At 63.1% G+C, this 42,745-nt stretch carries 44 protein-coding genes, 1 pseudogene and 1 riboswitch; of the genes and pseudogenes, 14 read left to right on the forward strand and 31 right to left on the reverse strand.

The genetic code is table 11. The features are described from left to right. The 7 genes from ENJ54_02705 to ENJ54_02735 all read right to left on the reverse strand — a co-directional run. Positions 1-442 (reverse strand): hypothetical protein (locus ENJ54_02705; protein ID HFC08757.1); only part of this gene is annotated, 442 nt, incomplete at its 3' end. A 343-nt stretch (positions 443-785) separates the two neighbouring features. Then, a complete protein-coding gene (locus ENJ54_02710; GenBank protein ID HFC08758.1) occupies positions 786-1,421 on the reverse strand; it encodes an MBL fold metallo-hydrolase in 636 nt (211 codons plus the stop codon). Positions 1,422-1,516: 95 nt separating this feature from the next. Then, complete coding sequence (locus ENJ54_02715; GenBank protein ID HFC08759.1) at positions 1,517-2,560, reverse strand: fumarylacetoacetate hydrolase family protein; 1,044 nt, start codon at positions 2,558-2,560, stop codon at positions 1,517-1,519. Between the two features lie 153 nt (positions 2,561-2,713). Continuing rightward, a complete protein-coding gene (locus ENJ54_02720; GenBank protein HFC08760.1) occupies positions 2,714-3,490 on the reverse strand; it encodes an enoyl-CoA hydratase in 777 nt (258 codons plus the stop codon). Next, entirely contained in the window at positions 3,487-3,939 is a 453-nt protein-coding gene (locus ENJ54_02725; GenBank protein ID HFC08761.1) for a hypothetical protein, read from the reverse strand. The genes ENJ54_02720 and ENJ54_02725 overlap by 4 nt, the downstream gene beginning before the upstream one ends. Positions 3,940-3,952: 13 nt before the next feature. Then, entirely contained in the window at positions 3,953-4,651 is a 699-nt protein-coding gene (locus ENJ54_02730) for an SDR family oxidoreductase (protein ID HFC08762.1), read from the reverse strand. Between the two features lie 23 nt (positions 4,652-4,674). Beyond that, the gene (locus ENJ54_02735) at positions 4,675-5,151 is read right to left on the reverse strand and encodes a YbaK/EbsC family protein (GenBank protein ID HFC08763.1); all 477 of its coding nucleotides are present in this window, start codon (positions 5,149-5,151) and stop codon (positions 4,675-4,677) included. A gap of 137 nt (positions 5,152-5,288) precedes the next feature. Here ENJ54_02735 and amrA point away from each other — a divergent pair, with 137 nt between their 5' ends. Further along, positions 5,289-5,888 (forward strand): AmmeMemoRadiSam system protein A, encoded by a 600-nt coding sequence (gene amrA / locus ENJ54_02740; protein ID HFC08764.1) that lies wholly within the window; start codon positions 5,289-5,291, stop codon positions 5,886-5,888. On the opposite strand, the gene ENJ54_02745 is transcribed toward amrA, so the two are convergent. Next, on the reverse strand, positions 5,885-6,151 hold the full coding sequence (locus tag ENJ54_02745; GenBank protein HFC08765.1) for a hypothetical protein: 267 nt from the start codon (positions 6,149-6,151) through the stop codon (positions 5,885-5,887). The genes amrA and ENJ54_02745 overlap by 4 nt on opposite strands. A 359-nt stretch (positions 6,152-6,510) precedes the next feature. Further along, positions 6,511-6,656, forward strand: a riboswitch (cobalamin riboswitch). A 211-nt stretch (positions 6,657-6,867) separates the two neighbouring features. Then, positions 6,868-6,978: pseudogene (locus ENJ54_02750) on the reverse strand (dinitrogenase iron-molybdenum cofactor biosynthesis protein). On the opposite strand from ENJ54_02750, the gene ENJ54_02755 reads away from it, so the two are divergent. The 9 genes from ENJ54_02755 (at position 6,896) to ENJ54_02795 (ending at position 15,506) form a co-directional block, all read left to right on the forward strand. After that, the gene (locus ENJ54_02755) at positions 6,896-7,864 is read left to right on the forward strand and encodes a cobalamin-binding protein (protein ID HFC08766.1); all 969 of its coding nucleotides are present in this window, start codon (positions 6,896-6,898) and stop codon (positions 7,862-7,864) included. The pseudogene ENJ54_02750 and the gene ENJ54_02755 sit on opposite strands and share 83 nt — an antisense overlap. Before the next feature lie 54 nt (positions 7,865-7,918). After that, positions 7,919-8,938 (forward strand): iron ABC transporter permease, encoded by a 1,020-nt coding sequence (locus tag ENJ54_02760; GenBank protein ID HFC08767.1) that lies wholly within the window; start codon positions 7,919-7,921, stop codon positions 8,936-8,938. 26 nt (positions 8,939-8,964) lie between these two features. Beyond that, complete coding sequence (locus ENJ54_02765; protein ID HFC08768.1) at positions 8,965-9,783, forward strand: ABC transporter ATP-binding protein; 819 nt, start codon at positions 8,965-8,967, stop codon at positions 9,781-9,783. Between the two features lie 18 nt (positions 9,784-9,801). Continuing rightward, positions 9,802-10,866 (forward strand): nicotinate-nucleotide--dimethylbenzimidazole phosphoribosyltransferase, encoded by a 1,065-nt coding sequence (gene cobT / locus ENJ54_02770; GenBank protein ID HFC08769.1) that lies wholly within the window; start codon positions 9,802-9,804, stop codon positions 10,864-10,866. Further along, positions 10,863-11,624, forward strand: coding sequence for an adenosylcobinamide-GDP ribazoletransferase (gene cobS, locus ENJ54_02775; GenBank protein ID HFC08770.1), 762 nt, complete (start codon positions 10,863-10,865; stop codon positions 11,622-11,624). The genes cobT and cobS overlap by 4 nt, the downstream gene beginning before the upstream one ends. Positions 11,625-11,637: 13 nt before the next feature. Beyond that, entirely contained in the window at positions 11,638-12,204 is a 567-nt protein-coding gene (gene cobU / locus ENJ54_02780) for a bifunctional adenosylcobinamide kinase/adenosylcobinamide-phosphate guanylyltransferase (GenBank protein ID HFC08771.1), read from the forward strand. A gap of 139 nt (positions 12,205-12,343) precedes the next feature. Next, entirely contained in the window at positions 12,344-12,706 is a 363-nt protein-coding gene (locus ENJ54_02785) for an ArsR family transcriptional regulator (protein HFC08772.1), read from the forward strand. A 27-nt stretch (positions 12,707-12,733) separates the two neighbouring features. Continuing rightward, positions 12,734-15,124 (forward strand): cadmium-translocating P-type ATPase, encoded by a 2,391-nt coding sequence (gene cadA / locus ENJ54_02790; GenBank protein ID HFC08773.1) that lies wholly within the window; start codon positions 12,734-12,736, stop codon positions 15,122-15,124. A gap of 82 nt (positions 15,125-15,206) precedes the next feature. Next, positions 15,207-15,506 carry a hypothetical protein gene (locus ENJ54_02795; GenBank protein HFC08774.1) on the forward strand — a complete coding sequence of 100 codons (300 nt, stop codon included), beginning with the start codon at positions 15,207-15,209 and terminating at the stop codon, positions 15,504-15,506. A 98-nt stretch (positions 15,507-15,604) separates the two neighbouring features. Here ENJ54_02795 and ENJ54_02800 read toward each other — a convergent pair whose 3' ends face one another. The 6 genes from ENJ54_02800 to ENJ54_02825 all read right to left on the reverse strand — a co-directional run bounded on the left by ENJ54_02800 (position 15,605) and on the right by ENJ54_02825 (position 22,353). Then, complete coding sequence (locus tag ENJ54_02800; protein ID HFC08775.1) at positions 15,605-17,974, reverse strand: ABC transporter permease; 2,370 nt, start codon at positions 17,972-17,974, stop codon at positions 15,605-15,607. A 93-nt stretch (positions 17,975-18,067) separates the two neighbouring features. Beyond that, positions 18,068-18,787, reverse strand: coding sequence for an ABC transporter ATP-binding protein (locus tag ENJ54_02805; protein ID HFC08776.1), 720 nt, complete (start codon positions 18,785-18,787; stop codon positions 18,068-18,070). Positions 18,788-18,874: 87 nt separating this feature from the next. Then, entirely contained in the window at positions 18,875-19,483 is a 609-nt protein-coding gene (locus ENJ54_02810) for a TetR/AcrR family transcriptional regulator (protein ID HFC08777.1), read from the reverse strand. A 398-nt stretch (positions 19,484-19,881) separates the two neighbouring features. Continuing rightward, positions 19,882-20,646, reverse strand: a complete 765-nt coding sequence (locus tag ENJ54_02815) for a cyclase family protein (GenBank protein HFC08778.1) — start codon at positions 20,644-20,646, stop codon at positions 19,882-19,884. A 45-nt stretch (positions 20,647-20,691) separates the two neighbouring features. Further along, positions 20,692-21,231 carry a hypothetical protein gene (locus ENJ54_02820; GenBank protein ID HFC08779.1) on the reverse strand — a complete coding sequence of 180 codons (540 nt, stop codon included), beginning with the start codon at positions 21,229-21,231 and terminating at the stop codon, positions 20,692-20,694. A gap of 33 nt (positions 21,232-21,264) precedes the next feature. Beyond that, entirely contained in the window at positions 21,265-22,353 is a 1,089-nt protein-coding gene (locus tag ENJ54_02825) for an inositol-3-phosphate synthase (GenBank protein HFC08780.1), read from the reverse strand. 117 nt (positions 22,354-22,470) lie between these two features. Between ENJ54_02825 and ENJ54_02830 the strand changes: the two genes are divergently transcribed. Both ENJ54_02830 and ENJ54_02835 read left to right on the forward strand, forming a co-directional pair. After that, positions 22,471-23,727 carry a GAF domain-containing protein gene (locus ENJ54_02830; protein ID HFC08781.1) on the forward strand — a complete coding sequence of 419 codons (1,257 nt, stop codon included), beginning with the start codon at positions 22,471-22,473 and terminating at the stop codon, positions 23,725-23,727. Positions 23,728-23,819: 92 nt separating this feature from the next. Then, positions 23,820-25,052: an aminotransferase class I/II-fold pyridoxal phosphate-dependent enzyme gene (locus ENJ54_02835; GenBank protein HFC08782.1), complete on the forward strand. Its 1,233-nt coding sequence runs from the start codon at positions 23,820-23,822 to the stop codon at positions 25,050-25,052. A 119-nt stretch (positions 25,053-25,171) separates the two neighbouring features. Here ENJ54_02835 and ENJ54_02840 read toward each other — a convergent pair whose 3' ends face one another. The 9 genes from ENJ54_02840 to ENJ54_02880 all read right to left on the reverse strand — a co-directional run bounded on the left by ENJ54_02840 (position 25,172) and on the right by ENJ54_02880 (position 33,930). Beyond that, positions 25,172-26,320 carry an MFS transporter gene (locus ENJ54_02840; protein HFC08783.1) on the reverse strand — a complete coding sequence of 383 codons (1,149 nt, stop codon included), beginning with the start codon at positions 26,318-26,320 and terminating at the stop codon, positions 25,172-25,174. Beyond that, positions 26,317-27,126: an alpha/beta fold hydrolase gene (locus ENJ54_02845; GenBank protein ID HFC08784.1), complete on the reverse strand. Its 810-nt coding sequence runs from the start codon at positions 27,124-27,126 to the stop codon at positions 26,317-26,319. The genes ENJ54_02840 and ENJ54_02845 overlap by 4 nt, the downstream gene beginning before the upstream one ends. A gap of 98 nt (positions 27,127-27,224) precedes the next feature. Then, positions 27,225-27,914, reverse strand: coding sequence for an SdpI family protein (locus ENJ54_02850; GenBank protein HFC08785.1), 690 nt, complete (start codon positions 27,912-27,914; stop codon positions 27,225-27,227). A gap of 49 nt (positions 27,915-27,963) precedes the next feature. Further along, the gene (locus ENJ54_02855) at positions 27,964-28,947 is read right to left on the reverse strand and encodes a slipin family protein (protein ID HFC08786.1); all 984 of its coding nucleotides are present in this window, start codon (positions 28,945-28,947) and stop codon (positions 27,964-27,966) included. A gap of 83 nt (positions 28,948-29,030) precedes the next feature. After that, positions 29,031-29,432 carry a GntR family transcriptional regulator gene (locus tag ENJ54_02860; protein ID HFC08787.1) on the reverse strand — a complete coding sequence of 134 codons (402 nt, stop codon included), beginning with the start codon at positions 29,430-29,432 and terminating at the stop codon, positions 29,031-29,033. A gap of 293 nt (positions 29,433-29,725) precedes the next feature. Continuing rightward, positions 29,726-31,222 (reverse strand): c-type cytochrome, encoded by a 1,497-nt coding sequence (locus ENJ54_02865; protein ID HFC08788.1) that lies wholly within the window; start codon positions 31,220-31,222, stop codon positions 29,726-29,728. After that, positions 31,219-31,713: a Rieske (2Fe-2S) protein gene (locus ENJ54_02870; GenBank protein ID HFC08789.1), complete on the reverse strand. Its 495-nt coding sequence runs from the start codon at positions 31,711-31,713 to the stop codon at positions 31,219-31,221. Before ENJ54_02870 ends, ENJ54_02865 begins: the two co-directional genes overlap by 4 nt. 15 nt (positions 31,714-31,728) lie before the next feature. Beyond that, entirely contained in the window at positions 31,729-33,033 is a 1,305-nt protein-coding gene (locus ENJ54_02875) for a cytochrome bc complex cytochrome b subunit (GenBank protein HFC08790.1), read from the reverse strand. A gap of 273 nt (positions 33,034-33,306) precedes the next feature. Continuing rightward, a complete protein-coding gene (locus ENJ54_02880; protein HFC08791.1) occupies positions 33,307-33,930 on the reverse strand; it encodes a ribonuclease H in 624 nt (207 codons plus the stop codon). Here ENJ54_02880 and ENJ54_02885 point away from each other — a divergent pair. Together ENJ54_02885 and ENJ54_02890 are read left to right on the forward strand one after the other, a co-directional pair. Continuing rightward, the gene (locus ENJ54_02885; GenBank protein ID HFC08792.1) at positions 33,929-34,957 is read left to right on the forward strand and encodes a diacylglycerol kinase family lipid kinase; all 1,029 of its coding nucleotides are present in this window, start codon (positions 33,929-33,931) and stop codon (positions 34,955-34,957) included. The genes ENJ54_02880 and ENJ54_02885 overlap by 2 nt on opposite strands. A gap of 6 nt (positions 34,958-34,963) precedes the next feature. Further along, positions 34,964-36,658, forward strand: a complete 1,695-nt coding sequence (locus ENJ54_02890) for a hypothetical protein (GenBank protein HFC08793.1) — start codon at positions 34,964-34,966, stop codon at positions 36,656-36,658. A gap of 285 nt (positions 36,659-36,943) precedes the next feature. Here the strand turns inward: ENJ54_02890 and ENJ54_02895 are convergent, their stop codons facing one another. From ENJ54_02895 to ENJ54_02925, 7 genes are all read right to left on the reverse strand, one after another. Continuing rightward, the gene (locus ENJ54_02895) at positions 36,944-37,837 is read right to left on the reverse strand and encodes a 2-hydroxy-3-oxopropionate reductase (protein ID HFC08794.1); all 894 of its coding nucleotides are present in this window, start codon (positions 37,835-37,837) and stop codon (positions 36,944-36,946) included. A 20-nt stretch (positions 37,838-37,857) separates the two neighbouring features. Beyond that, positions 37,858-39,366 carry an orotidine-5'-phosphate decarboxylase gene (pyrF, locus tag ENJ54_02900; protein ID HFC08795.1) on the reverse strand — a complete coding sequence of 503 codons (1,509 nt, stop codon included), beginning with the start codon at positions 39,364-39,366 and terminating at the stop codon, positions 37,858-37,860. A 21-nt stretch (positions 39,367-39,387) separates the two neighbouring features. Further along, positions 39,388-40,065 carry a hypothetical protein gene (locus ENJ54_02905; GenBank protein ID HFC08796.1) on the reverse strand — a complete coding sequence of 226 codons (678 nt, stop codon included), beginning with the start codon at positions 40,063-40,065 and terminating at the stop codon, positions 39,388-39,390. 211 nt (positions 40,066-40,276) lie between these two features. Beyond that, entirely contained in the window at positions 40,277-40,723 is a 447-nt protein-coding gene (locus ENJ54_02910) for a DUF971 domain-containing protein (GenBank protein HFC08797.1), read from the reverse strand. A 21-nt stretch (positions 40,724-40,744) separates the two neighbouring features. Further along, on the reverse strand, positions 40,745-41,602 hold the full coding sequence (gene pheA / locus ENJ54_02915) for a prephenate dehydratase (GenBank protein ID HFC08798.1): 858 nt from the start codon (positions 41,600-41,602) through the stop codon (positions 40,745-40,747). After that, the gene (gene aroH, locus ENJ54_02920; protein ID HFC08799.1) at positions 41,599-42,051 is read right to left on the reverse strand and encodes a chorismate mutase; all 453 of its coding nucleotides are present in this window, start codon (positions 42,049-42,051) and stop codon (positions 41,599-41,601) included. Before aroH ends, pheA begins: the two co-directional genes overlap by 4 nt. Positions 42,052-42,069: 18 nt before the next feature. Further along, positions 42,070-42,564 (reverse strand): nitroreductase family deazaflavin-dependent oxidoreductase, encoded by a 495-nt coding sequence (locus ENJ54_02925; protein ID HFC08800.1) that lies wholly within the window; start codon positions 42,562-42,564, stop codon positions 42,070-42,072. Positions 42,565-42,745 lie beyond the last annotated feature (181 nt).

Below are 42,745 nucleotides of genomic sequence, written 5' to 3' on the forward strand. Positions count from 1 at the left end.
CAGTGATGGTGTAGCCGGAAAGGGGTTCGCTGCCGGTGATGGCCACCACGGCGCTATCGCGGCACCAGCCGCCGCTGCTGCTGCACTGCAACTGGGCCGCGACGGTGGCCGGAGGGAGGGATTCGTTGTGGCATGAATCCTCAACCCGAAGGTAAGGAAGGCCGATAGCGAGGTCGGCACAAATGGCATCGGAACATTTGAGTGCGCCCGGTGTGCTGGGCTGGTCGCCGCAGGTGATGTCGTAGGAGCACATATACTGGTGAAGGCCGTTGGCGACATAGAAGACATTGTGGGGCGCGCCGCAGACAGTATGATGGCGGTTAGGGCCAATATAATCGGCGCGGACGTGGTGCGTTATCGCCAGGCCTGGCACGAGGACGAGTACCGCCGTCAAGACGGCCAGGCAGAAATTCCCCCAACGGCATATGCGAAAGATTTTCATCATAGACCCCTGTCACACTTTTGGTGATTCCCTCTCAGCGAACAAAGCCGTGGTCGAATTATAAGCGGAGGCCTACGAAAGGTCAAATATTGAGCCAACCAAAAAGCGGAGGGCGCCTTCGCAGTGCAGCGCCCTCATTTTTCGCGCCTTTTGGAAAGCGGCAACTGGTCGCCGCACATCAAAGGAAAACCGTCCAAAAAACTTTCTGTTGCCGACCAAATGGCAAGTTGAACCATAGGGCTTTCGCTCGAACTCCGCAACCCTGCCATCGAGGCTTTTCAACCCGCTTGAGCGAAAGGCCTATAGTTTCAGGACTTGGCACGACTACCCGACCATCCGCCGACTACCTGACAAACAGGTTGTGCCGTCTTTCCTCGCCGACGGTGGTGGGCGGGCCGTGGCCGGGGAAGATGCGGGTTTCTGCAGGCAGGGTGAACACTTCGCTGCGGATGCTCTCCACCAGCGCGCCCCACTCGCCGCCGGGAATGTCGGTGCGGCCCACGCTGCCGCGGAAGATCAGGTCGCCGCCGAAAAGCGCATTCGCTTCCGGGCAGTAGAAGGCCACATGACCGGGGGTATGACCGGGAGTGTGGCGCACCTCGCAAACGACGTTGCCCACTTCCAGCGCATCGCCGTGGTAAAGGCCGATATCGGGCGCGGGGCCGGGGTCTTCGATTTCCAGGCCGAAAAGGTCGGCGCCGCCTTTGGCCTTCCACAGCCAGCAGTCTTCGGGGTGCAGCGCCACCGGTGGGGGCGGCGAGAAGGCGCGCAGCAGCGCGGCGATGCCGCCAATGTGGTCGAAGTGCGCGTGGGTCAGCCAGATGGCGGTCAGCCGCCAGCCGCGCTCGCGCAGCACCTGGGCGATGCGCTCGCCATCCCAGCCGGGATCGATGACCACGGCGTCGCCGTTGGCTTCGTCGGCGAGGATGTAGGCGTTGGTTTCCAGAGGGCCGACGGTGAGGGGAAGGATGGTGAGCATAGGCGCTTGACTCAAGAATGAAGAGGAGGAAACCGCAGATTACGCAGATTGACGCAGATTTTTCTGTGTAATCTGCGTAATCTGTGGTTCTTTTCTCACCCCGGCTGGCCAATGATGTTCCGCAGGGTGCCGACGCGCTCGATTTCCAGCACGATTTCGTCGCCCGGGGAAAGCCACTGCCCGGTTTCCATGCCGCTGCAGCCCGGAATGGTGCCCGTCGCCATCACTTCGCCCGGCAGCACTTTCTCGCCCAGCGAGGCGTAGGCCACCATTTCGCCGAGGCTGTGCTGCGGCCCCGCGGTGGTGCCTTCGCCCCACGGGGTGCCGTTGACCGTGACGCGCGCGGTGAGGGCTTCCACATGGGGCAGCACCTCATCGGCAGTCACGACTACCGCGCTCATGCCGTTGGCAAAGTTCTTGGCCTTCACCGGGCCAAAGCCGCTCATCATTTCAGGGTATTGCACGTCACGGGCGCTGAAATCGTTGATGACCACGAAGCCGCCGATGGCTTCCAGCGCCTCTTGCGGGGTGGCGTTGTAAATCGGGCGGGCAATCACCACACCGAGTTCCAGTTCGTAGTCCAAAGCGCGGGTGTAGCCCGGCCACGGGATGGTCTCGCCTTCAGTGTAGAAGTTGATGTGGCTGCCCATGTAGTAGATGGGTTTCTCGTACCAGATGGGCTTGGGGCGCAGTTTGGGGTGCGGCTTGCCGGTCAGTTTTTCGTAGAGGGCAAGCGGCTTCCACATTTTGGGCAGGAAGCGTTTCACCAGCCCCTTGCCTGCGTTGATGACATGCTGCTCGTAGAGCATGAAATCGCGGAAGGAAAGCGGTTTGAAGGGCAAGATGGGGGCCGGGTCGTAGGCGTCGCCAAAGGTTTCGCCCCGCTCGGCCATCACTTCCACCAGGCGGGCAGCCTCGGTGCGGGCCTCTTCCCCCGCCTGCAGGAAGGCGATGAGGTCGGTGGCGGTGCGCTGGAGGGTGGGGTAATCGTGAGGGTTTTGCCCGGCGGCAAGGTCGGTGTTATCCAACCGATAGAGGGCAGGTAGCAGCGGAATCCACTGCCCTTCGTGTTCCACCGCGACCGAATAGGGCACACGGAGTTCGCCAAAAGCCGTCAGGCGCACAAGGCGGAGTTTCATGGGAAGCCTCCCTCAAGAAAACGGGTGAAAAGGTCGGGAAATCCGGCCAGGGCGTAGGGGGGAGCAGTGGCAAAGGCAGAGCCCGGCGCTACCTCTGCCCCCAGCGGCTGCAGCCAGGGTTCCAACGCAGCCGGTGGGATGAAGAAGGCGTTCTTACTTGCCCTTCCACTCGGGCTTGCGCTTTTCCAGGAAAGCGCTCATGCCTTCTTTCTGGTCCTCGGTGGCAAAGAGCAGATAAAACACCCGCCGCTCATAGGCCAGCCCCTCGGTCAGCGGGGTTTCCAGCGCCTTGTTGACGGCTTCTTTGGCAATGCGGAGGGCAATGGGTGCCCGGGCGGCGAGTTGCTGCGCCAGTTCCAGCGCCTCGTCCAGGTAGCGCTCGACGGGCACGACGCGGTTCACCAGCCCGAAGCGGGCGGCTTCCTCGGCGCTCAGGCGGCGGTCGTTGAGCACCATTTCCATCGCCAGATATTTGCCCACCGTGCGGGTCAGCCGCTGAGTGCCGCCTGCGCCCGGAATAATGCCAAGGTTGATTTCCGGCTGGCCAAATTGGGCGCTCTCGGAAGCCACAATCATGTCGCAAGTCATGGCAAGTTCAAAACCGCCGCCCAGGGCAAACCCCGACACCGCCGCGATGATGGGCTTGCTCACTTTGCGAATCTGGTCAAAAAGGTCAATGTAGCCGCTGGTGAGCATATCCACCGGCGTGGCAGCCGACATTTCCTTGATGTCGGCGCCGGCGGCAAAGACGCGCGCGTTGCCGGTAATCACAATAGCCCCAATGGCATCGTCGACGTCGAAAGCCGCCAGAGCGTCGGTCAGTTCATGCATCAACTGGCTGTTGAGCGCGTTGAACGCCCGCGGCCGGTTGAGGCGAATCAACCCCACACGGTCATGGACTTCGGTCAGGATGGTTTCATAGGTGCTCATTGGGAATCCTCCTCACAAGGGATATGCTGCAAAAGATCCTCGCCTATGGCAAGGCTGCGCTCCACCCACCACTGCACAGTGCGGATGCCAAAATGCGGGTGGCGGTCGGCGTAAGACCAGCCCGCGCCGTCAAGGGTTGCCACGCGGGCCAGGGCGGCTTCCCGCCAGGTGCGGTAATCGGCCAGCATGGTTTTTGGCGTCGGGAAGGCCGCGGGCAAGGGGGTAAGCACGAAACGCGGTGGGCGGCGGTCGAGCAGGGCTTCCAGGTTAGGGACACCCACCTGCTGCTCCCACCACCACAACTGCGCCAGCAGGCGGAAAGCCTTCCCCTCAGGCTGCCGCGCGCCCGCTGGCAAAGCGCGCCAGGCGCGCGCAAGGGCCTGCGGCTGCGCCTGCCACGCAGCCAGCACTTCCTGGCGGTAACGGAGCAGTTCGGCAAAGGCGGACATGGTCTCTCGAAAGTCAGGGCACGAGCACCAGGCCAGAACGGTCCGCGTGCGCCGGCGAAACCAGCCAGCGCACCATCTCGCCGACGGTGGTGGGGGCAGCCTCTCCGGCCTGGCGGACGGCTTCGGCAAACGACACAGCATCGGGCGGCGCGCTGGCGCGGTCAGGCCAGATCATGTGCACGCGAATGTGGGAAGGCTCCAGCACCCGCGCCGCATGGCGTACCAGGGCCAGCAGCCCGGCTTTCCCGGCCTGATAGACCACGCTGTCGGGCTGGTCGGGCTGCGCACCGAGGAAAACCATCGCCCCGCCGCCGTGGGTTTGCATGATGCGCGCCGCAACCTGCGCAGCCAGGAAAGGAAGGGAAAGGTTGCTATCCAGAGCACGGTGCCAGTCCCATTCATCCAGGCGCAACATGTGGGCTTTGGGGGCAACATCCACCGCGCTCACCAAAATGTCAATGCGTTCCTCGCCGAAGTCGTCGGCAATTTGGTTGAACACGGTTTGGAGGGCAATTTTCTTGATGACATCGCCGCTATAAGCCTTCGCGCGCCCCCCGCGCGCGATGATTTCCTGCACGGTTTGTTCGGCGTGCATGGGGCTGAAGTCGAAACAGGCGACAAAAGCGCCCGCTTCAGCCAGGCTCAACGCGGCCGCGCGGCCATCGCCCCGCCCGGCACCGAGCACAAAAGCAAGTTGGTTGTCCAGTTCCATGAAGTCTCCTCGACGGGTTAAGATCAGGTTTGCAGCGCCACCACCTCGGCGTGGGTGGCTTCCAGCAGGGCTTCAGGGGTAATGCGCAACAAAGCATTGTGCGCGCCGCCGCCGGCATAAGCCACCGACAGATGCAACACACGGGCATCCACCAGCGTGCGCAACGGGCTGCGGTGCCCGCATGGCGGCACCGCCCCCGCGGGGTAGCCTGTGGCTTCCAAAACCTCTTCAGGGCGAGCGACACGCACCTTTTTGCGCCCGATGCCCAGATACTGCGCCAGCCGGCGCGTCTCAATCCGCCCGGTGCCTCGGGCAACCACCAGCACCGGCTCACCCGCGGCCCAAAAGACCACGGTTTTGAGAATCTGGTCCACCGAGACGCCCAGCACATCCGCCGCAGCCTGCACGGTGGGCGTCGGCGCGTGCAGGCGCACCACTTCAGCCGCAACGCCGTGGCGGCGAAGCCAGGCTTCCAGGTCGTCAGCCGTCAGTGTTTCCACACCTCCATTATAAACCCTCGCGGCTCGCGAGAGCGGGCGCGTCGCTTCCCACGGTTGGTATAATCATCTCGAGGGCTGTTGATGATTCACGGGCAGCGTACCGGCCTGTTGAGTTTTCGGCATGGAGGAAGTGCGAAATGAGTGAACAAACCCACCGACTCACGGAAGAAGAAGGTCAACGCTTGATCGAAATGGCTCGTGCGGCGCTGGAAGCCGGCGTGCGGGGAAAGCCACTGCCGCCCGTGCCCCCCAATTTGCCGCCGCGCCTGTGGGAACCCGGCGCGGCCTTCGTAACCCTGCGAACCCGCGCCGATGGCCGCCTGCGGGGCTGCATCGGCAGCATCGTTGCCACCCGCCCCCTGGTGGAAGACGTCCGCACCCACGCCATTGACGCAGCCTTGCACGACCCGCGCTTCCCGCCGGTGACGCCGCCGGAACTGCCCGGCCTGGCGCTGGAAGTTTCGTACCTCACCCCCCTCCAACCGCTGGAATATCGCTCGCCGGAAGAACTGCTGACCAAACTCCGCCCGCAGGTTGACGGGGTGTTGCTGCGCGATGGCTGGCGGCAGGCCACTTTTCTTCCGCAGGTGTGGCAAAGCCTGCCGCATCCTGTGGATTTCCTCACCCACCTCTGCCTGAAGATGGGCGCCGAACCGACGTGCTGGCAACGCCCGCTGGAGGTGTTCACCTACCAGGTGCAGGCCTTCCAGGAACCGGGATATTGGGAAGCCGACTAAATTCGCTCGAAGCGACTGACCGGCAACACGAAAATCACCCCTTGTTTGATGGCCGGTTCCGCAGGCTGGCTGCATTCGCCGCGGATGATTTCCACCACCTCATCCACCTGCTCATCTTCCACCCCCAAAAGCAAGGTCGTCGAGCCACGGCGCAAAAAGCCGCCCGTGGAAGCCAGTTTGGTGACGCGAAAGCCGCGCTCAATGAGCGCCTGCGAAACGGCGTTGCTGTCGGCGGTTTGCACCACGGCAATAAGCATTTTCATCGGGTCTCTCCCAAAGCGGGCGGGGTTATATGCACTTCCATTTTACCTTAAAACCCCGCCCTCGCGCGCCGGGCCGTGGCAACCCGGCCAGGCCCCCAGTCAGGGTCGATGGCCGCGGCTTCGGCGAGGCTTTGCTCCACCGGTTACGTTGCGTCGTAACACGAATCGCGGTACCGCGCACTTCGACCACGCGCGGTTCGCAATCTCCGCGCCCCGCGCCGCGCCCGCTATTTCATGCTTTGGCGTTGCCCCGCGCGAAGCGCCACAAGAAGCATTCCTTGAAATTGCGGTGAGTAGCCCCATTCGGCCCAAAATGCAGCGCGAAATCTGCACACGGTCGGCTTTGTTCTGATACAATAAAAGCACCTATCGGTCAAGGTGCCTGTACCCCCGGATGGGCAGGCTGAAAGGCGAAGCCGGTGAAAGTCCGGCGCTGTCCCGCAACTGTGACCCGCCGCCAACGCGGTGGGAAGCCAGGTCGCCCGCCTTGACCGGTTTCCACGCCCTCGCGGAAGGGAGTGGGAGCGCAAGCGCCCCTGGCGTGCTGTGTTTCCCCCTCACCCCTGTCCGACGGGCAGGGGTTTTTGTTTCTCCCTCCCGCGGGCACCCACCCCAATCTTCATCTTTTTCAAGGAGGTGCTCGTGTCCCGCAAACTGTCTTCCCTCTTGCTGTTGGTGGCTGTCGCCGCCATGCTGCTGGCTGCCTGTGGTCAGGCTGCCACCCCCACGCCGCAGCCGACCGCGGTGCCCACCCAGGCGCCGCCTTCCCCGACGCCGTTGCCCCCCACCGCGACCCCCATCCCGCCCTCACCCACGCCGACGCCCATCGTGGTGAAAGACGGCCTGGGCAACACCATCACCCTTGAGGCCCCTCCCAAGCGCATCGTTTCCCTCGCACCCTCCATCACCGAAAGCCTGTTCGCCATTGGGGCCGGGAAGCAGGTGGTGGCACGCGACGACAATTCCAAGTACCCCGAAGCCGCGGCCAAACTGCCCAGCGTGGGCAGCCTGTGGGGGAACTTCCCGCTCGAAGCCATCGTCGCCCAGAAGCCCGACCTGGTCATTGCCGCCGAAATCACCTCTCCCGATCAGGTCAAGCAAATGCAAGATGCCGGCCTGACCGTTTTCTGGGTTGCCAACCCTAAAACCCTGGATGACCTCTACACCGCCCTGCGCACGCTGGCAAAAATCACCGGGCACGAAAAAGAGGCCGAGAAACTGATCGCCCAGATGCAGGAACGCGTGCAGACCGTCGAAGACTCGCTCAAAGACGTCACCGACGAACCGCTGGTGTTCTATGAACTGGATGCCACGGATCCGGCCAACCCCTACACCGCCGGCCCTGGCACCTTCATTTCCACACTCATCCAAATGGCAAAAGGCAAGAACGTGGGCGATGCGCTCTCGAAGCCCTGGGCGCAAATCAGCACCGAAGAACTGGTGAAGCAAAACCCCGACATCATCCTGCTGGCCGATGCGCCCTATGGCGTCACCTCCGAATCCGTCGCCAAGCGCGCCGGCTGGGATGCCATCAAAGCCGTCAAAGACGGCAAAGTGTACCCCTTCGACCCCAACTTGCTGAGCGTTCCCGGGCCGCGGCTGGTGGATGGCCTGGAAACCCTCGCGGTGATGCTGCACCCCGATGTGTTCTGCGCCCAAGACCTGACCAAGCACCTCGAGCAGAACCTCGTCGGTGCGGTGTGCCAACCGTAACCCTGCGGCTTATCCAGGGGCGGGGATTTTGCCTCGCCCCCCTGATTTTTCCACATGCGTTCTTCTTTCAGGCGTGCACTTTTCCTCAACTTCAGCGTGCTTGCCCTTGCCCTGGTCCTAAGCGTTGCGGTCGGCTCGGTAAGCATTCCGCTGCGAGATTTGGCGCGCCTGCTGTGGGCAGGGGTGCGTGGCGCACCCCTGCCCGCCGACGTGCCCTCGTTCATGGCGGTCATCGTGTTCAAACTGCGCCTGCCGCACACAGCCTTAGTGCTGCTCACCGGTGCGGCGTTGGGTAGCAGCGGCGCGGCCTACCAGGGTGTGTTCCGCAACCCCTTAGCCGACCCTTACCTGCTGGGTGTGGCATCGGGCGCGGGCCTGGGCGCCGTCGCCGCGATTGCCCTTCAGGGGGAAAGCCTGACCGCAGGCGGCTTTCTCGTCCCAGGGGCGGCGTTTGTGGGCGCACTGCTCACGGTGGCGTTGGTGTATGCCCTGGCGCGGGTCGATGGCTACGTGCCGACCTCGACGCTCATCCTCGCGGGGGTGGCGTTGGGCGCGCTGGCCTCGGCGCTCACCTCGTTCCTCATGCTTCAATCGCAGGGCACGCTCCAGCGGGCCATCGTGTACCTGCTCGGCGGCGCACCGCTCAGCGGCTGGAAACCCGTCCTTGCCGTGTTGCCTTACTGGCTGGTCGGGGAAGCCATTCTGCTGGCCTCGGGCCACCCTCTCAACGTCCTTCAATTTGGGGAAGACCAGGCCCAGCAACTCGGCCTGAATGCCGGGCGCGCCAAACTTCTGATTCTGGGCGCGGCTTCCCTGGTCACTGCAGCAGCAGTGGCCTTTGCGGGCATCATCGGCTTTGTGGGGCTGGTGGTTCCCCACATCGCGCGGCTGCTCTGGGGCGAAGACTACCGCCGCCTCATCCCGCTTTCCCTTTTGGGCGGGGCCAGCGTGCTTTTGCTTTCCGACCTGCTGGCGCGCACCCTGTTGGCGCCCCAAACCCTGCCGGTGGGCATCGTGACAGCCCTCTTCGGCGCGCCGTTCTTCCTGTGGGTGCTTCAGCGCGCCAAGAAATGAACGCCGCGGGCTTTCCCACGCAATGGATGAATGATGCCATGAGCCTACAAATTCGCGATGTGATTGCCGGGTACGGCGAGCGGGAAATTTTGCACCGCGTGAGCCTGGAAGTGGCGCGCGGCGAAGTCGTGGCGCTGGCCGGGCCCAACGGTGCCGGCAAGAGCACGCTGGTACGGGTAATCAGCGGTGTGCTGCGCCCGAAGCATGGCGCGGTGCAGTGGGAAGGCGCGGACCTGCTGGAATTGCCGCCGCGCGAGCGCGCCCGCCTGGTGGCGGTGGTGCCGCAGGCCCATCACCTGCCGCCGATGTTTACCGTGCGCCAGGCGGTGGCGCTGGGGCGCACGGCTTACCTTTCGTGGCTGGGCGCCTTAGGGGAAAGCGACCACGCCGCAGTTGAGCGCGCCCTGGCCCAAACCGATTTGCTCCCCCTCGCGGAGCGACCGCTGGGACACCTTTCCGGCGGCGAACAGCAGCGCGTGCTGCTGGCACGCGCGCTGGCGCAGGAAACGCCCCTCCTCTTGCTCGACGAGCCGACCACCCACCTCGACCTGCGGCACCAGGCCAACATTCTGGGGCTGGTGCGCCGCCTGAGCCGCGCACGCCGCATGGCCGTGCTGATGGTGGTACATGACCTCAACCTGGCTTCTCGCTTTGCCGACCGGCTGGCGCTGTTTGCCGAGGGGCGCGTCGTGCGCGTGGGTGCGCCTGCCGAGGTGCTGACCGCCGAAACCGTGTGGCAGGTTTATGGCACGCCCGTGGAAATCTGGCGCAACGGCGACGGGCGGCCGGTGGTCTACCTCAAAACCCCCTCTGCACCGCAAAACGCCGAAACCCTGCAAACGTGATTTTCCGGAGGGTTCCCCATGACCGACCTCTCCTTCACCCCCAAATTTGCCATTCCCCCGCTCGACGAGGCGGCAGCCCGGGCCGCGCAAGCCCGCCAGGCGCAACTCACCAAGCCCGCGGGCAGCCTGGGGCGGCTGGAAGACCTCGCCATCCGCCTCGCGGCGATGACAGGCGAAGCGACCCCACGCCTGGAGCACAAGGTGGTGCTGGTGTTCGCCGCCGACCACGGCGTCACCGCGGAAGGCGTCAGCGCCTACCCCGCAGAAGTGACAGCGCAAATGGTGCTCAACTTCGTGCACGGTGGCGCGGCCATCAGCGTGCTTTCCCGCTTCACCCACAGCCGCCTCAAGGTGGTGGATGTCGGCGTGGCAGCCGACCTGCCGCCCGCGCCCAACCTGCTGGCGCGCAAAATCGCCCCCGGCACGGGCAACATCGTCCGCGAGCCTGCCATGAGCCGCGAGCAAGCCTGGGCTGCCCTGGAAGCCGGGGCCGACGTCGTGGCCGAGGAAGCCGAAGAGGGGCTGGATATCCTCGTGCTGGGCGAAATGGGCATCGGGAACACAACCGCCGCGGCCGCGGTGGCCTGCGCGCTCGGCGGCTTCCCGCCGGAGGAGCTCGTGGGGCGCGGCACCGGCATTGACAACGCCAGACGCCAACACAAGGTCGCCGTGGTGCAACGCGCCTTAGCGCGGGCTGCTGTTTCGCCCACCGACCCCATTGGTGTGTTGGAACACCTGGGCGGCTACGAAATCGGCGCCATGGCCGGGGCCATGCTGGCCGCGGCCCAGCGGCGCGTGCCCATTTTGCTGGACGGTTTCATCGCCACAGCCGCCGCGATGCTCGCCGCAGCCCTTGCCCCCGACATCCGCCATTACCTGATCGCAGCCCACCTTTCCGAAGAACAAGGCCACGGCCAGATGTTGGACTTCCTTGGCATGGAGCCGCTGCTACAATTGAACATGCGCCTGGGCGAAGGCAGTGGCGCGGCGCTGGCGCTGCCCATCGTGGAAGCCGCGACGCGCCTGCACGCCGAGATGGCGACCTTCAGCGAAGCCGGCGTTGCCGAAAAGGTCGCCGCATGATGGCCGCGTGGCGACGCCTGGCCCGCGGCTGGGGCGCGGCGGTGCGCTTCCTGACCGTGTTGCCATGGGGGCGGTGGGAAGCCGACGCGCCGGAAGATCTCGGCTGCGCGGCGGCGCTCTTCCCGCTGGTGGGGGCGCTGATAGGGCTGGGTGTGGCGGGAACCCGGGCTGCCGTGCTTGCCCTGGGCGCCTCGCCCGCCCTGGCCGCGGCGCTGGCTTTAGTGGCCTGGGTTGCCCTTACCGGCGGCCTGCACCTGGACGGCTTGATGGATGCCGCCGACGGCCTGCTCGGCGGCCAAACAGCGGCCCGGCGGCTGGAAATCATGCGCGATGAGCGCGTGGGCGCTTTTGGCGTGCTGGCGGCAGGGTTGGTTTTGCTGACCAAATACGCCGCGCTGCAAACCGCACCCGGGGCGGGGGTGGTGCTGGCCGCCACCACAGGCCGCTGGATGCTCACCACCGCGATGGCGCGCTTTCCCTACGCCCGCCCCCAGGGGCTGGGTGGCATGTGGCATGCCCAGGTCACGCGACGCTCGTGGTGGGCAGCAACCGCCGTCACGCTCGCGATCGCGCTGCTCTGGCCGGAAGCGCGTTTATGGGCCGCCCTGGCGGCGGGGGCGCTGGCGGGCTGGTGGCTCGCGCGGTGGGCTTCCCGGCGCATTCCCGGCCTCACCGGCGACGTCTACGGCGGCCTGGCAGAACTCACCGAGAGCGTGGTCCTCGTCGCGGCAGCCTGGCTCGTGGCCTGGCCCGGCTAATTTGAGGTCATCCATGCCTTTCCCAAAAACGCTCACTTTGATTTTAGGCGGCGCGCGCAGCGGCAAATCGTCGCACGCGCTGGCGTTGGCGCGCACGCGGGCGCAGCGGGTGGTGTTTGTCGCCACGGCCACTGCGGGCGACGACGAAATGGCCGCACGCATTGCCCGTCACCAGGCCGAGCGCCCCCCACAGTGGGAGACGCGTGAACTGCCGCGCGCGGTCGGCAGGGCGCTGGAAGCCGCCCCGCCCCAGGCCGACTTGCTCTTGCTGGATGATCTCACTTTGCTGGTCAGCAACGTGTTGCTTGCCGCGGTGGGAGAAGCCGATCCCGCCGCGCTGGCCGTGCAGGAGAACGCCCGCCGCGCGGTGGACGATGAAATAGAAGCCTTGCTCCACGCCTACCACAACCTGCCGCTGGCATGGATTGTCGTTTCCAACGAAGTGGGGTGGGGGTTGGTGCCCGCCTCACCGTTGGGGCGGCTCTACCGCGACCTGCTGGGCTGGGCCAACCGCCGCCTTGCAGCCGAGGCCGACGAGGTGCTGCTCATGGTGGCAGGCCTTCCCATGCAGGTGAAATAGGGGGAAACCCACCGCGCGCGCAACCCACGCGCCGCCAAAATAAGGCTCAGTCCCAATGGGTCTAACCCATCCAGGGCATTCGCCGGGCCGCGTCGGTTGGGTGATTCTCCAACGCCTGGCTCCCTGCCTTGCTGGCAGCATGTTTTTGTGTTATCATCTGAATATCTGTTCATACAATCATGCAAATACCATCCCAGGAGGTACGATGGCTCCCCTTTTGGAAACAGAAGCCGCGGAACGGCTGGCCGAAATGTTCCGCACCCTCAGCGACCCCACCCGCCTGCGCCTCATCGCCGCCCTGCAGGATGGCGAAGTCAACGTCAGGCAACTGGCGGCGATGGTGGGCATCAGCGAGTCGGCGGCTTCCCATCAACTGCGCAACCTGCGGCAAATGCGCCTGGTGCGGGCGCGCAGGCAAGGGCGCGAGGTGTATTACGCCCTGGATGACGAACACGTCCTGGATCTGTTCCAGCGCGGGCTGGCGCACATCCGCCACGATTGACCCCCGCATTTCCAAAGGAAACAACCGATGCAGGAAAAAACCGTAGAAGTCGAGGCCACCCTGGTCTTGCCGGACATTGAAGACGAAACCGACGAATGCCTTGTGCGTTTTGCCGATGCCCTGCGGGCGCGCAAGGGCATTGTGCATGTGCACCTGGAACGCGACGAGCAGCCTTTGCGGGTGTGCATTCACTACGACCCGCGGCGGGTTTCGCTGGAAACCGTGCGCCGGATGGCGCAGGACGTCGGCGGGCAACTGCTGGCGCGCTACCGCCACGACAGCATTCCTTTCGAGGGAATGCGCCAAGCCGACGAAGCCCCTGCCCTGCGCCGCGCCCTGGAACGCCTGCCAGGGATGCTGCACGCCGATGTCAACTACGCCGCCGGGCTGGCCTTCGTGGCTTACGACCGCGAGGTGCTTTCCCCGCAGCAAATTGCTGCCGCCATGCAGGCGCTGAACATCCGGCCTGTGGACTGGCCGCCGGAGCCCGACGAGGAAGGCCATGAGCACGGCAGCGCCCCCGCTTTCCTGCCTCACTGGGTGCGAGAGCGGTGGGAACTTCTCCTGGTGGGGCTGGCCGGTGGCTTCCTGCTGGTGGGCTGGGTGGGGCAAACCTTCCTGGGGCTGCCGGAACCCGTGGCCGTGGCCCTTTTCCTGCTGGCCTACCTGACCGGCGGGTACGACATCGCCACCCACGCCATTCCAGGGCTTTTTCGGGGCAACTTCGATACCGACGTTCTGATGCTGGCGGCGGCGGCAGGAGCCGCCGTGTTGGGGCAATGGGCCGAAGGCGCCTTCCTGCTCTTTCTGTTTAGCCTGGGGCACGCCGGCGAGCACTACGCCTTAGACCGCGCCCGCAATGCGGTCAACGCGCTGGGGGAAATGATGCCCAAAACCGCACGCGTCAAAGAAGGGGAACGCATCGTCGAGCGCCCGGTCGCCCGCCTGAAGATCGGCGACCACGTCATCGTCCGCCCCGGCGACCGCGTGCCGGTGGACGGCGAAGTGGTGGCAGGCAACAGCGCGGTCGACCAAAGCCCCATCACCGGCGAAAGCGTGCCGGTGCCCAAAGCCCCCGGCGACGAGGTCTTCGCGGGCACGGTCAACCACGATGCCGTTTTGGAAGTCAAGGTAACCCGCCGGGCCAAAGACACCACCCTGGCGCGCATCATGCAGATGGTCGCCGAAGCCCAGAGCCAGCAAAGCCCTACCCAGCGGTTCGTGGAAAAATTCACCGCCCGTTTCGTTCCGGCCGTGCTGCTGTTCGTGCTGGCGGTGGTCGCCGTGCCGCCGCTGATCGGCTGGATGCCGCTGCGGGAAAGTTTCTACCGCGGCATGTTGCTGCTGGTGGCGGCTTCGCCCTGCGCCCTGGCGTTGGGCACCCCGGCGGCCGTGCTGGCGGGCATCGCTCAGGCCGCGCGGCACGGCGTGCTGATCAAAGGCGGCGTGCATCTGGAAAACCTGGGCGCGCTGCGTGTGATGGCCTTCGACAAAACGGGCACCCTCACCGAGGGGAAATTTACCATCACCGACCTGCTCCCCCTGGACGGCACCAGCGCCGAAGCGTTGCTGCGGGTGGCCGGCGCGGTAGAGCAAGGCTCCAGCCACCCGCTGGCGCAGGCCGTGGTGGAAACCGCCCGCGAGCGCGGGCTGGAACTCCCCGTGGCCGAGAAGGTGGAAAACATCAGCGGGCGCGGCGTGCGCGGCGAAGTGGAAGGCCAGCCCGTGTGGGTTGGCTCGCTGCGGCTGTTCCAGGAGATGGACGGCGGCGCGCCCGACCGGCTGGCCGAAACCGTGGCCGCGTTGGAAGCCGAAGGCAAAACCACCATGGCCGTGCGCGCCGGCGACCGCTTCCTGGGGGTGCTGGCACTGGCCGACGCCCCCCGCCCCGGCGTCCGGGCCACGCTGCAGGCCCTGCTGGAACTGGGCATCCGCAAACTCGTGATGCTGACGGGCGACAACCCGGCCGTCGCCCGCCGCATTGCCGCAGAAGTGGATGTGACCGATGTGCGCGCCGGCCTGCTGCCCGGCCAAAAACTGGAAGCCATCCGCGAACTGCAGGTCGAGCACGGGGCGGTGGCGATGATCGGCGACGGGGTGAACGACGCCCCTGCCCTGGCCACCGCGACCGTCGGCATTGCCATGGGCGGGGCGGGCACAGCCGTGGCGCTGGAAACCGCCGATGTGGCCCTGATGGCCGACGATTTGAGCAAACTGCCCTTCGCGGTGGGGCTGAGCCGCGCCAGCCGCGCCGTCATCCGGCAAAACCTGGCCGTTTCCCTCGGCGTGATTTTCCTGCTGCTCGCAACCTCCGTTTTCGGCCGGATGGACCTCAGCGGCGCGGTGGTGCTCCACGAAGGCAGCAGCATCGTGGTGGTGCTCAACGCCCTGCGCCTGCTGCGCTTCGCAGAAGGATGACCGGGAACGCTTTCCCCCTGGCAAAAGCGGCGCATTGGGTGTATAAAAGCCTCCGCAGCCACACATGCCCCAAGGAGCCAGGATGGACGAAGACACCCTGAAAGCACTGTTGAAGGAAGCCGAAGCCCTGCCTGATGACGAAGCCCGCCAGCGCTGGCTGGACAGCCTGAGCGCCGAAGCGCGGGAAGCCGTCCTTGCAAACGCTCGCGCCTATGCCGAAGCCGCTTTCGAGGCGGCCGCGGAGCACCTGTGGGTGGCGCAAGAGGTTTTCGACCCCATGAGCCACGGTGAAACCCCGGCAAAACCTCTGCCCAGCCTCGACCTGCCCTCTCACCATCATCACGAAGGGGAAACCGACCCGCGCGAAGAAAACGCCGACTGATCCCCTCCCACCGTGATGAGCCGCCTCTGGCCCTACGCGCCGCCGCCCCCTGGAAGTGGTTTCCGGGGAGCGGCAGCCATTGGAGGGGCAGGCTTATTTCACGTCAGCATCTTGGTGGCTTCGGCAAGGTTGAGGCGGCCAATGCGGCGGATAGCAGGACGGGCGGCCAACAGCATGGTTATCAAAATGCCCACAGCCGTGATGATGTAACTGTGCGGGGCAATGTAAGCCGTCATCCAAAACAGGTCGGTGCTAAAACTTTTCGCCAGTGCCACCGTGGTGTACCATCCCAGCACCAACCCCGGCACCAACGCCAACAGCCACAACACCACGCTTTCCAACGCTATCATGCGGCCAATGCGCCCCACGGGGGTGCCGATGGCGCGCATGGTTGCCAGTTCACGCTGGCGCTCCAATACGCTGACCGTCATGGTGTTGAACAAGACGGCAAAAGCCATGCCCACTGCAAAGGCGATGATGAACCCCATGAAGAGGTAAAACAGCCCCATGAAGCCGCGCCAGTCGTTTTCCATTTTGCTCTTGATTTGCACACTGGCTGCGCCAGGCAGGTGGAAAAGCGCCTTTTTCAAAGTCAGCGCCTGGGCAGGGTCGGCGCGCACATACAGCAGGTTGAACATGGGAACTGGCGAGCCAACCCACTGGTTGGCCGTTTCCAGGCTTACAAAGACCGTGGAGCCATAAAGTTCATCGGCCAGCGCGCGCACCACCGCTTGTTTCTCGCCAAAAGGCGTCTGCACTTGCACCGTATCGCCCACCTGCACCCCCAGCGCCTGCGCCAGCGGCGGGGTGAGCAAGATGCCATCGTCGCGCAGGGCTTCCGTGGGGGTCACACCATCTTCCAGTTGCCATTGGTGCATTTGCTGGTCGGGCGGCAAGGCATACAAAAGCACATCTTTACGCTTGCCATCTGCCCGAAGCGTCACAGGCAGCATCAAGCCCGGCGTCGCCGCTTTCACACCTTGCCAGCCCTGCACTTGCTTCAGCGTGGCCTCGGTCTGAGGACGGTCAAACACCGTCATCAAATCCCATCGCTCCACCTGCTGGAAGGTGCGGTTGAGAAGGTAGTTCATGGAATCCAACATGCCCCAGGAAAAGAGCACCAGCACGAAAGCAAAGACGATGGAAAGGCCGGTGCTCAGGGCACGGCCGCGCGCCCGAAAGACATTCCGCAAAGGCAACCGCACGGCCAACGAGGTCGACGCGGGCAGCAGGCGTTCCAGCAGGCTGCGGCGGCCGCGGGTGAGCGCCTCGGCGGGGTCGAGCCGCATAGCCTGGGCCGGATGCATGTGGGCGCTGTGCCGCGCCGGCCCCCATGCTGCCAACGCCGCCATGATCAGGCTGATGCCCAACCCAATCACCATCAGGTCAGGGTAAACTCGCGTCTGCACCAGCGGAATGCCCAGTTCGTTGGCGTAAGCGCGGGTAATGCCACCCGCCGCGAGGGTGCCCAACCCTGCACCTGCCACAGCCCCCACCGTGCCAACAACCAGCGCCAGGGCCACATAGTGCCCCATTATCGCCCGGTTACTATAACCCAACGCTTTCATCAAACCAATTTGAGTGCGCTGGGAACGCACCAACCGCCCCAGCATGATGTAAAGCGAAAGCGCTGCTACCAGCAAAATTAGCGCAGGGATCGCCTCGCCCATTTCCCGGTAGCCTTCCAGGTCCATGTGCAGCGCGGCGTTGGAAGGCTGGTCAGCCTGCCAGGTTGCAGAATCCACATGGTAAGGTTTCAACACGGCTTCCACATCGCGCAGCACGGCCTGGCGGTCGGCGTCGGGGGTGAGCAACAGGCAAAATTCGTTGACCTCGTCGGGGGTGTTCATCAACCGCTGGAGGGTTGACAACGGCATGAAGAAAACCCCAAACGTCCGCGCCGAGGGGAGCAGTTCCTGACGGCTTGGGCTCACAATGAGGTATTCCGGGCTGGCAGCAATGCCTCGCACGGTGAAGGTTTGTTTGCGCCCCAGCACCAGCGGGGTGACCGTGTCGCCGGGGTGCAAGTCATACACCTCGGCAAAATGCGATTCCACCAACACGCCATTGGGGTCGTCGGGGCTCAGCCCGCTGCCTTCCAGCACCTGCACTCGATTGACCGCTGGTTGCCCTTCTGCAGGAATGCCAATGAGGCGGGCGCGAATGGGCTCGCCATCGGGAAGCAGGTAGCCGGTATCGGTGACCAAACGGGCTGTGACGGCACGCACACCGGCGACGCGTGCGACCTGTGCGGCGGCTTCCTCTGGGGCCGATTGCACCCGCACCGTCAGGTCGGCAAAATGCAGGGTTTCGTAAGTATGATGATATGACGTGCCCAGGTCGCGATAAGCGCCTGTCAGCGCGACCAGGCTGATTACACCCAACGCGACAATGACAACCAGCGCGAGGTTCTGTGCCCAGGCAGCCCGGAGATCACGCCAGGTTTTCTTCCACAAAGTCGGCGTCATCACAACGCTCCTCCCAAGAAAAGGGCTCCTTGCCCGCTGGGGCAAAGGTGAGGTTTCGACGTTTCCGAAATGGCGTATCAGCCCGCCGGGGGATTACCAGTTCAGGCTCTCTGGCGCCTGCGGGGTAGAGACGAGTTCATCAGCAGCCACCGTGCCGCTGTGCAGCCGCACAATCCGGTCGGCCATCGGGGCAATGGCGGTGTTGTGCGTCACCAGCACCACTGTCACCCCGGCTTCTCGGTTGAGATCACGCAGCGCCCGCAACACCTGCCGGCCTGTTTCCACATCCAGATTGCCGGTCGGCTCATCGGCCAGCAAAATCGAAGGGCGACCAGCCAGGGCACGCGCAATCGCAACCCGCTGCTGCTCACCACCGGAGAGCTGGCTGGGGAAATGGTTGCCGCGGTCCTCCAACCCCACCAGGGCTAGCAATTCTGCCGTGCGGCGTCGGATGACGGCGCGGTCGCGGGTGGTCAATTCCAGTGCAAAAGCGATGTTTTCCGCCGCAGTGAGGGTGGGAATCAGGTTGAAGAACTGGAAGACAAAGCCCACTTTCTGGGCGCGATAAGCCGTCAGGCGACGGTCGTCATATTGCGTAATGTCTTCTCCTTCGACCAACACCTGTCCCGAAGTCGGGCGGTCGAGGCCGCCGAGCAAGTTCAGGGTCGTGGTTTTGCCAGAGCCCGAAGGGCCCAGCAACACCACGAACTGGCCGCGCGGGATTTCCAAATGAAGGCCTCGCAGGGCGTGGACTTCCACTTCGCCCATGCGGTAAGTTTTACTCACATCCCGAAGGGCAATCAGAGAGGACATGGTACGCTCCTTATGGATGGGTTGAGTTGCGAGAGGCCACCGGGCCAATTTCAAAAAAGCCGATAAAAATCGGCATTATTTTGTAGATTATGGCATCTCTGGCAGCAGGCTTTGGATAAAAAACTCAGCCATCGGCTGCCAGTGCGCATGCAGGTCAAAATCTTCAGGGGAAACCACCCACAACAACAGCAAGCCCTCGAACTGGACGATGAAAGCCACAGCCATCATGGCCGGATCGTGGGAACGCAACTCGCCTCGTGCCATGCCTTCGGCGAGCAAGTCGGCAAGCACCGCCTTGTAGCGACGGTAATACCCCTGCATGGTCGTGCGCACCGGGCCGGGGCGGGTGGCAAGGGCATAGATTTCGTGCATGAACGGCATCGCGGCCTCAAAAAAGCCCACACTTTCTTCCGCACTGCGGGCAACCTGGCGCAGGCGCTCGGGCACAGGGCGGTCGTGGTCGGCTGCCGTGTGCAACATGTCGCGCATCATCAGCGTGAACATCTTGTCCACCAGCGCCTGCAAAATGGCGTCTTTGCCGCGGAAATACCAGTAAAGCGCACCTTTGCTGAGATGGGCTTCTTCCGCGATATCGTCCATGCGGGCTTTGTAGAAGCCCCGGCGGGCAAAGACCCGCAGGGCAGCCTCAAGGATCTGGTTCTTGCGCTCTGCGCTCACGTCAGGGCGAGGGGGCATGGCGACCTCTCCAAATAATTGACTGACCGGTCAGTATAGAGTGTAAACCCAAAGCCGCCGGCTGTCAAGCACGGAGGCGCCTGGAGACAGGGGAAACCCAACAAAGCCGTGCCGCTCGCGGAATCTTACTTTCGAAGCCTCGGTCTCGGAAAATATTCCTTATATTCCTTGCCGCGTTTCGCGCTGAGCAACGCCGAAGCACCCGCACCTGTGCCGACCAGCAGCCCCCATGCATGGGCTCCCATCGGCACGTTCTGCATTCCCGGCCCTCTTGGGCATACCCCCCAACCACCCCCCAAAGATTTACAAAATGCGCCCCAAAACGCCACGGAATAAGAAAAGCGAGCCAAAAAACGGCCCGCTTTCTCGATTGTTACCTTTTGTTCAGGGCGTTGCGCTCAATCTTCCAAAATTGCCACCACGCGCGCGGGCCCGGCACTGCCGCGTTGAATTTTCAGAGGGAAGCAGGCCACTTTGAACCCAAAGGGCGGCAATTGATCTAAATTGACCAGCCGCTCGATCTGGGCATAGGGCAAATCCACCTGATGGGCCGCCCAGAAAATCCCCGGTTTACCTTCCGCCAACGCCTTCTGCGCCTGGAGATCCAGCGGCTCGTCCCAGCCCCACGCATCAATGCCCATCACGCGCACGCCCTGCTCATACAGCCACACGGTGGCTTCGGCCGTGACGCCCGGGCCACGGAACAGGTAATCGGGCGCGTTATAAAACGCATCCTGCCCGGTGCGCACCAGCACAATATCCAGAGGCTTCAGGGTGTAGCCGATACGGTCAAGTTCTTTTTGAATGTCCGCCACCGCGACCGGATTGCCTTTAGCCTTATGGGTCATATCCAGCACCACGCCATCGCTGAAGAACCATTCCAGCGGCAACTGGTCAATGGTTTGGGCGGGCTTTCCCTGAATGGTACTGTTGTAGTGATAAGGCGCGTCGACGTGGGTGCTGTCGTGCGTGCCGAGGCGGGTGATGGTTTCCGTTGCCCACCCCTCGCCGTGGCGAAAAAGCGTCGGAGGCACTTTCAACAGCGCCTGGGCCTGAGCCGCGCCGGCTTTGTGGTCGTGATATTCGATTTCCACCTTCAAAAAAGGCGGAGTGCCCTCGGGACTGGGGGCAATAGGCGCAGAAAGATCAACAAAACGGGGCATCGTATTCCTCCTTTCCGAGCAGGGGACTTTCCGAAAGGCAAGGGGCTACAAAACCAGCACCAGCAAGCCGCCCATCAAAAGGGCAAACAGGCCCAACAGTCGGGCCTGAGGCGCGCTCAGCCCCAGGAAGGCACCCACACGCAGGTGCAGCGGATACGTGAGGCGCGCCATCCGGCTGCCGTCGGGGAAGACCTGGTACACCCACAGGCTCCCCAGGTAAGAGCCCGCCGCCAGTGCATGGAGCCGCCAGGTGAAACGCGCCGGGGCAGATCGTCTCACCGTCAGGCTGACTTCGCCAGCAGGCGTGACGTTAACGCCGTTGAAAGTAAGACGGGCAACGAGTTGTTGCAAGTGTTGTGCAGAGCCAGAAGCGCGACCGGCAGCCGGTGTGGCAAGGGGCAAGATACTCAGTTGCGCGCGAGGGGCACCCCCGACATGCACAACGGTAGGCACCGAGAAAGCCAACCGCATCTCTCCCACATCGGCCGTGTAGGTGCGCCGGGGAGAAGGCCACAGCCCCCACCCCAGCAACACCACGCCTGCAGCCACCACCGCCCACCGCACCGCTTTGCTCAAAGCAGTCATGCTGTCACTCTGCCGACCCTCCGGCTGGCCGGCTTACGCTTCCTCTTTCTCGCCGCGGATGAACGCCTCAGTCATCTCGCGAGCGACGTCATCGCGGAACTGTTTGGGGGGCGTCTTCATGAAATAAGCCGCCGGGCCGATGAGCGGCCCCGCCAGCCCCCGGTCCAGCCCCAGTTTGGCACAGCGGATGGCGTCAATCATCACACCGGCCGAGTTGGGGGAATCCCACACTTCCATCTTGACTTCCACATTGAGGGGTACCTCGCCAAAGGTGGTGCCTTCCATGCGGATGTAAGCCCATTTGCGGTCGGTCAGCCAGGGCACGTAGTCGCTGGGGCCAACGTGGATGTTTTCAGGGGGCAACTGGTACGGCAACGTGCTGGTCACCGCGCCGGTTTTGGAAATCTTCTTGGATTCCAGCCGCTCGCGTTCCAGCATGTTGAGGAAATCGGTGTTCCCGCCAAAATTCAACTGGTAGGTACGATCGACACGCACGCCGCGGTCCACGAAGAGCGTGGTCAGCGTGCGGTGCAAAATGGTGGCGCCCACCTGCGATTTGATATCGTCGCCAATGATGGGCAGCCCGCGATCGCGGAAGCGTTTCGCCCAATATTCCGAACTGGCAATGAACACCGGAATGCCGTTCACGAAGGCCGTCCCGGCTTCCAGCACCTGCTCCACATACCACTTGGTCGCCATTTCCGACCCCACGGGCAGGAAGTTGATGACCACGTCGGTACCGGTATCCTTGAGAATTTTGACGATGCCGGCCGTGGGGCCAGGGGCCTTCTTGAGCACCTGGGAGAGATATTTGCCCAGGCCGTCGTGGGTCATACCGCGATAGACCGGTACGCCCAGGTGGGGCACATCGGCAAACTTATAGGTGTTGTTGGGGTAAGCAAAAATGGCCTCGGAAAGGTCTTTGCCCACCTTGGTATCCACCACGTCAAAGGCGGCAGTAAACTCAATGTCGCTGATGTGATAGCCCCCCAGGTTGACATGCATCAGGCCGGGCACGATGTCGTCGTCTTTGGCGTTGCGATAGAAATGCACCCCCTGAACGAGGGCCGAGGCGCAGTTGCCCACGCCGATGATGGCTACACGGACTTTCTTATCTCCCATGATGTGCTGCCTCCTGAAAAAATGGGGTAAAGTCGGCGTCGGTGGGCCGGGCACCCATCCCACCGAACGCTGTAAAGGCTCCTGCTATGCTATAATCTCGCTGTGGAGGATTTTCCCATGCGCACCCACGACCGCGTCCATCGCCTGGAACGGCTGCTGGAAGTCAGCCGTACCCTCAGTACCACCCTGGAACCCCAGGCTGTGCTGGAAGCGGTCATTCAGGCGGCAATGGAACTCACCGAAAGCGAAGCCGCCTCTATTTTACTCTACGATGAGGAAAGCAACCAACTCCATTTTGCCGCCGCGACGCCGGGGCATTGGGAAATTCTCAAAGATCAAGTCGTCCCGCTGCAAGGGAGCATTGCGGGGAAAGCCTTAGCCCAACGCAAGCCAATCATCGAAACCAACGTGGCACGCTCGCCCCAGCACTTTCGGCAAGTGGACGACTCTTTGCGCTTCACCACCCGCAATCTCATTGCCGTGCCCCTGTTGCTGGAAAAACGCCCTCTTGGCGTGCTGGAAGCCCTCAACAAACCTGACGGCTTTACCGCTGAAGACGCCGACACCTTGCAAACGCTGGCCGCCCATGCGGCCATTGCCCTCCACAATGCGCGCCTGATGAAAGAGGCCCGCCAGGCTTACGAAGCCCTGCAAAGAATCGACCAGATGAAGTCCGATTTCATTGCCATTGCCTCCCACGAACTGCGCACCCCTTTGGGCATCATCCTGGGCTACGCCACCCATCTGCAGGAAGTGCTCGATGAGCCCTACAAAGGGCCAATGCAAACCCTCACACGGGCAGCCCTCCGCCTGAAAGACATCGTTGAAGAACTCAGCCAGATTGAAAACTACCAACAGGGGCGCACGGTCCTCCTCCTGCAGCATATTGACTTGAACAGGCTGTTGAAGGAGGCAGTAGAGGCCTTCCGGCCTCAGGCTACTGAGCGACGCATTCAACTGGAACTCCACCTTCCGGAAGCCCCCACCCCCGCTGAAGTAGAGCCCGAAAAAATTCAGGTGTTGTTGCGCCACCTGCTGCAAAACGCCATCACCTTCACCGACCCCGGCGGGCACGTCGATGTAACCTTGCAACCTCTGGAAGACTACCTCCAAATTCTGGTCACCGACACGGGCATTGGCATTCCGGCGCAAGACCTGCGCCGCATTTTCGAGCGTTTTTATCAGGTCGAAAAGCACCTCACCCGCCGCCACGGCGGGCTTGGGCTGGGGCTTGCCATTGCCAAAGCCATGGCCGAGGCCCACGGCGGCACCATCTGGGCCGAGAGCGAAGAAGGCAAAGGCACTACGATGGTGGTCGTGCTTCCTCGCAACCCCTCACAAGCCTCGCCCATGCAACACATCCTCCAGGTGTAAACCGCGGGTCCCCCGCGAAGCCGCCAACCGCGCGGCGCAAAACCACTCTAATCCTCGAATACGCAAGGAGCCAAAAGATGAGCCACGCAGAAATGGATTGGTCGCGCCTGGGTATGAGCACCCTGGCCGTCCATGTGGGCGAAGGGCAAGACCCCAACCATGCCCACGTCACACCGATTTATCAAACCTCGACGTTCAGTTTCCCCGATGTGGCCACCGGGGCTGCCCTTTTTGCCGGCAAAGGGGAAGGCTACATCTACACCCGCATCGGGAACCCCAACAGCAAACACCTGGCCCGCAAGATCGCGGCCCTGGAAGCCTATGATTTGCTCCGCCAGCATCCCGAAAAAAGCCTCGACGAACTGGTGGCCGGATGGGTGCTCTCGACCGGCATGGGCGCGGTAAGCACCGCCATCATGGCACGCGCCAAAGCGGGTGACACCGTCATCGCGCAAGAAGTCGTCTATGGCGGCACCTTCGAATTCCTGCACACCATTGCCCCCCGCCTCGGCATTGAGGTGGTGTGGGTCAAGGGCACCGACCTTGATAGTTGGGCTGCTGCCTTTGAAAAACACCCCAAAGCACGCCTGGCCTATGCCGAAACCCCGGCCAACCCTTCGATGAGCATTACCGATCTCGCGGGCGTGGCAGAAATTGCCCATCAGTACGGTGCGTGGATGTGTGTGGACAACACCTTCGCCACGCCTTACTGTCAGCGCCCGCTTACTTTGGGCGCTGATATTGTTTTACACTCCACCACCAAATACATCACCGGGCACGGGGTGGTGGTCGGTGGAGCGGTGGTCAGCCCGCACCTGGAATTCATGCACACCGAGTTCAAGAAAGTGCTCAAGAGCGTGGGCACTTCGCCCAGCCCCTTCGACACCTGGCTGACCAACATTGGTTTGAAAACTTTCGAGGTCAGAATGCAGCGACATTGCGAAAACAGCATGGCCGTAGCCCGTTTTTTAGAAAAACACCCCAAAGTCGCCCGGGTAATGTACCCCGGCCTGGAAAGCTTCCCGGGGCACGAAGTCGCCAAAAAGCAAATGCATTGCTACAGTGGCATACTCTCCTTCGAACTCAAGGGTGGCCTCAAAGCCGGGGTAGCCCTGATGGAACACGTCCGGTTGGCGACTCTGGCCGTGAGCCTGGGCAACGTGGACACCCTCATCGAGCACCCCGCCAGCATGACCCACGCCGGGGTTCCCAAAGAGGAGCGCGAGGCGATAGGCATCACCGACGGGCTGGTACGGCTCTCGGTGGGCATCGAAAACACCGAAGACATCCTCGCCGACCTCGAAGACGCCCTTGCCAAAGTCTAACCGCCCCTTTCGAGGCACGCGGGGAGCGCTCCTTTTCGCCTCCCCCCTCGACAAAAGCCCTCCGCCCTGTTTTAAACAAAACCAAAGCGGAGGGCTTGCCTCTTTCCCAAAAGAGCGGGTTACGAGGTCTGTTTTCGCGAAACCTTAGCGCGCCGCCAGCGGGGATGAAAGGGCAAATTACCCAAAAGCAACAACGGCAGGAGCCACGCCGCCCAACGGAAGGCGCTTTCTGGCGAGCGGGCATACATCCATCCAGCCAGGGTGGAAGCCAGAAACACCGCCAGCCCCCCCATGGTTTCGTTGAGGCCATACGCCAACCCCATCGCGGCTTCACTGACCATGCTCCGCACCTCTGCCGCGGCCATCGCCTTGGAGGCCCAATAACCGCCTGCGAAGAAATAGGCCGCGCTATACATCCACATCCCGTTGCCTTTCCAAATCAACAAGGCAAACAAGCCCCCCGAAATCTGGGCCAGCAAAAAGCCTTCCCACGCGCCAAAACTGCCTAACACCAGGCTGATCACCACCATTCCGCCACGAGCCAGCGCCCCCAGGGTGCCAATATCGCCCAGAGAAACATGGCGCACATCGCGCAGGAAATTCGGCGCCAGGGGTTGCGGCAAATAGAGCACCAACATCACCACGAACACAAACCCCATGAACGCCCAAAACCGCGGCGAGAAGCGCCGCCCGTTGGCCGCCTTTTCGGCAGGGTCAGACGCCACGACCGGCTGCGGGTGAATGAAAAGCACCACCACCACCGAGATCATGAAAATCAGTGCCGCCACCTGATAAATGGTTGCCAGCCCCAGCCGCTGGCTAACCTGCCCACCGGCGAGCGACCCCAGCACTGCCCCGGCGTTGAACGAGGCCGAAGTGATCGTCAAAGCGCGCTGCACGCTCCAGCGCCCCCGCGCCGCGGTGACGTAACTATTCAACGGGGCAATCACGAAAGCCGAAAGGTTGTAAAGCACCGCGCCCACGGCAAACACGGGCAATGAGCGCGCCAGCGCCATCGTCCACGCGGCCACCAGGCCGGTAAACCACGAAGCCCACATGACAGGCCGGCGCCCAAAGCGGTCGGCCGCCGCCCCCGCCGGAATGTGGGAAAGGCTCAGCACCAGGCCACCCACACCCAGAATTACCCCGATGACTTCCGGCGACGCGCCCAGTTTCTGCAAATACAGCGGTTGGAAGTAAAAGAAAAGCCCCTCACCAATGCCCCAGATGAAGAGCGAAATGCTCAAAAGGCGCAGGTCGCGATTCATGCCTCCCCCTCGGCCACGGCTTCTTTCTGAGAGGCGGACGTTCCCGCCGCGGCCTCCAACGCAATTTCGGCTACAAACGCGCCGACAGCACGCGCCACTTTCTCCCGCTCTGCGTCCAAGGTCACCACATGGCTGCTGCGCTCCACCCACACCAGTTGCTTGCGGGGGCTTCCCAAAGCAGCGTAGATGCGCTCCGCGTTTTCGGGTTGCACATAGCGGTCGTTGCGGGAATGCAACACCAACGCGGGCGCCTGGATCGCCGGCAAGGCTTCCCGCAAGACGCCGAGCATTTTCACCAGTTCCAACACGCTGCGGGCAGGGTTCACCGGGTAGGCCACCCGCCCGCGGAAACCTTCGGGGTCGTACACTTTCCCTTCCCCCTTGGGGAAGTAAGGCCGCACCAGCCCCAAGAGCCGCTCACGAGGAGTGATTTCCAGGGCATACGGGGCAGCCATGCTTACCACGGCCATCGCCGGTTTGTAAGCGGCCAGCAACAACGCCACCACGCCGCCCATCGAAAGGCCCACGACGGCAATGCGCTGATGCCCCGCGCTGCGCAGCAAATGCCAGCCATCTTCGGCCGAAGCCAGCCAGTCTTCCCAGCGCATGTGCGCCATGTCTTCCGGCGTGGTGGCATGTCCCGCCAGCCTGACGCCCAAAACCGTGTAACCGTAAGTGGTGTGGAGATATTCGCCCAAGCCGCGCATTTCACGCGGCGTCGCCGTAAAGCCATGCACCAGCAGGCAGGCCGTTGGGTTCCCCGGAAAGAGGAACGGCTCAGCCGTGGGGATCAAGAGAGATTTCATCGCCACCTCCGAAGCAAAGCGCAAAGGTAGGATAGCACAAAAAAGCCGCAAGGGCAACCAAAATGCCCTTGCGGAAAAGGCCCCCTTAGCGGAGCCCCTCAGCGTTGCTCGCCGCGCTTTTGCTCAGCCTCGTAGGCGAAGTAAGAATACACCACCACACCCACGGCCGCCACCAGCACCAAGGCCACCCCCAGCCACATGAGCGGCTCCCAGAACACGCCCAACACCGTGATGAGGCCCGAAGCCATGAAGGCGGGCGCGGCCAGGCGATGGGTCTTCTCCCACACCGCAGGGCTGGAAAGCGTCCAAGGGGTACGGATGCCGACAAACCAGTTAGGCCGGGCCTTGCGGAGCAAGGCGCCCGCCGCGATGAAGATCGCGCCCAGCGCAGGGGCGAGCGTCTTTCCCACAGGAAGGCGATAACCCAGGTTCCAGGCCAGGGTGGTGAAATCCGCGTAGGCAAGGAAAGCCACCACGGCCACCACAAAGGCGTTATAGATGGTGCGGAAGGCGGCGTAGTTCTGGCGGCGGGGGTCGATGGAAGGAGTCAGCCAGAGCAAGGCCGCCACCCCAACCGAAAGCAAGGGCACCAGCCAGGCGCCCCAAAAGCGGGACATGCTGCCGTTGGGCTGGCCGTTGATGCCCCAGTGGGTGGTCATCACCGCCGGCAAATGGGGATAAACCACTGCCGTCACAGCGATCATCGCGGCCAAAATTGCCGCCATCCATCCAAGCGCTGCTTTGTTGCTCATAGCAACCTCCTTGGGCAAACGTTTCACATGAAACATAGCCTGCGAAACACCGTCCGCGGGTTTCACGTGAAACCTTGGGAAAGCATTATCCCGCGGGCTGGTTGGGCGCTACAGCGGCGGAAGCCCCGCCTTCGGTCGCGCTTCCCGCCGAAGGGGTTTCCTGAGCCGCCGTCTGCTGGCCGCTCAACGAAACCAGACCACTCAGCCCGCCCAGGTTCATCGTCTCTACCGCGCTGCTGGGCACAATGACCAGTGCGCCTTTTTCTTTCAGCCCTTCGAAGAGCATGTTCATGGCCCGCAGGTGAAGCGCAGTGGGGTTTTCCGCATAGGCTTTGGCCGCTTCAGAGAAACTCTCGGCAATCTCAACCTCCGACTGCCCCAAAATCACCCGCGCCTGGCGCTCGCGCTCCGCCTGGGCGCGGCGGCTCATGGCCTCTTCCAAATTGGGCGGAATCACAATATCTCGAATTTCCACCGATTGCACACTCACGCCCCAGGGCGTCGTGCGCTCGTCGATGATGTGCTGCAGTTCCTCATCCATTGCCGCGCGGCCAGTGAGAATTTCGGCCAGTTCCTTTTGACCGATGATTTCCCGCAACGCCGTTTGCGCGGCCCACGAAACCGCGGCCTGGTAATCTTCAACTTCCAGCGCCGCTTTTTCAGCATCGAAGACCATCCAAAACAACACCGCATCAACATCAACCGGCACGGTATCTTTGGTGAGCGTTTTTTCAGCCCGAAACGGCGTAACCATCACGCGCTGGTCAATCCACGTAGCAATGGTGTCGACCACCGGCACAATCCAGAACAACCCCGGGCCATACAGGCCGCGGAACTTACCCAGGCGCAACACCACGGCCTTTTCCCACTGATTGGCAATTTGCCAGGAAAACAAAATGTAAAGAGCCACCGCAGTGAAGAAGCCCACCCAAACGCCAGCCACCGTATCGCCATAACGGGGCTGCAGCCAGAACGTTCCACCGACAGCAATGCTTTCCAGCACGAAGAAGGCCAGCAAAGCCACAGGCGCAATGTGCGAAGGGTTAGCCGCTTTGGCTTTGGAAGACATGATCTTTTTGGGCATGACGAACCTCCAGGGGAAGAGAAATGAATCGCGTTACGGGCACACAAGCACGCTCAGGCCGAGGAGGATTACGGTGGTTCATCTTCCTGCCAGGCGCGCCGCAGCGCGGCCACCACTTCATCGACTGTGAATCCCATCTCACGGGCCTGCGCCGCCAGTTGTCGCGCCAGCAGCCGCAGGGTCTCACGCTTGAGGGAAGCCTCAGCCTGGGGCGAAGCCGGGGCCAGCACAAAGGTGCCGCGCCCATGCTGCACGGAAATCAGCCCGTCTTCCTCCAGCAGCCGATAGGCCCGGGCCACGGTGTTGAAATTGATGCGCAAATCGGCTGCCAGTTGACGCACGGTGGGCAACTGGTCACCAGGCTGCAGCACCCCGCGGCTAATGAGCACGCGAATCTGGTTACGAATCTGCTCTGTGATGGGGGTGCGCTGGCGGAAATCCACTTCCAGCGGCAGGCGACGCAAAGGCACCGACACAACCAACTCCCTTTCAGCCGAAAGTATCAAAGTATCTTTGTATCATTGTATCACAGACAGGCAGGTTGTCAAGAGCAACAGAGCGCAGTTTCCTCACTTCTAAATCTGTGGTTTACCCGCCAGCGGCAAGCAGTGCTCATAGCCGTGCCATCCCCCTCGCTTCTCTCCCATACGCGGCACTCCGCCAGGGCTTGCGCAAGAGGGCGGCAACGACAAGCCCTGGCGGAGGGTGGGGCAAAATCTTATGAGACGTGCTCAAAAAGCATTCAGCGTGGCAGGCCGCGCGGCTATGCTCGCCACCTGGCCCCAACGAACCCCACGCCAGTGAGGAAAACGCCTGCGAAGACGACGCTTCCAATCAACAGCAACGCATAGGTATCTTCCCACCACGGCGGCGGAGGGGGTGGTTGCATCCACTGCGGCGTGTGGCCGGCAGCAAACCCGGGTGGGCCGCTCTGGCTTTCCGCGGGGCCAGCAGGGGGAACCGCGGCCTCGGTGGTGGGCTGGGCGGCAGGCGTGGTCGGGGTGCCGGGGGTGTTGGTGGCGAGAGAAGTCGGCATGGGCTGGGGGGCAACCGCCGTAGGGGTTTGCCGTCGCCAGCGCGGGCCGCGGCCACCTTGCCCTTGATCCTCGCGCATCCACGGCGGCCCACCGCCGCCACCTACGGCCGTCGTGCCCATAGGCTCGTTGCCCGAAAGCGCCCACCACGGCCCCCCGCCTTGGGCTGCGGGTTCCGCCACTTCGGGCGCGGTGGGTTCCCACGATCGGATGTAACCCACAATGGCCTGGATTTCCGCCTCGGTCAGGCGAGTGCCCCAGGCAGGCATCGCCGTGCCCGGGACGCCGTTGGTGATGATTTGCTGCAACGCCAGGTCGCTGGTGCTTTCCAGGTAGCCTTTCACGTTGAGGGCTGGCGCACGACGCGTGCCTTGTCCGTTGGGGCCGTGGCAGAAGGAGCAGTTTTGGGCAAAGAGCTGCTCGCCCAAGGCCAGGCTTTCCTCGGTCACGGGAATGGGCTTGTCTGGCTCGGGGATGGCACCGCTGGGCACTTCATCCCAGCGGGTCAACAGCGCAAGCAGCGCCTGAATCTCCTGGTCGGCGAGGACATTGTCCCACCCGGCCATCAGGGTGCCTCTCACACCATAGCGGATGGTGCGCTCCAGGGTTTCGGGAGCCGTCGCGCGCACCTGGGGCGTGTTGAGTGCCGGGGCGAGGTTCGTGCCCTGCCCGTCAGGGCCATGGCAGGCCACGCATTCCCGGGCATAGACTTGAATGCCCTGCGCCAGCAGGTCGCCGTCAGGCAAGGCTTCCACCGCCGTCAGGATTTTGGCGTCGGGCTCCGAGGTAAAGGGGACGGTGGGGGCCAAGCCAAGGTTGACCACCCGGTCTTGCACTGCCTGCCAGTCGCCGTAGCGAATGAGCTGCACCAGTTCGGTGATCTGGTAATCGCTAAGGGGGCCGCCGTCTTCCATGTTCCAGGCGGGCATGGCAGTGTTGTAGAGGCCGCGGGAGATGATTTTGTGCAGGCTGTCGGGGTCGGCTTCTCGCAGGTCAGGACGGTCGAGGGCGGGCGTTGCGCCGATACCTTCGCCGCGGATGCCGTGGCAGACAACACAGTTCTCCGCGTAGATGGTCATGGCGTCATCCAACTGCCGCGCCAAAACGGCTTGTTGCGCAGCCTCCAACCGCTGGGGTTCGGTGCTCTGATACCACCACAGGGCGCCTGCCAGGAAAAACGCAGCACCAATACCGAGAAGAGTTTGCACAATAACAGAGAGTTTCATGGATACACCACCTGAGAGGGCTCAAACGCGGCGCGCGAAATGGGTTTGCTGGTATCCACTTTTACCATGCCGTCCTCGAAAAAGACACGGAAGAGGTCAAGAGGGCGAGGCGCTGGAGGATTGAGCAAAGCACCCTCGGCGGTGAACTGCGAGTTGTGGCATGGGCAGATGAACTTGTTTTCTTCCTGCCGCCAGGGGACCGTGCAGCCCAGATGGGTGCAGCGCTGGTAGAGGGCAAGGAAGCCCCCATCGGTCAGGCGGGAAAGGTAGAAACGGCCATTGGGAATATGCGTTACCGAGCCGGGCGGGAAGTCGTCAATAGCGCCCGCGGTGATAACGCCGCCAAACTCGCCTTCGGTTTGGCGAGGGGTCATGTAGCGCAATACTACGCCGCCAATCTCGAAAGTCAACAGGCCGCCTAAAGCCACGCCGCCCAGTTTCAGGAAATCACGGCGATGAATGGGGGTTGTTTTTTCGTGGGATGTGCTCATGGCAACCTCCAAAGGTCATCCGTGGGATGGCGGCATGTTCCAAGGCCAATACAAATCCATGTTCGGCCCGCGAAAGAACACGCCCACCACTGTCAGGACGACAAAGGCAGTAAGCAGGAAAATCACCCAGAAGAGCACTCGCTCCTCTTGGGTGGTCGGGAGGGCTTTTTTCAGAAACGTGTGCAGCAGCCAGGCCCCCATCAGCAAGAGCGCCAGGGGCAGCACGCCGTTGGAAAGCCAGGTCGGCCAGTTCGGAAGCCAGCCCACCCAGTCCAACCAAAAGGCGTCGGCGGCAATCCACGCGGGGGTGAGAAGCAACGCCAGGCCCACCGCCATCAACGCCAGGAAACGCCCGCGACGGCTGCGGAAGTACACGCCGACGCTCTCGGTCTCCGTATCCCACCACGGCAGTGTGGCGAGCGCGAGCAGGGCCACGGTGGGGATGATGATAGCAGCAATCAGAGGATGAAAGTGCAGCAGCAATTCCTGCAAACCCGCGAAGTACCACGGCGCTTTGGCCGGGTTGGGGCTGACGTTGGGGTTGGCAATGCCTTCCAGCGGCGCGGGGGTGGTCATCGCCCAGCCTACCAGCAGCGCCGTCCACAGCAGGGCATACACGGCCTCACAGCGCACCAGGTGGGGAATGGTCGTCACCCGTTTCAGGCCGCGCTGCAACACCTCGCCCGGCGCTTTGGGGATGCTAAGGCCGCCGTCCTTACGAATGCGCCAAAAATGGTAACTGGCGAGCAGCACCAAAGAAATCGGGATAATGCTAATGTGCAAGGTGTAGAAATTGAGCAACGTGCGCCCGCTGACTTCCGGGCCACCCAAGAGCATCCGACTCAAAGTGTCGCCCACCCACGGGATGTAGGCGACGATGCCGGTGCCCACGGTGATCGCCCAAAAAGCCAGTTGGTCCCACGGCAAAAGATAACCGGTGAAATTTGCGGCAATCACCAGCAAGAAGAGCGCAATGCCCACCACCCAGTTGGTGTGGCGTGGGCGGCGGTAAGCGCCGGTGAGGAATACCCGCAACAGGTGCAGCGTGACGGTGACGATGAGCAGGTTGGCTGCCCAGTGGTGAAGGGCACGGATGAAAGAGCCAAAGGGTACCTGGCTTTCCAGTTGCAAAATGTTCAGGTAAGCCTGAGGCGCGCTGGGGGTGTAATACATCTCTAAAAGAACACCCGTCGCGATGAGGAGCAGCAAGAGGAAAGCGCTCAAGCCGCCCAACCCCCACGTGTAAACAAATCGCAGCGTGCGCTCAGGAACTTTGGTGGGGTGGAGATGAAGGACAATATTGTCCACCACCATGCGCATTCGGCTGCGATCATCTTCAGGGATAGAAAGCAAACGCTTTACCTGAGAAGTTGCTGGACGCTTTTGAGGGGGTTGCGGCTGAGGGGGCTGTGAGGTGGGGGATGTAGAGGAAAAGGGAGGAGACAATGGAAACCTCCTGTAAAAGAATTCTAAACCAAGCAGCAGCGGTAGAGAACCCAGCGTTATTCCATTATATCAAGGACTTCAGCTACAAATTGTACAATCCGGGGTTTTCTTTGCCGGTGACCCTCGGCGGCAAGGGGTAGGTTTCCTCTACTTCCGATTGAAATCTGCCGGAATTTCCCCCCATAGCCGCGTTTCCCACCGTAGCACCGGCGCGTGCTGCGGATGTGCAGCCAGCCACTCCTCGGCACGAGCCACAAGCACCCATACCGCTTCGGTTTCCGGCGTGCGCGGCAGGCGGCTGTTGCAGCGCCTCTTCGCCACCCAGCCGCGCGCCACGCGCGAATCCGAATACACCGGCCATGTCAGGCCGCGGGCTTCCAGCCAGGCCAAGGCGTGCACAATCGCCAGAAACTCGCCGATATTGACCGTGCCCACCGCAAAAGGCCCCTGGCGAAAGATCTCCTCTTCGGTATCCACCCGCACACCACGGTATTGCATCGGCCCGCGCGCCCCCGCCGCGGCAGCATCCACCGCCAGGCTGGGCAGCACCGGCTTGCGGGCCGCCGTGCGCCAGCGCCCCAGGGAAGCCGGCTTGCCCGCCCGGGCCGCGTAGCCTTCCCGCCAGGCGCGCTCGGCCTCTTCGCGGCTGGCAAAGCCCTTGTATTGCGCCCCCGAAAAGCCTTCCACCTGGGCACGGGCGGCTTCCCACGAAGAAAACACACCGGTCTTGCGCCCCCTCCAAACGACGTAAAAACGCTTACGCTCACGCATGGGCTGCTCCTGCCCCCTGCTGCCAGGGGAAATGCTGTATAATCCTACCACACACCCCAATTCTATCCCTTTACAGGACACCATGCCCGACAAAACCCTTGTCATCCTCAACCCCAATGCCGATGTCGGCCACGCCTGGCGGCGAATTGCCGACCTGCGCCCCCTGGCCGAAGAACTTACCGATGGCCGCCTGGACTGGGCGGGCACGGTTTACCCCACTCACGCCACCCGCCTGGCCATGCAGGCCGCCGAACAAGGCTACGGCCGGGTCATCGCGGTGGGCGGGGACGGCACAGTGCACGAAGTTGCCAACGGCCTGCTGCGCCTGCCGCCGGAAGCCCGCCCCGTGCTGGGCGTTGTGCCGCTTGGCTCGGGCAACGACTTCGCCCACGCCATTGGCCTGCCCCCCGACCCTCACAAAGCGCTGGAAATCGCCCTCACCGCCCCGCCACGCCCCGTCGACGTCATGCGCGCCGAAGACGAGCACGGCCGGGTGGAGTTCGTCGACAACACCTTAGGCATTGGCTTCGACGCCATCGTCACCATTCGGTCGCACCAGTTGCCGGTGGTGCGCGGCTTTGCCATGTACCTGACCGCCGTGCTCCAGACCATCGCCTTCGACCTCCACGCCCCCCACTTCCGGCTGGAAATCGACGGCCAGCCCCGCGAGAGCGAACTGCTCATGCTGGTCATCGGGAACGGCCCGCGAGAGGGCGGTGGCTTCCTGACCACACCCGCCGCCCGCCCCGACGACGGCCGGCTGAACTACCTCGCGGTGGGGCGCATCCCCCGGCTGGGCATGTTGGGGTTGGTCACCAAAGTCATGCACGGCACGCACGGCAGCCACCCCGCGGTCGAAATGGACGATTTCCGCACCCTGACGTTAGAAGCCGACCGGCCACTGCAAATTCACATGGATGGCGAAATCTTCGCCGACTTCGACACCCATGTGCACCACCTGAAAGTGGAAGTGGTGCCTCAAGCGCTGCGCGTGGCGGCGCCGCCGGCCGACGGCAGCCCCCCCTGATTGACCATGCCCTCCCTCCACTACCACCTTCGTCAGGCCGACCTGGGCCTGTTGCGCATCTTCGCCCGCACGTGGGGCGTGCCCGAAACCTTCCCCACGGTGGCGGCAGGGGCCGATGCCCTGGAAGCCGCGATGCGCACACCCACTGAGGCCGAAGCCGTGCTCGCCCGCCTGCCGGAAGATGCCCGCGCCGCGCTGGAAGCCCTCCAAGCCCGGCAGGGCCGCTTGCCGTGGGCCGAGTTCGTGCGGCGCTTCGGCCCTTTTCGCGAAATGGGCCCCGGCCGCCGGGAGCGGGAAAAACCCCACGAACAGCCGGTTTCCCCCGCCGAGGTGTTATGGTACGCCGGTTGGGTCGGGCGCGCCTTTCTGGAAGGCCCGGAAGGGCCGCTGGAATTTGCCTACATCCCCGACGAAATGCGCGCCCTGCTCCCCCCGCCGCCGCCCCCGGAAGCCGCGCCGCTGGGGCGTCCTGCCACCCGCGACGAGCGCGCCTTCCCACAGCCTTCCCACGACCACATCCTCGACCACCTGACTACCTACCTTGCCGCCCGCCGCGCCAACCGCCCCCTTGAAGACATCCCCGACCGGAAAGCCTGGAGCTACACCCCCGCCCACCTGGAAGCGCTCGCTCGCGCGTTGGGTGTGCTCACCTCCGCCGGCGAGGTGGACACCGCTGCCGTGCGCGCCTTCCTGGAAGCGCCGCGTGGCGAGGCGTTGTTCCGGCTGTTTACCGCCTGGCGCGAAGGGCTGGCCTTCAACGACCTCAAACTGATGCCCGGCGTGGTGGCCCAAGGCCCCTGGGAAAACGACCCGCGGCGGGCGCGCGAGGCCGTGCTTGGCTGGCTGACGCGCTTGCCCGCCAACACCTGGTGGAGCCTGGAAGGGTTGATCGCCGCGGTGCACCAATGCTGCCCCGATTTCCAGCGCCCCGCCCCCGGCGATTACGACTCATGGTATTTGCGCGCGGCCGAAAGCGGCAAAACGCTGACGGGCTGGGAGCACTGGGACGCCGTCGACGGCGCCCTCATCCGCTTTGTGCTCACGGGGCCCCTGGCCTGGATGGGCGTGGTGGCCTTGGCCGCCCCCACCAAAGGCGCACCGGCTGCGGCTTTCCGGCTCACCCGCTGGGGCAAGGCATTGCTCGCGGGGAAGGCCCCCGCGGGGCTGGCAGCCGAAGACCAGCCGCTCATGCTGCGGGCCGACGGGCGGCTCTTCGCGCCGTGGCGCAGCCCCCGGGTCGTGCGCTACCACATCGCTCGCTTCGCCGAATGGGAAGGCACCGACCGCAGCGGCTACCGCTTTCGGCTCACGGCGAGGGCCTTGCAACGGGCCGCCGAACAGGGCATCGGCGCCGACCGGGTGCTGGCGCTGCTCAAACAGCACACCCGCGCCCTGCCCAAAACCATCGTCCAGGCCGTCCGCCGGTGGGAAGCCGAAGGGGTTCAGGCCACCATCCGGCCGATGGTGGTGTTGCAAGTGCGCGACCCGGCCATTTTAGAAGCCCTGCGGAAGAGCCGCGCGGCGCGCTTCCTGGGGCCGCTTTTGGGCCCCGCGGCGGTCGCCATCCGGCGCGACGCCGCGCCGGTCGTGCTATCGGCCCTGGCCGAAATGGGCTATTTTGGGGAAATCGAGCCTCAAAGCAAGGCACTTTCCGAAAACAAGCCATCAAAAGAGGGAAAATCAAATAAACAAGCATCGTAAACCCCCAAAATGGCAAAAAGGGCGCACAAAGGTGCGCCCTTGCGTTTTTCGGGCAAGGAGAGGCTACTGAGCCGCCTGCATGGCCTCTGCTAACCCCGGTTTCGGATCATCTCTTTGGCAGTGTTTCGTGCTGAGCAAAGCGTCCCAAGCGAAAGCGCGGGCGTGGGTGAGCGCTGCAGTCGAAGGACGGAATGAAGTCAAATCCGAAACGCCACGCACAGCGCGTTTCGACTGCGCTTGCTTCGCAATCTCCGCTCAAGGCGCTTATTCGAAACTCAGGTGCTGCTAAGCCGTCGTCTTCAGCGTCGTGCCGGTCAAAGCCTCATACACCGCCACCACAGCCGAGTTATCCAGATCGCCGAAGCCGAGTTCCTGCATCGAGCGGAACAGTTGGGTATGGGCGGCGGTGGAAGGTAACGGCATGCCGTAAGCGCGGGCCGTGTCGAGCACAATATCCAGGTCTTTGAGCATCATGTAGGCCTTGAAGCCAGGCTCACGATGGCCCGCAAAGAGGCGCTGGGGCTTGGTATCCAGGGTCCAGCACTGGGCTGCCCCGCCGCGAATGGCTGCCACCACCCGCTGAGGGTCCACACCCGCCTTCTGGGAAAGCAACAGCAGTTCGGCCATTGCCACCATTTGCGCCGCCACCATAATCTGGTTGGCAGCCTTGGCAACCTGCCCGGCGCCGGCTCCGCCAATGTGGGTAATGGAGCGTCCCTCAGCCTCCAACACAGGCCGGGCTTTTTCCAGCGCCTCGGCCGGGCCGCCCACCATGATGGTCAGCGTGCCTTCGCGCGCGCCAATATCGCCGCCGCTGACCGGCGCATCCAGGCACTGCACGCCCTTTGCCCCCAGCACCTCGGCAATGTGGCGCGCGGTTTCCGGCTTGATGGTGGAATGGTCGATGAAAATCATGCCAGGGCGGGCGGCCTCGATGATGCCGTTTTCGCCCAATGCCACGGCTTCCACATCGGGCGAATCGGGCAGGTTGGTGATGACGACATCCACCTGAGCCGCGACCTCCTCGGGGGAAGAAGCCGCCACCGCCCCTTCCGCGGCCAATTCCTCTACCGCGGCCCGCGAGCGGTTGTGCACCACCAGCGGGAAGCCGGCTTTCAAGATATTGCGCGCCATGGGCTTCCCCATCAGGCCCAGGCCAATGTAACCCACACGTAACATATTGACCTCCAGAGAAGTGTTTACGCCGCGGCGGAAGCCTGGGAAGGCGGGGCATCCAGGAAGCGTCGCACCGCGGCAAGATGGTCGGGAGAAACCAGGCGTTCGGTTTCCCACAAATCGAGCAATTCGGTGAGGGTGAAGACGGCATGCAAACGCAAGCCACGGGCCGCCAGTTGTTTTCGCGCGCCCGACTGGCGGTCAATCAGCACGACCACATCGCGGACCTGCAGCCCCACGGCCTGCAGTTTCTCGGCGGCCTCGAACTTGCTGCCGCCGGTAGTCGCCAGGTCATCGAGCATCACTGCCGTTTCGCCCGCTTCAAAAACGCCCTCGACGGCTGCTCGCGTGCCATAGGCTTTGGCCTCTTTACGCGGGTAAATCAGCGGCACGCCCAGCCGCAGGGCCACGGCCGTGCCGATGGGCAGCGCGGCGTAAGGCAAAGCCGCGAGGCGCTGAAAGGCCAGCGGCGCGAGCAGGTCGGCATAAAGCATAGCAACATCGCTCAGCAGGCCCGGGAACGAAGCCAGCCGCCGCAGGTCAAGGTAGATGGGCGATTGCAGCCCCGATTTGAGCGTAAAGCGCCCAAAACGCACGCAGCCGGAAGTCACCAGCCGACGCGCCACTTTCACCCGCAAGGCTGCGTTGGGAGGCAGGGGTGCAGGCGGCGTTTCCAGCGAGGCCGGTTGCCGGGAAGGAGCAAAAGCCACCCGGGCAATGCGTTCCCGCAGCAGGCGGGCAGCGTCGGCGGGAGCCTCTGCCCGGCTGATGCCGCGCGAAACCGCGACAAGCATGCCCAGACCATCGGCGCGCAAGCCCACCGTCAGGGCGGCTTCCAAATTACCGCCCTGCGCCCCCACACCCGGGGCCAGGAACCACAGGCCGGAAGCCGCAGCCCGCAGGCGCTGCAAGGCTTCCAGGTGGGTTGCCCCCACCACCAGCCCGACGTGTCCCGCCGCGCCCCACGTTCGCGCCAGGGCGGCTACACGCTCGTAAAGCAGCCCGCCTTCCGCCAGCGGCGCATCCTGCAAATCGGCACTGCCGGGGTTAGAGGTTTTCGCGAGCAAAAAAACGCCTTTGTGGGGCGTTTCCAGAAACGGCAGCACGGCATCGCGCCCGAGGTAGGGGTTGACGGTGAGGGCATCGGCGCGCAGGGTGTCGAAGGCCGCATGAGCATACGCACGCGCGGTGGAAGCAATGTCACCGCGCTTGGCATCCAGCACCACGGGAAGCCCCGTAGCATGGGCCGCGGCAATCACCTCAGCCAAGGCCTCCCAACCCGCCGCGCCGTAAATTTCAAAGAAAGCCGCATTGGGTTTGAAGGCCAGGGCAAAGGGCGCGGTGGCATCGATCAGCCGCAGGCAGAAATCGCGCGCGGCCGCTGCCGTGGGTTCCGGCAGGTCTTCAGGGTGCGGGTCAAGCCCCACGCACAGCAAGGTTTCCCGCTCGCGCGCCAGGGCTTCCAAAGCATGGGAAAAAAGCGTCACTTCAACCTCCGCGCGAAGGGCGCGTGGCCGCACCACGCGCCCCAAAAAGACCTCACGCCGCGCAGTTTACGGGCGGCGCACGACGAAGTTGTCGAACAAAATATCGGTGCCTTTTTTGTCGAACGTCCCGGCCATCAGGCCGCCATCGCCCGAGGGGGCAATGCGGTCGTCGGTGACGGTGAGAATGCGCTTGCCATTGACGGTGAGCGTCAGAGTATTGCCCACACAACTGGCCTCGATGTGATATGTCACCCCTTCGCCCTGGGGCAATTTATCCGTCGGCACCATCTTGCCTTCTTTGTTGAGCATCTTCTGGTCACCTTTGAAGACGATGCCGATGCCCGCGTAGCCATCGTTGCTGATGACGAAGAAGTAATAGTTGTCTGCGTCGTGATAGCGGCAAATCACGCCAAAATCGTTATCCAGCGGGCCACTGTTGCGGACAGCATCCACAGCCACCACCACATCCCCATCGAAATTCTTGCCGGGGTTGGCCCAAATGTCGGTGTTGCTCTCATTAACCAGAATACGATAACGACCATCGACGTAATCGGTCATGCTGCCGCTGGGGTCTTTGACCCGGTCCCATCCGCTGCCGGTATCGGAGAAATCATCGCGAAAAAGCACTTTGCTTTGTGCAGCGGGGGTAGGCGTCGCCTCTGCCGAAGAACCACCGCCAAAACTGAAACTGCAGGCGATGACCACCAGCGCGAGGCCGACCAGTAATAACCATAAACGTTTCATACAAGTCACTCCTTTTTCAAAGGGGCGGCGTGTCTTGCTTTTGACAGGGAAAACACACCCAAGGGATCGGGGGCAACTGCGCCAAGCACGCGCCAGGTTAAGGAAAAGCCTGCATGTATTGTAGCATAAGGAAACAACAGGCATGTGCTTTAGCCAAAGCACATGCCTGACACAACCAGGGGGCTCAAAAAGTCGCTCCGGGGCCTCAGGCTTACAATTTAAACTCCATCGGCACCTGAGGTTTGGGCGGGTTGAGCCGCCGCTCGATTTCCCGCGCCAGCGTTTCCTTGTCGGGAATCAGCCCCTGGGCTTCACGCTCGCGCTGGCAGGCCTCACAAGGGCAGAGTTTGCGCAAATAGCCCCAATTGTAGATACCGTAGTGATGGCCGTCTTCCCAGATGATGTTGAAGCCATAGTTGCCCACAGGGTCAATGGCTTTGATGTGTGTGCGAGGCGAATCTTCTTGGGGGAGAAAGAAAACCACCGGGTCAGGGTCTTTGCGCATGTTTTCGTGGCCGCCGGCGCACTCAGCGCAGGGACAGGCGTGGCGCAGCAACGAAAAGGAATACACGCTCACGTGGCCGTCTTCCCACACAATGGTGAGTTCGGCTTTCTGGCGGTCAGCAGTAATGCTGGCAGGTTTGATCATCGCGGTCATGAGATGCCTCCACGGGGAAGTTCAGGTTTCCTCAAGAGAGGAAGCCGTCGCGCCTGAAAGGGGGTTTTCGGCCGCGGGGTAAGAACCCAACAATTTGAGGAAAGCCGCTCGTGCCAGCAGCCCCACCAACGCTTCTGCACAGCGCGGCTCCTGCCATGCCCCTTCGCAATCCAGGTAAAAAACGTAATGCCACGGGCGGTTGCGCCGGGGACGGCTTTCCAGTTTGGTGAGGTTGAGGCCGCGGCGGGCAAATTCGTTCAGGCAAGCCACCAGCGCGCCGGGGCGGTGCGGTACGGCAAAGACCAGCGAGGTTTTCATGTGCGGCTGAGGTTCGGCTTCCTCATAGCCCACAACGAAGAAACGGGTGACATTCCAGGCTCGGTCTTGCACATCGGCCGCCAGCACCTGCAAGCCATAGATTTCAGCAGCCAGACGGCTGGCGAGCACCGCCACGCCAGGCTGGGGCTTCGCGGCAAGGTCTTTGGCGCTACCGGCGGTATCATACCACGGCTCGGCGCGCCAGCCATGGGCTGCAAGGTAATCTTCACACTGGGCAAGGGCTTGCGGGTGTGAGCGCACGGTATGGACGTCTTCCAAACGCGTGCCTTCCGGGGCCATAAGATGGTGGCGCACGGGCAAATACACCTCGCCGCTCACCCGCAAATCGTGCGCCAGCAGCAGGTCATAGGCTTTGTTGATGGAACCCGCGACTGCATTTTCCACCGGCAACATGCCGTAATCGGCCTGGCCGGATTCCACCGCGGCAAAAATGTCCTCAAACGTGCGGCACGGCAGGGTTTCGACCGCCTTGCCGAAATGCTGCCGAATGGCCTCTTCAGAATACGCGCCGTGCTCGCCCTGAAAAGCGACGGTGGTCATGGGGCTTGCTCCTCGCGCTGCTCGAAAGCGGCCAGTTGCGCGGCAATCCACGCTTCCAGTTCCCCCCAGTTGACCTCTTGCAAGTGAATCTGGTCGGGGCGCAGTTTGGCCGCTTCGCCGAGGTAAACATGCACGATTTCCTTCTGGCTTTTGGTGGTGTTCCAGTGTATCAGCACCCGCACCACCCGCGGCATCTGGCCCGGCACGTTCATTTCATGGCCGCAAAGCAGAGGCACCTCGCGCCACCCCAATTGCCGCGCCGCCAGCGCGGGGAATTCCGCGTTCAGGTCGGTGGTAGTGGTGAGAATCACACTGGCGACATCTTCCGCCTGAATGCCGTTGACGTGAATCATCAACGCCAGCAGGCGGCGGGTTTCGCGCAAAATGGCTTCGGCGGTATTTTCCGGCACGGTGGTGGCACCGCGCACGCCACGGCACATCAAGGGCATGGTTTCCTCCGTGAAAAATCAGGCTGGCCCAAGCACCTGAAAGCGCACCACCGGAATGGCACGGCTCAGGGTTTCCAGGCTTTCTTCGCTGCCATCGTAATCGTAATGCAGCAGGTGGGTGAGTTCCTTCAGCGCACGCGGATGCTCGCGGGCATATTGCCGGAAGCGCGTCAGCGCCTCGTCATGGGGCAGCCGCGCCGCGCGGGCGCGATAACGCCGCCTGCCCACCCTAATGACCACCTCGGGCGTGTGCATCACATTGCGGAACCAGTCGGAACGCTCGCCAAAGCCGGAACCGACCACATAGGCCAGCGGGTCGGTTTCTTTCAGCATGACTTCCAGCACAGCCTGCCGCACCTTGCCGCTCTTGCGCCCAATGTGGTTGAGGAGCAAAAACCGCTCACCCAGCAGAAAGCCCAGCCCCAGGCGATACAGCCAAATCGGCAGCCTCCAGGGAATGGCCTTCAGGCCACGCGGCGGTGCAGGGGGTTGCGGTTGTGTGCCCATCATCATCTCCTTGAGGAACGCGCACCGGCTATGCTTGTTATATGGGGAGCACTCAAATGTTGTAGAAAAGGAGTCCTCTGGTATAACAGAGATAAACGCATCATCTATCTCTCACCAAAGGACTCCCAAATGAAGTCTACCACAGAACGCATCACCCAAATCAAAGACCTCATCGTTGCTGAACTTC

The organism is Chloroflexota bacterium, assembly GCA_011322445.1.
GTDB lineage: Bacteria > Chloroflexota > Anaerolineae > Anaerolineales > DRMV01 > DRMV01.

Coding starts and splice junctions, on each gene's coding strand:
- ENJ54_02835 (HFC08782.1), top strand. CDS start 23,820: ATGGATTGGTCGCGCCTGGGTATGAGCACCCTGGCCGTCCATGTGGGC.
- ENJ54_02865 (HFC08788.1), bottom strand. CDS start 31,222: ATGAAACTCTCTGTTATTGTGCAAACTCTTCTCGGTATTGGTGCTGCG.
- ENJ54_02840 (HFC08783.1), bottom strand. CDS start 26,320: ATGAATCGCGACCTGCGCCTTTTGAGCATTTCGCTCTTCATCTGGGGC.
- amrA (HFC08764.1), top strand. CDS start 5,289: ATGAGTGAACAAACCCACCGACTCACGGAAGAAGAAGGTCAACGCTTG.
- ENJ54_02855 (HFC08786.1), bottom strand. CDS start 28,947: ATGTCTTCCAAAGCCAAAGCGGCTAACCCTTCGCACATTGCGCCTGTG.
- ENJ54_02885 (HFC08792.1), top strand. CDS start 33,929: ATGGGCTGCTCCTGCCCCCTGCTGCCAGGGGAAATGCTGTATAATCCT.
- cobT (HFC08769.1), top strand. CDS start 9,802: ATGACCGACCTCTCCTTCACCCCCAAATTTGCCATTCCCCCGCTCGAC.
- ENJ54_02800 (HFC08775.1), bottom strand. CDS start 17,974: ATGACGCCGACTTTGTGGAAGAAAACCTGGCGTGATCTCCGGGCTGCC.
- ENJ54_02805 (HFC08776.1), bottom strand. CDS start 18,787: ATGTCCTCTCTGATTGCCCTTCGGGATGTGAGTAAAACTTACCGCATG.
- ENJ54_02890 (HFC08793.1), top strand. CDS start 34,964: ATGCCCTCCCTCCACTACCACCTTCGTCAGGCCGACCTGGGCCTGTTG.
- ENJ54_02785 (HFC08772.1), top strand. CDS start 12,344: ATGTTTTTGTGTTATCATCTGAATATCTGTTCATACAATCATGCAAAT.
- ENJ54_02850 (HFC08785.1), bottom strand. CDS start 27,914: ATGTTTCATGTGAAACGTTTGCCCAAGGAGGTTGCTATGAGCAACAAA.
- cobU (HFC08771.1), top strand. CDS start 11,638: ATGCCTTTCCCAAAAACGCTCACTTTGATTTTAGGCGGCGCGCGCAGC.
- ENJ54_02710 (HFC08758.1), bottom strand. CDS start 1,421: ATGCTCACCATCCTTCCCCTCACCGTCGGCCCTCTGGAAACCAACGCC.
- ENJ54_02880 (HFC08791.1), bottom strand. CDS start 33,930: ATGCGTGAGCGTAAGCGTTTTTACGTCGTTTGGAGGGGGCGCAAGACC.
- ENJ54_02810 (HFC08777.1), bottom strand. CDS start 19,483: ATGCCCCCTCGCCCTGACGTGAGCGCAGAGCGCAAGAACCAGATCCTT.
- ENJ54_02815 (HFC08778.1), bottom strand. CDS start 20,646: ATGCCCCGTTTTGTTGATCTTTCTGCGCCTATTGCCCCCAGTCCCGAG.
- ENJ54_02910 (HFC08797.1), bottom strand. CDS start 40,723: ATGACCGCGATGATCAAACCTGCCAGCATTACTGCTGACCGCCAGAAA.
- ENJ54_02760 (HFC08767.1), top strand. CDS start 7,919: ATGCGTTCTTCTTTCAGGCGTGCACTTTTCCTCAACTTCAGCGTGCTT.
- ENJ54_02725 (HFC08761.1), bottom strand. CDS start 3,939: ATGTCCGCCTTTGCCGAACTGCTCCGTTACCGCCAGGAAGTGCTGGCT.
- ENJ54_02825 (HFC08780.1), bottom strand. CDS start 22,353: ATGGGAGATAAGAAAGTCCGTGTAGCCATCATCGGCGTGGGCAACTGC.
- aroH (HFC08799.1), bottom strand. CDS start 42,051: ATGCCCTTGATGTGCCGTGGCGTGCGCGGTGCCACCACCGTGCCGGAA.
- ENJ54_02905 (HFC08796.1), bottom strand. CDS start 40,065: ATGAAACGTTTATGGTTATTACTGGTCGGCCTCGCGCTGGTGGTCATC.
- cadA (HFC08773.1), top strand. CDS start 12,734: ATGCAGGAAAAAACCGTAGAAGTCGAGGCCACCCTGGTCTTGCCGGAC.
- ENJ54_02875 (HFC08790.1), bottom strand. CDS start 33,033: ATGCGCATGGTGGTGGACAATATTGTCCTTCATCTCCACCCCACCAAA.
- ENJ54_02745 (HFC08765.1), bottom strand. CDS start 6,151: ATGAAAATGCTTATTGCCGTGGTGCAAACCGCCGACAGCAACGCCGTT.
- ENJ54_02830 (HFC08781.1), top strand. CDS start 22,471: ATGCGCACCCACGACCGCGTCCATCGCCTGGAACGGCTGCTGGAAGTC.
- ENJ54_02820 (HFC08779.1), bottom strand. CDS start 21,231: ATGACTGCTTTGAGCAAAGCGGTGCGGTGGGCGGTGGTGGCTGCAGGC.
- ENJ54_02720 (HFC08760.1), bottom strand. CDS start 3,490: ATGAGCACCTATGAAACCATCCTGACCGAAGTCCATGACCGTGTGGGG.
- ENJ54_02870 (HFC08789.1), bottom strand. CDS start 31,713: ATGAGCACATCCCACGAAAAAACAACCCCCATTCATCGCCGTGATTTC.
- ENJ54_02715 (HFC08759.1), bottom strand. CDS start 2,560: ATGAAACTCCGCCTTGTGCGCCTGACGGCTTTTGGCGAACTCCGTGTG.
- cobS (HFC08770.1), top strand. CDS start 10,863: ATGATGGCCGCGTGGCGACGCCTGGCCCGCGGCTGGGGCGCGGCGGTG.
- pheA (HFC08798.1), bottom strand. CDS start 41,602: ATGACCACCGTCGCTTTTCAGGGCGAGCACGGCGCGTATTCTGAAGAG.
- ENJ54_02845 (HFC08784.1), bottom strand. CDS start 27,126: ATGAAATCTCTCTTGATCCCCACGGCTGAGCCGTTCCTCTTTCCGGGG.
- ENJ54_02895 (HFC08794.1), bottom strand. CDS start 37,837: ATGTTACGTGTGGGTTACATTGGCCTGGGCCTGATGGGGAAGCCCATG.
- ENJ54_02925 (HFC08800.1), bottom strand. CDS start 42,564: ATGATGATGGGCACACAACCGCAACCCCCTGCACCGCCGCGTGGCCTG.
- ENJ54_02795 (HFC08774.1), top strand. CDS start 15,207: ATGGACGAAGACACCCTGAAAGCACTGTTGAAGGAAGCCGAAGCCCTG.
- ENJ54_02730 (HFC08762.1), bottom strand. CDS start 4,651: ATGGAACTGGACAACCAACTTGCTTTTGTGCTCGGTGCCGGGCGGGGC.
- ENJ54_02765 (HFC08768.1), top strand. CDS start 8,965: ATGAATGATGCCATGAGCCTACAAATTCGCGATGTGATTGCCGGGTAC.